Origin of the sequence: Pseudomonas syringae pv. cilantro, from assembly GCF_001293775.1 — a bacterium.
Lineage (GTDB): Bacteria > Pseudomonadota > Gammaproteobacteria > Pseudomonadales > Pseudomonadaceae > Aquipseudomonas > Aquipseudomonas syringae_P.
This window is the reverse complement of sequence record NZ_LGLN01000065.1, coordinates 57,893-114,986: the sequence shown is the minus strand read 5'-3', so window position 1 is coordinate 114,986 and position 57,094 is coordinate 57,893. Positions and strand designations below refer to the sequence as shown.

The window sequence follows — 57,094 nt, the reverse complement described above, 5'->3', positions numbered from 1 at the left end:
TCGCAGAACCGCCGTGTGACGCAGAGCGTCACAAAAGGCATACCGACGCGGAGCATCGGCACGATAGTCACTTCTTGAGATCATTTCAGAGCGCCAGCACGATAGTCACTTCTTCGGATCACTTCAGAGCCTTGGCACGACAGCCATAACTCGCGCCACAGAGTTCACTCTCCCGCCTCACCCAGCAACCGCTCGATCTGCGCATGCTCCCAGGCACTCAGCAAACTGACCGGATCAGTACGCAACCAGCTTTCGAACGAACCCTCCCGACCTTCCGGGCAACGACAATAGCGACAGCGGCTCGGGCTACTATGGGTCACCTCCAGCGTCAGCAGCCAACCATCGATATCCACCTTCAGCAACCCATCCTCCGAAGAAAGGCCGACAAGCCGCAACGACCGCGTACCCATCGCGGCATCTCGCAGTTGCTGGTACACCTCACGCGTGGTCAACGCTCTCATCGGCTTCACCCAATCTCATGAGCCCAGAGTAAAGCACGGTTTCGGAACTTGCCGAGTAAAGCAGATGAGACAGTCAACCGGAGCAGACATCTTTCAACGCATCGGCGACCTTGCACCAAACAGGCTGACGATCTCGGGCCGGGTCTGATTGATGGCGCCTAACTGACGAATCAGCTCGGCCTGCCGACTGCCACGCACCCCGGCGGTGGTCATGACCGCGTCGCGGACATACGTGTAAACACCGCTGACACCGAACGGCGTCACATGGCGCACATGCTCACTGAGGCCCTTGGTGATCGTCTTGAAATGCTCGCTGGCGTAAAAGGTTCTGCGTGTCCAGGCCGATTCAAAGACCAGCTCCATCATCACAATGTGCAGACGGGACGCTTCGGTTTGGTGGTTCACATCCGGCGCAGGCGGTGCTGGCTGGGCGTTGTCGTAGGGCTGCGCAAGGTGCAGACGCAGCTTGAGAACGGCATCGGACGCGGCCATGTCGCGAGCGAGCTTTGCCACGGCTTCGCGTGCGGCCGGCAGGTTATCGCTGGCGAGGTGGAAGTGCAGGTGCATCTTGTCCTGCACGGCCGCTTCATTGGGAATCGGATCGGGCAGGCGATCTACCAGCGTATTCGAACCATCGAGTACGTCGTAGGCGATGGTTTCTTCGAACATGTTCTGCTCGTCTGAAAACAGCAGCGAGCTGGCTTCCTTGAACTGCCTCTGGTCTGCGGCAGATAGAAAGCCGATTTCCACGCCGCCGTCCAGCACGTAACCCGGCAGCGGCTCGACGCCCTCGATGACCGGCCACTGATGAGCGTCCTTCTCACGCGTCAGGTGATGCTGGACATACCAGCCCAGGCCCGGAAGCCGCGCGCAAAGCGGGCCGTGGACATCGCGCCAGTACGTGGCGAACAACTCGTGCGGCACGCCATTTCTGCGCAGTACAGTGGTGTAGGAGTTGATGACGATGTTCTGGTCACGGGCGCCGTGATTGTCTGCAAGTGCTGAGGTATGCATGAATACTCTCTGTCCGGAAGGTGTCTATCTCAGGCGCCCTGGCCTTGAAGTTAGTTCAAGGAGATTGACCCACCGGCACAGGCGCCTGCTGCAATGCAAGGCGAGACGAACAAATTGCCCCGCCAGGCGCCTGCCACGGTATGCACCGATACGATCGACCACATCACCGCCAGCAGCGCGACCAGCCCCATGCCGAAGAGGTCGAAAAAGCCCAGTTGCAAGGTCGCGCCAAGCTTGAGGGTTGCCAGCACATACACGCCCAGCGGAAAGGTGAACGCCCACCAGCCCAGATTGAATTTCAGACCCTGCCTGAAATAACGCGCCGTGATCAGCACCGCCAGCGCCATCCACCACAGACCCAGGCCCCAGAACAGCGTGCCGACTATCACGCCGATGCCTGCGGCCACGGTGCCGACCGACGCCAGCCCATGCGCGGCAAAGATCGCCGGGGCGTCGCTGCCCATGACCAGCATGCCCAGCGCGCCGGTGCCGATTGGCCCGAGTGCCAGCCAGCTCGACGCCGCCATGCTCTCGTGGGGCAGTTTGTGCAGCGCCAGACGCAACAGCAGGATGACCAGAATGCTCAACGCGACGGGCACCGAATAGGCCCACAGCACATAACTGGTGATCAGTACGGTGAACTGCGAATTCGCGTCGGCCAGATGCGCTGTCAGCGATCCCCCGCAAGCGGCGGCGACTTCCGCTGCGACCACGGGCAACAGCCACACAGCGGTCATCTTCTCGATGCTGTGTTCCTGGCGGGTGAACATCATGAACGGGATCAGCACACCGCAGGCCATGGCCATCGCCACATCCAGCCACCACAAGGCCTCGGCAAGCGGCACGATTGCATTGCCCCAGCGCGCGGGTCCGTACACCAGCAGGCCGCTGATGAGGGTCGCCAGCCCCATGGGAATGGTGCCGAAGAACATCGAGACCGTGGAGTGGCCAAATACCTGCCGGGCTTCATTGAAGAACATCAGCCAGCGGCTGGCGTACATCACGCTGAACAGGACGAACAGGCCGATATTCAAGAACCACAACGCTTCACCTGCTGCACGCAACACGGCCAGATTCCCCGGCAGTTGCGCCAGAGCCAGCGACAGGATGCCGGTGCCCATGGTGACGGCAAACCAGTTGGGAGTGAATTGGCGGATGGCTTCGCGCGGGCTTGCCAGCGCGGCGAAGGGCGCATTGCGCGTGATGACAGTGGCAAAACTGCTCATGAAGTTCTCCTGCGGGCGGCGGTGGAAGCTGTGCGCAGTTTAAGGATCGACAATGAATTCTCTAAACGGGTAATCTGGGTCGCTGTTACCTGATTTTCAGGTTAATTGCTTTCAGCTAGATAAAGTGGAGTTCGGTCTTGAGGCTTAACCTGCGTCAGTTGCAGATTTTTTGCGCGATCACCCGCTTCGGCAGCACCACCCGCGCGGGCATTGAGCTGGCGCTATCCCAATCGGCAACCAGTGCGGCGCTGAACGAGCTGGAAAGCGCGTTGGGCATCCGCCTGTTCGACCGGGTGGGCAAGCGCCTGCTGCTCAATGACAGTGGCCAGATGTTATTGCCCCGCGCCATGCAGATGCTGGAAAACGCCCAACAGATCGAAGACAGCTTTTTGTTGCCCGACGCCGCCTTGAATGCGCGCCTGCGCATTGGCAGTAGCAGCACCATCGGCAATTACGAGTTGCCGGCGATTGTCGGCGCACTGCGTGCCTCGGCACCGTTGCTGCGGGTGGACGTGGACATCGGTAACAGCGCGCTGATCGCTCACAAGGTCGCCCGGTTCGAGATCGACATGGGGCTGATCGAAGCGCCATGCCATCTTCCGGAACTGATCGCCGAGCCGTGGCGGGTCGATGAGATGCTGATTGTGGCGGGCAGCAGCCATCCGCTGGCCCGTCAGAAACAAGTGTCGCTGGGCGACTTGCAGAGCGCCGAATGGCTACTGCGCGAGCCTGGGTCGGGCACTCGCGAGGAGGTCGAGCACCTGCTGCTCAGGCACTTGCATGACCTGAAAGATATGCGTCAGATCGGCAGTTCCGAAGCGATAAAACGCACCCTGGCGCAGGGCATCGGCATCAGTTGCCTGTCCCGTCGGGTGGTGGCTGACCTGCTGGAGAGCGGGCAGTTGCAGACGCTTGCCAGCCCGCTGCCACCGCTGAACCGGCGCTTTTTCATGATCCGGCATCGCGACAAGTTCATTTCCCCAAGCCTGGAGCGGTTCCAGGAAGCCTGTCGTCAGGCCGCCGATCAGACGACCACGTTGCGCCACGGTTTGAGCCACAGCGCCAGCCCGACCAGCAGCGCTGCGCCGTAAGCGCAGCTCAGCCCCAATTGCAGCCAGGTATTTTGCAGCGGATGCAGCAGCAGGGCGGCGATCACCATCAACAGGCTGGCCAGCAGCCAGTGACTGCGCCACGGCAAGGCGCGCAACAACGCCTGACGACGCATTAACAGCAGACCGGTCACCAGCGCGCCGCCCAGCGCTGCAATGGCAATACCGGTCAGACCGAACACAAAAGGCAAGGTGCCGAGCAATACCGCGTTGCATAGGCTGCCTATCAGCTCGCAATTGAGTGGTAGGCGCGTGTCACCGGCGGCATAGGCATAGCGCGCCAGCAACGCGTTCCACGCGCCGAACATCAGCGGCACGGCGAACCACGCCAGCAGTCCCGGCAACGGGCCACCGTGGGTCTGGCCGGGCAGCAGCAGAGTGACCAGTGCGCCCGCCGCGCCGATCAGACCGGCGACGGCCGGCAGGGTCAGCAAGGTGGCGCTGCCCAACCCGCGTCTCAACAGCGACAGACGCTGATCGCCTGCGCTGCCGCTCATCAGCCCGAGCAGCACTTGGTTCAGGCTCATCAGGGCGATCAGTGGCAGGTTGATCAGCTTGCGCGCCAGATTGACCCAGGTCACCGCGCCTTCACCGAGCAGCGAAGCGACCATTCGCTCCAGCAAGGCCAGGCCCTGACTGGCCAGGTTGCTGCTTAACAAAGGGCCGATACGTTGCAGCAGTTCGCGCACCGCACCGGCTTCCGACTGCCACTGCCACGGACGCCAGCCCGAGCGGTACACAGCGGGCAACAACACGCCCGGCATCAACGCGCTGCCCAGCACACAGGCGCTCGCCAGGCCGGTGGAGGTGGACGCGTGGCCGAAGACAGCGAGGTAGATCACCGGCGGCAGGTTGAACAGCAAAGAGCCAAGCCCGGCCAGCACAAACCGTGAACGGGCCTGAAGTGGTACACAGAACAGCGCATGCAGCAGGAACCCCGGCGCGCTCCAGGCCAGCCAGCGCAAACCGCTGGCGGACTGCACATAGCCATCGGCGTCGAGCCCCGGGCCGATCAGGCGCACCAGTCCGTCTGCGCCGATTGCCAGTAACAGACTTAACGCCACCCCGAGCAGCATCAGGCGCGGGGCCATGCCGCCCAGCCAGCGTTGTTGCCGATCCGCAGAGCGCTGCTGATAGAGTGGTAAGGCTGCAGCGCTAAGCAAGCCCGCCGCCAGCGACATGCGCAGCGCTTCAGGCAAAAACATCGAGACCAGAAACGCGTCGCTCTGGCTGCCCGCACCCCACGCCGCTACCAGCAGCCATTCACGGGCAAATCCGGCGGCCAGGCCGGTAAGGGTGGCCAGCGTCAGCCAAAGTGTCGAACCGAGCATCGCGCGCGCCGCTGATCAGTGAAACAAGGTGAACAGGCCTTTGCCGCCCACCTTGTAATTGAGGTTGCGTGCACGTTCGCCTTTGACCTCGGCGTTCGGGCCGCTGACGATGGCGTAAGGCGCGACGGGTTTGGACACCACGCTGTTGCCGCCGACCACGGCGCCTTCACCGATGTCGGCGCCGAACGAGAGCAGGGCGCGGCTGCAGATCCACGCGTAGTCGCCGATGAGCACCGGCCCGCCCACAGCCCAGAACTCGGGCTCGTTGAGGTCGTGGCCGCCAGCGATGATCAGCACGTGCGAGGCGATGGTGACGTGATCGCCGATCACCAGCCCGCCGCGGGCATCGAGCTGACAGTGCCAGCCCACGGTGGTGTCATTACCGATGCGCAGGCTGTCGACACCCAGCACTTCGGTGTTGCGCCAGACAGTCGAACCCTTGCCGATCTTCGCCCCGCCCATGCGCAGCCACAGCAGGCGCAGGGTGTGGCTCGGAATCTTGCAGATCAGGATGTTGTAGGCCTGTTCCCAGACGCGCAGCATGCGGTCGCGCAGGGTTGGCCAGTTGATCCCGTACAAGGGAATCAGCGCGCCAAGGGTTTCGCTGGCCAGCAGTTTGTAAAAACGCCGCGCCAGCGGGTGTTCGATTCGGGGCTCGATATTCAGGTAGCAGATGAACGACAGCGTGCGCTCTTTGATACGCGTCTCGAAGCACACTTCGTTGTCCAGCATCCATTGGTAAGCCGCTTCCAGCTCTTCGAGCGGCACGGCCATCTTGCGTGCGTAGTCAGGCAGCGCCTCTCTGAGGTTATGTGAGTGCAGCATGCGGTGTTTCATACGGAGGCTTCCAGCTTGGATGAGGCAACAGGGTGGCTTTCAGGTGCAACGGCAGCGTTTTTTGCATTCAGGGTGCGCAGGCGTCTGGTTTCGTGCAGGCTGATGCCGATGAACAGCCAGAACAGTGCGGCCAGCACGCTGGTAAAACTGAAATAGTGATCGAACAGGCCGCTGAACAGCGCGGCCAGCACCCCGATCATGCAGCCCAGGGTGATGGCGTTGTCGCGGGTCAGGACGATCCGTCCGCTGAACGGGCGTACCTCCTTCCACCAGCTGACCGTCACGGCGATGAACAGCAGCATGCCGGGCAGGCCGATCTTGTAGATGAAGTTCAACCACAAATTGGAAATACCGAATTGCGTGTAGCCGATAACCGGCGGATCGGTCTTGAAGCCGATGCCGAACGGGAAGGTGGCCATGGCGTCCGGGAAGTGGCTGTACTCCAGAAAGCGAATCGCGGTGCTGACGTCGTCATCGGTGAACAGCCCCATCAGTCGCTCTTGCAGCGGAGGGTAGAACATCAACAGCAACACCCCGGCGGCGATGCCGCCCGTCAGCAAACGTCCGAGGTGCGGAATGCGACGGTGCGCCATCCAAAGCATCACGGCCACCAGACTCACCAGCGCCCCGCGTGAACCGGTCAGCAACAGGCCGATGGCGCCCAGTATCGCCACCGCCAGGCCCAGCCTGCGCGCCGAACCGCTGCGGGTCATGCCGAAACAGAACGCCAGCGGCAGCAGCATCGCCAGCGCGCCGCCCGCCACGTTGGGGTGCATCCACGGCGAGCCCATGCGGCTGGAAAACGATTGCAGGCTTTGCGTAAGGGTGTCCGCGCCGCTGTAGCCCAGACTGCCGAGGATCGGGATGATGGCGGTCGCTGTGCCTTTGGTCACATAGAGCGAAATGGACAGCAGCAGCATCAGCAGGGTCCCGCCGAGCAGCGCCATGACCGCGTTTTCAAGGTTTTTGCTGTCGGTCAGCAAGCGCGGGACCAGAAACAGGATCGACAGGTTGAACAGCCAGCGCACCCAGTTGATCGGTCCGTTGCCCTCGGCAACCACCGTCAATTGGCCAACCAGAAACGGGAAGGCACTGAACAGCATCAGCGCCACCAGCAGCTTCTCGGTGCGCAGCATGCTCGGCACGCGGGCCTGTTCCTGAAACATGGTCTGCAACAGGTAGCTGCCCCAGGTCAGCATGATCAGCGCTTCGGACACCGTGGTGCGAATGCCGATCTGCACCGTGGAGTAGGGCAGAAACGTGCCGATCAGGCAAAACAGCAAAAGGCCCCACACCGGGCGACGAATCACTGTGGCGGCCGCCGCAAGGCCGATCGCGGCCAGCAGCACGAAAGGCGTCGGCAGCAGCCAGACCATCACGCCGAACATCAGACTGAACAGTAATCCCACAGGCAAGGCCAACGGCATCAGCGTAATTCCTCCAGCGCGGCGCGCACGCGTGTGCAGAAGGCATCCAGGTGATAACGCTCGGTCCAGTCGCGAGCCACGGCGGGGTCCTCTTCAGGTGCCTGCGCCAGGGTGCCCATCAGGCGAATCAGGTTGCCGCTGTCGGTTGGTGAAAAACGCGGACTGTTGGGTGGGGCGACCTCATCCAGCGACGAACCGCTGGCAACGGCGACCGGTGTACCCACATTGAGCGCCTCGATCACCGGCAAGCCGAAGCCTTCGCACCACGACGGCTGCCAGAGCCGCTCGGCATTGCGATAGACCGCATGCAGTTCAGCGTCGCTCAGGCCGGTCAGCACGTGCAGCCCCGGCAATTGACGCTGGGCTTCGGTCAGCGGTTCATCGCCACCGACCAGCACCAGCTCGGGCGTGTCGACGAACTGCATGCGCGCGGTCTGCCAGGCCTCGACGAACCATTTGATGTTCTTGCGCGGCTCGCGCGTGCCCACGCACAGCCAGTAGCGCACAGGCAGGCGTAGCTGACTGATGTCGGCCGGTTCACCTTTGAAGTTTTCCACCAGCAGCGGCACGACGCGCAGCTTGTCCTTGATCTGCGGGAACAGACGCGCGGCTTCGTCTGCGGTGAACTGCGACGGGGTCCAGATCTGATCAGCCACTTTCAGCGACCAGGTAATCGACAGGTAATCGGTCAGCCGATAGATGCGGGCTTTCAGGCGTGAGCCGTGATTGTTCTGCTGAGTGAGCTGAAACAGGTCGTGCAGTTGCAACACGTAGCGCATTCCCGCCGGTTTGCGGCCCAGCGGCAAACCCATATTGATGTTGGCAACGTAGATTTCGATCCCGGCGTCGCGCAGCGCCTCTGGCAGCCAGGCGCCTTCGAAGCGCAGCCGGTCCGGCAGGCGATGCACTGAATCCAGTGGCGCTGCCCAGCGCGGTACATGCATCAGGCGGCGTGCCGGATGGTCATATGGCGCCACGCCGAACAGTTGCAGCCGGACGTCCGGCTGCGCGCGAAACGCCTGTTCGAGGGCCAGATTCTGGCGGCCGATGCCGCTGATGGGATAACCGGCTGCCGCGCGGTAATCAAGTCCTATACGCATGAGCGCGATCCTTGCTTGGGGAGCGAAAAACGGTTGTAGATCACTTCCAGTTGAGCGGCCGACACAGACCAGTCGTGACGGGCGCGTACGTAAATACGGCCAGCTTCACCGATCTGCTCGAGCCGGGCAGGCTTGTCGACATATTCGACGATCAGCGTCGCCAGCCCGGAGGCTTCCTCGCTGCCCAGATAATGTTCGCCATTGGTGACCGACAGCCCGGAAACACCTTGTGCCGTAGTGACCACCGGCAGCCCGGCGGCCATGGCCTCGAGTGTCTTGAGCTTGGAGCCGCCGCCCTGACGCAATGGCGCGAAGAACATCGCCGCAGTGGCCTGCAACGCACGCAGATCCGGGACGAAGCCCAGCCACTCGATGCGCGGATCGGGCCAGCGCTCACGCCAGGTTTCAGGCATGCCGAAGCCGCCGATGGCAAAGCGCACCTCCGGTGCCTGGGCCCAGACGTGAGGCATGATTTCGTCCAGAGCCCACTCGATGGCGTCGATATTGGGGCCGTACTCGTAGTTGCCGATGAACAGCAGACGGTGGCTGGTGCGGTTGGCGTGAACGCTGGCGTAATGGCCGCAATCGACGCTGTTGACCACGTAGGACGTCGCCCTGCCGCTCAGGCGCGAAAGCGCCTTGGCGTCGTCTTCGGTCACGGCAATCAGCTCGCCGGTCTGCTTGAATACGCGTTTTTCCCAGCGCCGGTAACGCCAGCGGTCGTACACGGCGAACAGCCCGGCCCAGCGCGGCAAGCGGTCGTAACTGGCCGCGCCAAGGTCGGACTCGACGTTGTGCTCGGTGAGCACGAACGGTTTGCCCGAGCGCTTGAGGGCGCGTTCGAAGGGCTGGAAAAAATAGGTGTGCTGCAACTGGATGATGTCCCAGTCTTCCTTGAGCAGTTCTGCGAAAACCTGTTCCAGTTGCGGTGCATAACCATTGATGCTGGCCAGCATGGGAGGCGGCGCAAAGGCTATGGCTAGCAACGTGCGCAGGCTGAACAGCGGGCGGCGGTCGACCACGATCAGGCGTTCCAGCCAAGGCTCGACTGCGGCGCGGCAACTGTCATCCAGCGGGGTTTTGGACTGCACCAGCAAGGTGATGCGATGACCACGCGCTGCCAGGTTGCGCAGCAGATGGTATTCCCGAGTCTTGCCGCCACTGGTCGTCGGCCACGGCAGGTAGGGGAGTGTCCATAGAATTCGCATACGTCAGGGTTTCCATTCCAGAATCTGTAGCGTCGGCTTGAGCAACAACGTAATGCCCTCGCTGCCGGACAGCGGAGTACGTCCGCCGGTGAGCGGGTCGTGCACAACGGCGGCGGTAATGTCCGGAAAGGTCAGCGACGTGCCCGCAGCACTCCAGAACATCAGCAAGCGCGTGCCGTCGGCGCGAATCCAGGGCACAGCGTACAAATCATCGGGTACACGGCTGACGGCAGGCGCGTCTGCGGGTTGCAAACGTGGGCCGGTGATCGTCAGAAAGTTTTTCAAGGCGCCGTAGACAGCCTTGGGGTCGGCTTGCAGATCAAGCAGTCCATAGCCCTGATCGCGGGCCGAGGCGCGCTCATCGAGGTCGCTGAGGTTGAACAGAAAGATGCGCTGGAAATCCATGGCACTCATCAGTGCCAGACGTCGCAGGGTGAAATCTGCCTGACCGCTGGTGCCGATCAGGCGCTGCATTTCTACCGGCCCCGAGTAGCTCGACCAGCCCCATTCGGTGGCCCAGACCTGAGTGACGCCGTTGCCGTGCAGCAGGTTGTTCATGGCATTGGCGCGCACCAGAAAATCCCGGTCCGGCACCGAGTCGCCTTCCGGGTACTCGGAATACGGGTGGTAGGCGGCCACGATGTTCTGTTTGCCGAGGCCGTTTTCGAGCAAAGTCTGCAGCATATAGCCCGGGGTGCTGTGCATCTGGCTGTAATAGGCCATGCCAGCGGTGACGATGGTTTTGTCCGGCAGCACCGAACGAATTGCGTTGGCCGTGGTGGTCAGCAATCGGCCATAGGCGGCCGGGTCTTCCTTGGGCAGCCAGATGATGTTCGGTTCATTCCATACCTGCCAGTTGCCGACTTGCGGATAACGCTGGGCGAGGGCGGCCATACGTGCCGCGAAGAGGTTGAAATCCGTAGGTGGGTACTGATCGCGACTGGCCGCGTCGGCCGGGGCACTGCTGGCGAACGGCGCCGAGCCCACCAGATATGCCAGTGTGTTGTAGTTGCGGGCCTTGATCGCCGCCATGGCCGCGTCCAGTTCAGCCAGCGCGTACTGGTCCTTTTTGGGCTCGATGATCGGCCAGTGGATGGTCAGTCGCACCCAGTTCAGGCCCAGTTCGTCGAGACGGTTCATCTGTTGCTGATAAATGTCCGGGGCGAAGTACTGGAACTGTACGTTGACGCCCAGAAAATCCTTCCAGACCACCTCGCGAGGCGCTTTCAGGACGGTCGCTGCCTGAACCGCGCAGCTTAGTATGGCGGTCATCAGTGCAGCCGTGAGGGTCTGCCGGAATCTGGATGGACGTTGCATATCATTTCACCTCGCAGGCCTGCCTGAAAACATCCCGAAAACGTTCAGCGGTGAGGCTCCAGACCCGGGACCTGCCCATGTCCAGCGCCTTTTCCGCCCATTGCACAACCAGATCCGGTGTCGCGCAGACATGCGTCAAGGCGTTCGCCAGGCCCTCGACGTCGCCCTGCGGATAAATCATGCCGTTGCCATGCGAGACTTCTTCGGCAAACGAGCGGGCATCCGAGGTAATCACGCCGCGTCCGCAGGCCACAGCCCAGGACAGGGCGCCGCTGGTGCCACGCAGTTGGCCGAGAATCTTCAGTTTGCTCGATTCACGATAGGGCAGCACCATCACATGGTGGGCCTGAATCACCTGCGGGATCTGTTCGGCGGGCAAGTCCAGTTGCCAGTCGACGAGGTCGGTCAGGCCCAGCCGACGGATGTGCAACCGCAGCTGTTGCAGATAACTGCCGGATGGACCGAACGCCATTTCCGGTTCGCTACCACCGGCGAGCGTCAGGCGCACGTTCGAGCGCAGCGCTGGCTGGGCGGTGAATACGCTGGCCAGCGCGTCCAGCAGGTCTTCGATCCCCTTGCCGCGATAGATAAACCCGAAGTACAGCAGGCGCAGCGGTTTCAACGGTGGCAGGGGCAGCGGTTCAATGGCCACATTGCCGTGATTGATCACCACCATTTGCTCCGGTTTGAGGCCCATGCGTTGCCGGAGGCTGCGGCTGCCGGCCTGGGTGAGGGTGATCAGGCGCGTCATGTGCCTGGCCAGTTGCCGTTCTTCATGCAGGCACAGCGGATCGGCCAGCACCGTGGCGATCTCCGGCAAGGGCGAGCGCATGCCGCTGGCGACGGACAGCGGCCAGGGCAGTGTTTCCCGACGCCAGACCAGTCGTTCGGGGTCATGAACGGTGGCGGTCAGTGGCAGAGTTGGAAAGCGCCGACGCAGGCTGCGCAACGCCTGAAACTCCGCAAGCCGCCCGCCACCCAGCTCGCCATGCACCAGATCGATGCCGTTCCAGTCGGTGTTCGCCACTCGCTGCTCGGCCGCCCGAGGGTCGTTGCCGATCCCCTGCAATGGCGTGCTGATCTGCAGCCCGAGGCCTTCCAGCGCCTTGCGAAGGTGCCCGGCATAGTCGGCGATGCCGTTCTGCTCAGGAGGCAGCGGGGCGAGCAGGGCAATGCGCATCAGCCGCGGCTCCCGATCCGTTTGAGAAACTTCAGGACCCGCTCCGGCACTTCGAAACGGCGGCGGTTGATGATGATGCCGTCGACTTTCTTGAAAGCGGTGTTGAGGTTGTGCAAGGTGTCTTCCAGCATCGGCACCGTGGTTTCCTGCGCCCGCACCACCAGCACAATCAGATCGGCCTTGCGCAGCAACACGAAGGCATCCTGATTGGCGGCCAGAGCCGAGGCATTGATCAGCACGATCTCGCCAGGGCTCGCCGGGCCAGGGCCTTCGGCGCGCACCCGATGGCCCTGTTCGATCAACAGCTTGCTCAGTCGCTCGATCACGAACGATACGCCTGCGCCGGATTTGACCGACGTGAAGCCGATGGTCAGCCCGTGCCCGTCGACCTGATCCAGCGGCAGAATGCCGTAGATCCGGTGCAGGTTTGAGGTGAAGGCAGCGCTGCGTTCCTGAGCCCGCTCCAGGTCAGGCAGGCTGGTCCAGACCGGCACACCGAAGCTGCTTTCGATCTTGTCGCCATCATGAATGCGCTGGTCGAGCATGTAGAAGAAGTACAGCGCCAGAACACCGACCACAAGGCTCAACGGAATCGCCAGAAACAGCATCAGCAGACTCTTCGGGAAGACCCGGCTGGGGTTGAAGGTGGCTTCTTCGATGGTCGCGATGTTGCTGATCTGGCTGTTGTCCAGTTCGCGGTCGATGCGCGATTTTTCCAGGCTGTCTTTGTACAGGGCATAACTTTTCTGGGCTGCGTCCAGCTCGTTCTGCAGGCGCGAGAGTTCCGGTTCCAGGTTCAGCGCCTGCTGACGGTCGTTTTCCAGTTGGGCAATTTGCGCATTCTGCTGGGCCAACTGAGTCTGCAAGCGTGCGTAGCTGGTCTGCTGGTCGGCATACACGTTTTGCATGCGGTTGTAGATCGGGTTGGGCGTGATGCTTTCCGAGCGCTGGACCGTCGCGTCCTGTTCGTTGAGCAGCTTCTTCAGGTTGGCAATTTCTTCGTTGACCGCACGGATCGGCGGCGCCTGCTCCTTGAACGAGCGCAACATTTCCTGACGTTCCACTTCTTTGCCGTTGATACGATTCTGCAAGTCCTGTCGATTAGGGTTGAGCGCCAGCTCGCGTCCGGCCGAAACGGTCTTGGGCTGCTCGGCCAGCTGTTTTTTCAGCAGGTCCAGACCGGCCTTGGTCGAGGCGATAGAGCGAACGGTATTGTTGCGCTCGGTACGCAGGTCGTTGAGCCCCTGCGATGTATCAGCCAGGCGCTGGGAGATGCTCACCGCGCTCAGCTGATTAAGGTAGTTCTGGATCTGCTTTTTATACTCGATGATGTTCTCGGCAGTGGTTTTGACTTCCGACTCATAGAACGCATACAGGCTGACCCGGCCCAGCGTTTTGGTTCGCTGCAACTGGTACTCTTCGATCCAGGTCCTGAGCACGGTCTGTGCAGTAGCCGGGTCGTTCCAGGTGAAGGTCAGCTCCATCACCGACGAGCCTGGTTCGTGACTCACCTTGAAGTTTTTCTCCAGGCCTTCGGCCAGTCGCTCGGACTGCGAGCGTTTTTCCACCAGGCCGATGAATTGCAGCACGCTGCGAAATCCTTCGACGATACCGCCGACGACCGCCTTGATGCCGTTCTTTACCGAGGCCAGCACACCGGTTTGAGGTTGCGCCATGGACAGCTCGGCCAGGTATTTCTCAGATACGGCACGCATGATCGGGCGCCCGCTCAGCATGCGCTCCTCGTCCAGCAATGGATCGCGCAGGCCGCTGGGCAGTACGATGGACTGGCGGTCGGAAAGCTCGATAGGCACGGTGCTGCTTTCACGGCCGGGCTTGACCAGCAACAGCGCAGTCGATTCATAGCGGTTGGGGAGCAGAAACGCGCCGAGCAGAATGATGACGAACGTCGCCAGCACGGTAATCTGGACTTCGCGCTTGAAGATGAAAAACAGGCGCAGCAAGTCGCGGAATGAACGGATGTTGATCATGTCTGTTTCCCTGACAATTAATTGTTGTTGCGCAACTCGTAGTTCAAGCCCAGGCCGATCGACTTCGCGAAGGGAATCAGCTGGTTGAAATACAGGGAAACGCCGTCAACCTTGTTGCCGACCGATGATTTGGGAACGAACACAATGTCGCCGCGTTTCAACAGCACCGGCGCCGTGGGGCCTCCGGCACCTGCCCATAGGAACTTGCTGTAGTCGAAGAGGTAGGTCTTGTAGAGCCCGTTTTCTTCCTGACGCAACAGCGCCACCTGACCAGCATCCGCATCCAGTGCCACACCACCAGCGCCGATGATCGCTTGCTCCAGACTGGTGGCGATGCTGGTAGACAGGGTGACCGAGTTGCGCACCGCACCGCCCACGAACACGGTATTGCCCGGAGACTGGGAGATGTTGATGGTCAGCGCCGTTTCGCGGTAGACGTTCTGCAGTTTGCTTTCCAGCAGGTCATTGAGTTGTGGCAGCGTAAGGCCGGCCGCTTTGACTGTGCCGATGTACGGGTAGGAAAACGTGCCGTCGTTGAGCACCTGAAACAGCGTCAGTTCGTAAATGGAGTTGGCTGTGAACGCCGAGATGGAAGGCGCCTCGCCGCTGTTGCGCACAATCCGCAGCGTGTCGCCGGCCCTGATCCGCTCCGGTGGCAAAGGCTTGCCGGCCAGCGCCCGTCCCGCGGCCTGGCTGGCCTCGATCTGCGCGCGGTCATCGGGCAGGCCGATTCTCGAGGGGGTGTTGCACGCGCTCAACAGCAATAAGCTGGCGATCAGCATCATGCTCTTCATTGTTTCTGAACTCCTGTCATGCACAAATACGGCTCCCTTGCGGGTAATAAATTCATGGTGGCGGGATGTTGCTCAACTCTTTACAGCCTGCTCGGGTACACGTCCGTAAATGTCGGTGAAGCGCACGATGTCGTCCTCGCCCAGATACTCGCCGCTCTGGACTTCGATCATCACCAGATCGATTACGCCCGGATTGACCAGCCGATGGGTAAAGCCCGGTTTGATGAACGTCGATTCGTTGGTGTCGAGCATGAATTCGCGCTCGCCATTGGTTACCGTGGCCATGCCACTGACCACGATCCAGTGTTCGCTGCGGTGATGGTGCATCTGCAATGACAGAGAGGCCTGCGGGCGAACCACAATCCGTTTGATCTTGAAGCGCTTGCCTTCCTCGAGCACCGTGTAAGTGCCCCAGGGGCGGGTGACGGTGCGATGCAGACGATACGCATCGTGCCCCTGACGCTTGAGTTCCTGGGCGATAATTTTTACGTCCTGACTGCGTCGGCCGTCTGCGATCAGCAAGGCGTCGGGGGTGTCGATGATGATCAGGTTATCCAGACCGATGGCGCCGACCAGGCGTTTGGGCGAGTCGATGTAGCAGTTGCTGACGTCATGCAGCACCGTTTCGCCATTGCACTGGTTGCCTTGCGCGTCGGCGGCCGTCAGCTCGCGCACTGCCTGCCACGAGCCGATGTCACTCCAGCCGAGCTCGCACGGTACGACGGCAACTTTTTCGGAACGCTCCATCAGCGCGTAGTCGATGGAAATGTCGGGGACGAGACCAAATGCGTCGCTGTCCAGTTCGATTTGCAGTTCGCGGTTGCCTTCCTTGCGCTGGCTTGATGCCAGGCAGGCCCGCACGGCACTCAGCACCTCGGGGGCGTGGGTTTGAAATTCGCGTAACACGGCATCGGCGCGCATGCAGAACATCCCGGCGTTCCACAGGTGCAGGCCGCCATCCAGCCAGGCCTGAGCGGTGGCCGCATCAGGTTTTTCCACAAAACGGGCCACCTGGCAGCCCTCTGCGCTGAGCGCCTGACCTTTCTCAATGTAGCCAAAGCCGGTTTCCGGGGTGCTGGGCACGATGCCGAAAGTCACCAGCCAGCCCTGGGCAGCCAGTTGCTGCGCGGCGGTCACTGCCCGAAAAAACGCATCGACATCGGTGATCAGGTGGTCGGCAGGCAGCACCAGCAGCTGTGCATCATCCCCGTACTGCTGGCTGACGTGCAGCGCGGCGGCGGCAACAGCGGCGGCGGTGTTGCGCCCGAAGGGCTCAAGGATGAAGTCCAGACGTGCCTTGCCCTTGTTGAGCTGGCGATAGTCATCCACGGTGCGAAAGTACACTTCGCGGTTGGTGACGGTCAGCAGGTGATCGACGCCGGGCAGGCCGACCGCGCGCTTGAAGGTTTTCTGTAACAGGCTTTCGCCGTCAGGAAGGCGCATGAACGGCTTGGGCATGGCTTCGCGCGAGACTGGCCACAGACGGGTGCCGGAGCCACCGGCGATGATGCAGGGAATAAGGATGCTCATCAATAAGCCTCGCGAGTGAAGATCACTGCCGGGACAGTGCGCATAAGGATGTACAGGTCGAACCAGACGGACCAGTTTTCGATGTACTCGAGATCGAATTCGACGCGTTTTTCGATTTTTTCTACGGTGTCTGTTTCACCACGATAGCCGTTGATCTGCGCCAGCCCGGTAATACCGGGTTTGACGCGATGGCGCGACGTGTACTCCTTCACCGCCTGTTCGAACAGAATGCCTGCCGCCTTGGTCGCGGTCGCATGCGGGCGCGGCCCGACCATCGACATGCTGCCGGCGACCACATTGAACAGCTGGGGCAATTCATCCAGGCTGGTCTTGCGAATGAAGCGGCCAACCCGCGTGATCCTCGCGTCGCCCCGGGTGGTCTGTTGCTCGGCGGTCGCATCGGCCTGGTGCTGGTGCATGGAGCGGAACTTGAACACCTCGATCAGGCGGTTGTTGTAACCATAGCGTTTCTGCCGAAACAGCACCGGGCCAGGGGAATCGATTTTGATCGCCAGGGCCACCAGCACCATCACGGGCGACAAGGCCAGCAATGCCAGCGATGACAGGACGATGTCCTCGGCACGCTTGATGAACGGCGACCAGCCATTGAGCGGCACCTCGGACGCATTGAACATCGGCAGTCTGGCGACTTCGGTGATGCGGTTGTGGGTGTGCCGAAAGGCGATCATGTCCGGCACCAGCAGCACGTTCACCGGTAACCTGCGCAGTTCACGAATGATGTAGTCCATGCGGTTTTCCGCCGTCCAGGGCAGGGCGACCAGCACTTGAGTGACTTTCTCTTCGCGAATCAACCGCTCCAGATCGCTGGTATTGCCGAGCATTGGAAGGTTGGCCACGGTCTTGGGCATGCGTCCGATGCGGTCATCGATAAAGCCGGTCACGCCCGAACGAATGTCCTGATGCTCAAGCAGATACTCGGCCAGGCGCTGGCCGTTTTCTGTAGCGCCCAGGATCACCGCATGTTGCAGGAACACACCTTTGCGCATCTGGTGTTTGAACAGCATCAGCAGCAGCAGGCGGGTGATGCCGAACAGGGCGAGGCTGCCCAGATACCAGATGATCAGCTCCTCATGGGAGAGGTAGCCGAACATCCCCAACGCTTGTTGCATGAACAGCAACAGGCCGAATGCAGCCGACCAGGCCAGGGCAATCGTGCCCATGCGCAGGTCGTTGCTGAACAGCGCTTCGGAATAGATCCCCATGGCCTGAAACACCAGCACGCCGACAAAGCCGAAGAACAACATGATGGCCAGGTAGCTCTCTTGCGCTTCCAGTTCGCTTTCCTTGGTCAGCAGCATGATCAGCAGGCCGGGGAGCATGCAGGCGATGCCGTGGGTCAGGCGAATACCGAAGAGAAAGTATTCGACCAGACTGGTACGGGTGAGCGAAAGACTGTCAACCGGTTGTAACCTCATAAAACTCCTCTACGTCCTGTAATCGCCGGTTCCAGCTGATTCCCGAGTTCTCTGATCGCCTGCATGCAGCGTCGGAAAAGAATCTTTGTGCTGATTGCGTTGTAGCGTAGTCATTGCCATGTAAGCGTGATGGCTAATTGGGACTGTCTTTTGTGAATAACACTTTATATATGTCGTCCGCTTCCGAATTTTATTTAAGACTTTTCAATCGTTTGTGGATGAAAATCCCTCAAATGAATGGTTTCTGCTGTGAGTAAAGCTTAAGGATCCGAAAACAACAGGCCTAACGTGTTTCATTTCTGAAACAAACCCTGGTTCGGACGCCGCGCGTTGCAATCAGGCCCCGCGCTGACGGGCGCAAACGCACATTGGCCGGGCCGGAAAAATTTTCCGACGTCGATGGGCTTTTTTCAGTTGGCTGGGGTCACACTCATGCGCCGCGACAAAATGCAGCCGAGCGCTGACGCACAGAAAAGAGCATTGCTCACCGGGTTTCATCTGCACGGTTCATCAGAGGAGGTGTCATGACACAACGCAGGGCAATGCTCATTCTTCACGGCAAGCAGGCACTCAACGAAGACGTGCGTGACGCTGTCGCCGACAAACGCAACCAAGGCTGGGAGCTCGACGTCAGGGTCACCTGGGAAGGCGGCGATGCACAGCGTCTGGTCAGCGAGGCGCTGGCCGCCGGGCATCGGCATATCGTCGCAGGCGGCGGCGACGGCACCTTGCGCGATATTGCCGAAGCTTTGGCTCTGGCCAATGAACCGCAGGCCAGCCTGACCATTCTGCCACTGGGCACGGCCAACGATTTTGCCCGCGCTGCCGGGGTGCCGCTTGAGGTGTCACAAGCCCTGCGATTGATGGATGTAGAGCCAAGCGCGGTCGATCTGGGTGAAGTGGGCGGCAAGCTGTTCCTGAACATGGCGACTGGCGGCTTCGGCAGTCAGGTCACCGCCAACACGTCGGAAGACCTGAAAAAGGTCCTCGGTGGCGCCGCATATCTGTTTACCGGCCTGACGCGTTTCAGCGAGCTGCATGCTGCGCATGGCGAGCTCACCGGCCCTGATTTTCACTGGCGCGGCGACTTGCTGGCGCTGGGTATCGGCAACGGCCGGCAAGCGGGCGGCGGACACGAACTGTGTCCCACTGCTCTGGCCGATGACGGCCTGCTCGACATCAGCATCCTGCCCGCCCCGCAAGAGGTAGTCGGCACGTTCAGGCGGCTGCTGGAAGGCGGGCTGGGGATCGACAACATGTTCATCCGCGCCCGTCTGCCCTGGGTAGAACTCAAGTCGGCGCAGGGTCTGGACATCAACCTGGACGGCGAGCCGCTGTCCGGTGAGGATCTGCGTTTTGTCGCGCGTCCGGGCGCGCTGCAAGTCCATTTACCGCTGGACTCACCGCTATTGAGCCGCACGCCGCTACTCAATCATCCAGACTGATAATCCGCTCGCGGACGCAAAACAGCACCAGACCGGCGACATCGTAGATCTGCAAGCGCTTCATGATCTGCGAGCGATGAGTTTCAACGGTCTTGATGCTGAGCCCCAGACCAGCGGCGATTTCCCGAGTGGATTTGCCGCGCACGATCAGGCGCAGGATTTCAAGCTGGCGCGCCGTAAGGTTGTAGCGTTCCTTCGATGCCAGACGCCCATCGTGTGGTGTGGGGTCGTTGCTGCGCTGGATGATGACGTGGGCAATCGCCGGGCTCAGGTAACGCTCGTCGTTGCGCAGTGCATCCAGCGCCCGCTCCAGCTCGGTGGCTGTAGCATCCTTGAGCAAATAGCCATCAGCTCCTGCCTCCAGCGCACGCAGAATCATCTCCGGGTCGCTGAGCATCGAAAGAATCAGAACCTTGCAGTGCGGTTGCGTGCGTCTCAACTCCCGCAATACACCAAGGCCGTCGACGTTTTTCATGCTGATGTCGAGAAGAATGATGTGGGGCTGAAGTCTTTGCGCGAGACTCGCCAGCTGCGCGCCGTCGGCGGTTTCGCCAATAATTGCGTAGCCCGGAATATTCGCAACCAGCGCTCGCACACCGGCTCTGATCAGTGCATGGTCATCGATCAGCAACAGATTGCAGGTCATCGTGGCTCTTTGTGTAGATGGTCCAGCTCATGGAAGCGAGAAACCGTCCGCCATTGCCGAAGGCAGCATGGACGCTTCTGACGCAGGCAATACTACCTCAATGGCAAGGCAAGTCAGCGTTCACCTGTCGGACGCCGAATGCCGTGCCTGCGACAGTCGCTGAGTGGCATACAGCCTTAATGATCGATAGAGAACTGGAAGAGCGCCGGCGATTACTGACGTGCGGTATTCGTGGAGGAAACAGGTGATCTGGAAGTGCTGGCAAGTTTTTCCAGCAGTTCGAGCTGTTCCTCATTGTCCATTTTCAGCTCGCCCGTATTCGGGTCAAGCAATTCGACCTGCCACGATATGAGCGTCAGGCAATTTTTAACCGTCAGCAATGCCTCGTGAGACAGTGGATGGGGATGACTGCCCGTTTCCAGGCTCTGACACACCTGCCGCGAGAAGTCGGCAATGCAGGAAACCGAGGCGGCTTGTGCTTCCTGGGCGAGTTTGCGCAGGCTGGTCACGAGGCAGCCGATAGCATCCTCGTCGTCGGAGATCAGTTCCAGATGCGCCAGGCACTCTTCTGATTTGTACAGGAGTGCCTGAGTGGTACTCAGGAACTGATCGTGTTTCTGCTGCCAATCATTGCTGCTCAACATCCTTTGTCTCCACAGATCATGGATCGCAAACTTCCGCTCGAGGCGGATGGTTGACAGTAAATGTCGATTCCAAACAAAAGTCTGTAGGGCATTTCCGAATGTTGCAGATAACGGAGATGTAGGGGGTTCATACGGGCAGCCCTGGGTCACTCGATTGCTTCGCCGTGGTCGGCATATGGCATTCCAGAGGCTGCGTGACACTCGGCAGATCCGACGCACCAGACGACGATGCCGCTCGATTGCCGGATTTGAAAGCGGCTACGCACGCTCTCTCCATTCAGGCAATGGGAATGCATGCACGATAGTGGCAATTATATGTCGATCATATCAGGTGATCCCTGATTGACTTTTTGGGCTTCGCCATAAATGGCCGGCGGCAGGTCGGGCGGTACCGGCTGAAGCAGTGACGTGTGCCGCCTCGTCTGCACGCAGGCAGTGTCGTACCCGCAGAGGGTAGTGCTAAAGTGATATCAATGCCTGAGCCTGAACTTTATCGCTATTAAGGTCCGGCCCTTTTCAGCCGATACACCTTTTGCAGACTCATCATGACCATTGCTTCTGGAGCTAAAATGGCAGGCATTCTCGACACAGTAGATCAACGCACACAGCTGGTGGGCGAGAATCGCCTGGAAATTCTCATGTTTCGCCTTGCCGGTCGGCAGTTGTTCGCGATCAACGTGTTCAAGGTCCAGGAAGTCCTTCAGCTGCCCAAGCTGACCCTTATGCCGCAACGACACTCGTTCGTGTGCGGTGTGGTCAATCTGCGCGGTCAGACCCTTCCGGTGATCGACCTGTCCCAGGCCATCGGCATGCGTCCACTGGTGCCGGGGCCTGGCAGCACGATCATCGTCACCGAGTACAACCGCTCGGTTCAGGCCTTCCTGGTCGGCGGTGTCGATCGTATCGTCAATATGAACTGGGATGCGATCATGCCGCCACCGGCCAGTGCCGGTCGCCAGCATTACCTGACCGCGATCAGCAAGGTCGATGATCAACTGGTCGAGATCATCGACGTTGAAAAAGTCCTCGCCGAGATCGTGCCGTATAACGCCAAGGTGTCCCGCGAGAAGCTCGAAGATCCGGTGCTGGAAAATGCCCGCGGCCGCGAAGTGCTGCTGGTCGACGACTCCAAGGTGGCGCTGGCGCAGTTGCGCGATACCCTGTCTCAGCTGGGCTTGAAGCTGCACGTGGCCAGCGATGGTCTCAAGGCGCTGAACATGCTCAAGGCCTGGGCGGACGCTGGCGAGAACGTGCAGGAAAAACTGCTGATGGTGTTTACCGATGCCGAGATGCCGGAAATGGATGGCTATCGTCTGACCACCGAAATTCGCAGCGATCCGCGCCTGCGGGCGTTGTATATCGTGCTGCACACCTCGTTGTCCGGCAGCTTCAACGAATCGATGGTCAAGAAGGTCGGCTGCGACAATTTCCTTTCCAAATTCCAGCCTGACAAGCTGGTCGAAGTGGTGCGTGAACGTCTTCTGATGATCATCTGAAGCGACAGCGCTCCATGCGCGTGATGCCCGCCGGGTCTGCTTCGTATAAGCTTTGATGTCTGCATCAAAGCTTGTCGTGCCACTCAAGGAACCGGCCCCCATGTTACGTCTCAGCTCGCTCTATCGCTTCCCGCTCAAGTCCTGCAAGGCTGAGACGTTGCAATGCGCATCCTTCGATCAGATGGGTCTGGCAGGTGACCGCCGCTGGATGCTGGTCGATGAGAGTACGGGCCGTTTCTTCACCCAGCGCGCCATCGCGCACATGTCGCAATTGTCCGTGCTGTGGAATGCCAGTGGCGGCGTAACGCTTTCTGCGCCCGGTTTCGATGCGCTGGACGTAGCTGTGCCGCTGGATATCGAGTTCAATCTGCGAGGCGTGACCGTCTGGCGCGATTCCCTGCAAGTGCCTGATGCGGGTGATGTGGCCGCCGAGTGGGTCAGTCGCTTTATCGGCAAGCCTACGCGCATGGTGTACATGCCTGCCGAGCGGGCGCGCTGGATGCCCGGTGGCCATGGTCGCGACGAAGGTCGGGTAAATTTCGCCGATGGTTTTCCGCTGCTGCTGATCGGTCAAGGCTCGCTCGACGACTTGTCGGCGCGGATGGGCAGGCGCATGGAAATGCTGCGCTTCAGGCCCAATCTGGTGATCGAAGGGGCCGAAGCCTTCGCCGAAGATGGCTGGAAGCGCATCCGGATCGGCGACATCGAATTCCATCTGCTCAAGGCGTGTGCGCGCTGCATTCTGACCACCATCGACCCGGCTACCGGTGAGCGCAGTGCTGATCGCGAGCCTTTCGCTACGCTCAAAAGCTACCGGGAAGTGGAGGGTAACGTCATGTTTGGCCAGAACATGGTCAACGACGGGCCTGGGGAGCTGGAAGTGGGCATGTCGGTCGAGATACTGGAATAGCGTCGACCTCGGGGTAAAGCGCTCGGATGAGGCTTTACCCTGTAGCGCTGCCGAGCAGTCAGAGGTCGTCGAAGAAACGCTCGTGCCAGTCGACCAGCGGCTGAGGCGAGTTGAGCTTCTGGCCGTAGATCACCGAATAAGACAACACGTTCTGCACGTACTGCCGGGTTTCGTCGAACGGGATGCTTTCTACCCAGACATCGAAGGCCAGGTGGTTGGCGCCTTTGAGCCACTGCCGCACGCGGCCGGGGCCTGCGTTGTAGGCGGCCGAAGCGAGCACCCGGTTACCGTTGAACTGGGCATGCACCGAGCTCAGGTAGGCGGCGCCCAGCTGAATATTGGTGTCCGGGTCCAGCACCTGCTGCGGCGAGGCGAGCGGGATGCTGTACTTGCGCGCGGTCTCTTTGGCGGTCGCCGGCATCAGTTGCATCAGGCCGGCAGCGCCAACGCCCGAGCGGGCATCGTCCATGAACGCGCTTTCCTGACGAGTAATCGCAAACACCCAGCTCGAGTGCAGGCCTCGTACCCTCGCTTCGCGTACCAGCGTGTCGCGATGCGCCATCGGGAAGCGGATGTCCAAATCGTCCCAGTACTGCGCCTGACTGATAGTGCGGATTGCCGGGAAATACCATTGCATGTCGTAGGCCAGTTTGGCCTGGGCAACCATTTCGTCGCGATTGAACAGGCGGCTGACGTGATACCACTCGCGTCGGCCGTTGACGATCTCGCCGCGATCATGAAACTCCAGTGCGCGGCGCACGCCCGGCGTGTTGCGGACCTTGTTGATCAGCGCCTGGCTAAGCACCAGCGGCTTGTTATTAAGCTGGTAAGGGCTCTGGGTGCGGTCGGCAGCGAGAAAACCGTAGAAGTCGCGTTCCTTGGCAACGTCCTTGTACAACGCAGCAATCAGCGGGCTGTTGGGTTGTGCCAGTTCCAGCGAACGGGCTTCCCAGTAACGCCAGCGATTGGTTGCCGCCAGATCCTTGGGTAGCCGACGCGCCAGTTCGTAAGCATCTTCCCAGCGACCCAGACGCAGCAGCAGGCGCAGACGCCATTCGGTGACTGTGTCGTCGCGCAGCTCAGGGTCGTACCGGGTCATGACTTCAAGCGCGCGGTCGTCGTAACGACGGGCCAGGGTCAGGCCGATCTCCTTGGCGATCTCGACTTGCTCTTCGCGAGAGAAATGCATGGTCGCGGCGTAGCTGTCGAGCATCGACAGGGTTTTCTGCGGGTCCTGCTTGGCCAGACGGCGCAAGCCCAGGCCGACCACGTCGGACATGGCTTCGTCTACCGGCACGAATTGCCCGGGGTTGTTGACCATTTCCGGCTTCTGGGCGACCGCCAGCAGCAGGCGTCCTTGCGGGGCCAGTGAATTGAGGCTGTTGACCAGGGTGGTGGCCAGACTGTAATTGCGGGCCTGTGCCGCCAGCTTGGCGCGCTGCCAGCGCTTCTGTTCCGTCAACTGGCCTGCCGCGGCCCACTGGGCGAAGAATCCGTCACAGGCAGCCGGCAAGGTCTTGCCGGTCATCCAGAGCTTTTCGGCACTGGCGTAACCTTCGGCACGTTTATTGTTGTTCAACTGATACTGCCCGTACAGGCAGTCCAGTTCGACGAACTTCATCTTCGGGTCGTAATACTTGACGAAGGGTTGCCAGTCACCGCGCTCTGCCAGCCAGCGTAACCAGCGCAGCTTCATCCAGTTGGCCTGGGGGAGGTCGCCATGTTCGGCCAGAAACTTCTCGATCTCGGCGTTGCTCGCCGTTTTCAGGCGCGCGGTCAGCTTGTCGTATTCGAGATACGGCTCCAGCGGATAGTCAGCCAATGCCGTGGCGTACATCTGATAGGGCCCTGAATCGCCCTTGGCCAGTGCGCGCTTGGCTTCGTCGTAATACTTGCGTTGTTGGTTGAGGTCGGCCGCATGAGCAGTCTGAACGGCAGTGGCGGAGAGGAGCAGGCACGATAAAAGGCTGAACAAACGACTGCGCATGAGACTTCCGAGCAGATGAGTCGGTGAAAAGTATGACTAGCTTAGCCTTTTGCCAGCTCTTGGTGAAAGCATTGCCGACACACTTGACTCATGTAGAAATAATTAGCGGTTATAAAGGTGTTTTGATGTCGACACGGGTGCCACGAAACCCGACATCCGCAGGCTATCTCAGGTAGAATGCGCGCCCGGTTTTTGGAGAAGCTCATGACCCTGCTCAAATTCAGCGATGTGTCCCTTGCTTTCGGCGCCATGCCGTTATTGGACAAGGTGTCCTGGCAGATCGCCCGTGGTGAGCGGGTGTGCATCATCGGCCGTAACGGCACAGGCAAATCCAGCATGTTGAAGCTGGTAAAAGGCGTTCAGAAGCCCGACGAGGGCGCCGTCTGGCGCGCGCCGGGCCTCAAGATCGGCGAATTGCCCCAGGAATTGCCGGTAGCCGACGAACGGACAGTGTTCGACGTCGTCGCCGAAGGCCTGGATGGCGTCGGCGCCTTGCTCGCTGAATATCATCATCTGGCCCAGAACTGCGTGACCGAGGAAGACCTGAACAAGCTGATGCATGTTCAGCAGGACCTCGAAGCCCGCGATGGCTGGCGCTTGCAACAACTGGTCGACAGCACCCTGAGCCGCTTGCAGTTGCCTGCCGACAAGACGCTGGCCGAGTTGTCCGGCGGCTGGCGTCGTCGCGTCCTGCTGGCCCAGGCGCTGGTTTCCGAACCGGACCTGTTGCTGCTCGACGAGCCGACCAACCACCTGGACATCGGCGCCATCGCCTGGCTTGAAGAAGCCCTCAAGGATTTCCAGGGTGCGGTGCTGTTCATCACCCACGACCGGGCATTCCTGCAAAACCTTGCCACGCGCATTCTGGAGCTGGACCGTGGTGGCCTGATCGACTGGAATGGCGACTACGCCAGCTTCCTGGTTCACAAGGAAGCCGCGCTGGCCGCTGAAGAGACGGCCAACGCACTCTTCGACAAGCGTCTGGCGCAGGAAGAAGTGTGGATTCGTCAGGGCATCAAAGCGCGTCGTACCCGTAACGAAGGCCGCGTGCGCGCACTGAAAGAATTGCGCGTAGAACGCAGCGAGCGCCGTGAGCGTACCGGCAAGGCCAACATCCAGCTGGACACTGCCGAGAAATCCGGTAAACAGGTCATGATCCTCGAGAACGTCAGCTTCGCTCACCCGGGCGGGCCGATGCTGATCAAGGACTTCTCCATGGTTCTGCAGCGCGAGGACCGCATCGGTCTGCTTGGCGCTAACGGTACCGGCAAGACCACGCTGCTCAAGCTGATGCTCGACAACCTGCAACCGACCGCCGGCAAGGTTGAAGTGGGCACGCGTCTGGACGTTGCCTACTTCGACCAACTGCGTCACCAGCTTGATCTGGAAAAAACCGTGATCGACAACGTTGCAGAAGGTCGTGACTTCATCGACATCGACGGTCAGAGCCGTCATGTCCTGAGTTACCTCGGCGACTTCCTGTTCAGCCCGCAGCGTGCCCGCACGCCGGTCAAGGCGCTGTCCGGTGGCGAGCGTGCGCGTTTGCTGCTGGCCAAGCTGTTCAGCAAACCGGCCAACCTGCTGGTGCTCGACGAACCGACCAACGACCTGGACGTGGAAACCCTCGAACTGCTCGAAGAAGTGCTGCTGACCTTCAAGGGCACTGTATTGATGGTCAGTCACGACCGGGCATTCCTCGACAACGTCGTCACCAGCACTCTGGTGTTCGAGGGCGAAGGCAAGGTTCGTGAGTACGTCGGTGGTTACCAGGACTGGTTGCGTCAGGGCGGCTCGCCACGTCTGCTGGGCGTTGCCGACACCAAGTCAGGCAAGGCCGAGCTGGCCAGCGCGGTGGTGCAGGCTGCACCGGTGGCGGCGCAGGACCTGCCGGTGGCAAAAAAGAAACTCAGCTACAAGCATCAGCGCGAGCTGGAAGCCCTGCCGGCCCAGATCGACGAAGTGGAAGGGAAGATGGCTGCCCTGAACGCGGAAATGGCCGAGCCTGGCTTCTATCAGCGTTCGGCAGAGCAGACTGCAGCAGTACTGGCGCAGCTGGAAAACCTCCAGGCTGAACTGGATGCACTGCTGGAGCGTTGGGCCGAGCTGGACGAGTAATCGTCCGGGGCGTCATCACGATGCAAAAAAGCCCGGGTGACCGGGCTTTTTGCTAGTGCGACCTCAGGTCAGTCAGGTTTCTTGTCTTCCTGCTTCTTGAGGCGCACGGCCAGCACATCACAGGGTGCGCCATGCACAACGTCGTTGGTGGTTGAACCGAGCAGCAAAGCCAGACCGTGGCGACCATGACTGCCGACAACGATCACGTCGCATCCCTTGTTCTTGGCCAACTGGTGGATTTCCTGACGTGGCTGACCGTAAACCAGATGGCTTTCGCCCTGGGCGACATCCAGGTTCCTGTACTTGGCTTCTACTTGCCTTAGTTTTTCCTTGGCTTGATCGAACTGTTGCTGTTGCAGTTGTGAAAGGTCCATGGGGACGTCGCCGCCAAAAGCCATGGCCATGGGTTCGACGATGTGCACGATCGACAATTTCGCGCCGTTGGTTTTTGCCAGCATGCTGGCGCGACGGATGACCGGGTCACACTCATCGGTGAGGTCAATGGCAACCAGAACGTGTGTATACGGCATGAAGGTGTCCTCCGGGAGAATTGCGATGCAGGGAGTATGGCGCTTTCGTTGGCATCTGGGCAGACCCTAGAGCGGTTTCCGCTCAAACACTGTGTGTCGAAGCAGAAGCGACTGATTGTGCAAGTCACTGTTTTCAGAAATGTTGTGAAAGGCCTGATGACGGGCCGGGGGCAAGAAATATGACGGTCTGGATAATCCTGTCAATAATTTGTGTCATGTTGAGTCCGCTGGTCTGGCTGCGTCCGTCGCGCCATCAGAACGGCAGGATGGCGCTGCGCATGGAGGCGAGGCGCATCGGGCTGGGCATGCAACTGGCGCCACAGGAGTGGCCACACTGGCTTGCCCGGCAGCCGCCCAGTCCCTGCGCGCAGTACCACCGGCCGCGTCTGGGTTCGCATGCCGATGCCTGGGCATATTGGCAGAGCGAGCCTGGCGTGTGGCTCAATCGCTGGCGGGAAGCCTGCGAAGACGAGAGGCTGCTTAGCCATTTCGGCACGTTGCCAGCCGACGTCTTCAAGGTCGAAGCCGACCCGCAGATGGTCGCGGTATTCTGGGCGGAGAGGGGAGAAGCGGAAGTCTTGCAGCGCATCAACGCCGTGCTCAAGGCCCTGGCCTGACCCTGAATCGCAAGCAATAAAAAGCCCGATAACAACATCGGGCCAGGGTTGGCCAGGCAGGCCGATAATTCGTCGCGTGCCGACAGGTATGACTACCATGTCGGCCATCGCTGTTGCGCACCCGCAAATCAGCTGCATTGCGAGCCTCTTGTGGCGCAGTGTTCCGACTCTAGACCTTTTGCTTCTTTTTGTCGCGGTTCCTGAAAATATATTTTCCCTGCGCGCTGTTATGGTGCATTTCAGCGGGGTTTCTTAACGCGCAATGTACTCATGGCCTGTGTTCGTAAGCTCCGCAACAATAGCAGCCGCAGCAAACGTAATGCCTTGCCTGCAACCGTTGCCACAGCATGCTTTTCATACGCGATGGTACTGACGACGCAGATTGCGACGTAAGTGACGGCTGAGTCCTGGCGCTGATCCNCTGTAAACAGACATCACTGAAATCGCAGAGCCGCCGTATGACGCAGAGCGTCACGAACTGCATGTCCACGCGGAGCGCTTGGCGTTATACATTGGTCTCGTGGTAGCGACCGGGGCAGCGATCCGCTTTGCTTTCGAGGAGGCCGGTACAGACTCCATAAACAGAGCGTATGGGCCAACGTCTTCGTGAGCGAGCCCATCCCCGCATGGATCTATCCGCCTGATGCTGCGGTTCAGCCAGATCACACCCCCAGGCGCTATTATCATTCCGGCGAATGATGGCGGATCGGAAGCGCTCGTGGGCATTATGGAGCGCCAGCATCTGCCAACAGATCTGCAATTTTCTGAGTGTTTTGTCGAATTGACAATCAACCTGTTTTGCCCGATGGTGTGCGTACCCAAATCAAACGGGCGTATGAAATGAGCGTTTGGTCGCCAGACGGCTCTTACAGAATCCTGGCTACCACGTCGCAGCGGGTGTACGTGTGATTTGGCGTGTTCATCGACGGCGACGTCGTAGCTTCGCCGGACGTTAACGTCCGGCGAGTATTGTTCAGCTTCCATATCGTGGAGATCAGTTGATGATTTACGAAGGTAAAGCCATCACGGTTAAGGCTCTTGAAAGTGGCATCGTCGAATTGAATTTCGACCTCAAGGGTGAGTCCGTCAACAAGTTCAACCGCCTCACCCTCAATGAACTGCGCCAGGCGGTGGATGCCATCAAGGCAGACGCATCGGTCAAGGGCGTTATTGTCAGCAGTGGCAAGGATTCGTTCATTGTCGGCGCCGACATCACCGAGTTCGTCGACAACTTCAAGTTGCCGGAAGCCGAACTGGTGGCGGGCAACCTTGAAGCCAACAAAATCTTCAGCGATTTCGAAGATCTGGGCGTGCCTACCGTCGTCGCCATCAACGGCATCGCGCTGGGTGGCGGCCTGGAAATGTGCCTGGCCGCAGATTACCGCGTCATCTCCAGCAGCGCCCGTATCGGCCTGCCCGAAGTCAAACTGGGTCTGTACCCGGGCTTCGGCGGCACCGTGCGTCTGCCGCGTATCATCGGCGCTGACAATGCGATCGAGTGGATTGCATCAGGCAAGGAAAACGCCGCAGAAGACGCGCTCAAAGTCGGTGCTGTCGATGCCGTAGTCGCCCCTGAAAAACTCCAGGCCGCCGCACTTGACCTGATCCAGCGCGCGATTTCCGGCGAGTTCGATTACAAGGCCAAGCGCCAGCCAAAACTGGACAAGCTCAAACTGAACGCCATCGAGCAGATGATGGCCTTCGAAACCGCCAAGGGTTTTGTCGCAGGTCAGGCCGGGCCGAATTATCCGGCGCCGGTCGAAGCCATCAAGACCATCCAGAAAGCCGCTAACTTCGGTCGTGACAAGGCGCTGGAAATCGAAGCCGCCGGCTTCGTGAAAATGGCCAAGACCTCCGCAGCCCATAGCTTGATCGGCCTGTTTCTGAACGATCAGGAGCTGAAAAAGAAAGCCAAGGGCTATGACGAAGTCGCCCGTGACGTGAAACAGGCTGCCGTGCTGGGCGCCGGGATCATGGGCGGCGGCATTGCCTATCAGTCGGCGGTCAAAGGCACGCCGATCCTGATGAAGGACATTCGTGAAGAAGCCATCCAGTTGGGCCTGAACGAAGCCTCCAAGCTGTTGGGTGGCCGACTGGAAAAAGGTCGTCTCACGGCTGCGAAAATGGCTGAAGCGCTGAATGCGATTCGTCCTACGCTGTCCTACGGCGATTTCGGCACGGTCGATCTGGTGGTCGAAGCCGTGGTCGAGAACCCGAAGGTCAAGCAGGCTGTGCTGGCGGAAGTCGAAGCCAACGTGGGTGAAAACACCATCCTCGCGTCCAACACCTCGACCATCTCGATCAGCTTGCTGGCGCAGGCGCTCAAGCGTCCGGAAAACTTCGTCGGCATGCACTTTTTCAACCCGGTGCACATGATGCCGCTGGTTGAGGTCATCCGTGGCGAAAAATCCAGCGAAGAAGCGGTCGCGACGACCGTTGCCTACGCGAAGAAGATGGGCAAGAACCCGATCGTAGTCAACGACTGCCCGGGCTTTCTGGTCAACCGCGTGCTGTTCCCGTACTTTGGCGGTTTCGCCAGACTGGTCAGCGCAGGCGTGGATTTCGTGCGCATCGACAAGGTCATGGAAAAATTCGGCTGGCCGATGGGGCCTGCTTATTTGATGGACGTGGTCGGTATCGACACCGGCCACCACGGTCGTGACGTAATGGCCGAAGGCTTCCCGGACCGCATGAAGGACGACCGCCGCTCGGCCGTCGATGCGCTCTACGAAGCCAATCGTCTGGGTCAGAAAAACGGCAAGGGTTTTTACGCCTACGAGACCGACAAGAAGGGCAAGCCGAAGAAGGTCAACGACCCGGCTGTGCTGGAAGTGCTCAAGCCGATTGTCTACGAACAGCGTGAGGTGTCTGACGAAGACATCATCAACTGGATGATGATCCCGCTCTGCCTGGAAACGGTCCGCTGCCTGGAAGACGGCATCGTCGACACGGCGGCCGAGGCCGACATGGGCCTGATCTACGGTATTGGTTTTCCTCCATTCCGTGGCGGTGCGCTGCGCTACATCGACTCCATCGGTGTGGCCGAATTCGTTGCCCTGGCTGACCAATACGCCGAGCTGGGTGCCCTGTATCAACCGACCGCGAAGCTGCGTGAAATGGCCCGCAACGGCCAGAGCTTCTTCGGTCAAGCGTCTTCCGAGGTATGAACGTATGAGCCTTAATCCAAGAGACGTCGTGATTGTCGACTTCGGTCGTACACCGATGGGCCGCTCCAAGGGCGGCATGCACCGCAACACCCGCGCCGAAGACATGTCCGCGCACCTGATCAGCAAGCTGCTGGAGCGCAACAGCAAGGTTGACCCGGCCGAGGTCGAAGACGTTATCTGGGGCTGCGTCAACCAGACCCTGGAGCAGGGCTGGAACATCGCGCGCATGGCGTCGCTGCTGACCCAGATCCCGCACACCTCGGCTGCCCAGACCGTCAGCCGCCTGTGCGGGTCGTCGATGAGCGCGCTGCACACGGCTGCGCAAGCCATCATGACCAACAACGGCGACGTGTTCGTTATTGGCGGCGTGGAGCACATGGGCCACGTCAGCATGATGCATGGCGTAGACCCCAACCCGCACATGTCCCTGTACGCCGCCAAGGCTTCCGGGATGATGGGCCTGACTGCCGAAATGCTGGGCAAGATGCACGGCATCACCCGCGAGCAGCAGGACGCTTTCGGCCTGCGCTCCCACCAGCTTGCCCACAAGGCCACGCTGGAAGGCAAGTTCAAGGACGAGATCATCCCGATGCAGGGTTACGACGAGCACGGCTTCCTCAAGGTCTTCGACTACGATGAAACCATCCGTCCGGATACCACGCTGGAAAGTCTTGCGGCGCTCAAACCGGCGTTCAACCCTAAAGGCGGGACTGTGACTGCAGGCACTTCCTCGCAGATTACCGACGGTGCCTCGTGCATGATTGTCATGTCTGCGCAGCGTGCCCAGGACCTCGGTATCCAGCCGATGGCGGTGATCCGTTCGATGGCAGTGGCGGGCGTCGACCCGGCTATTATGGGCTATGGCCCGGTTCCGGCAACGCAGAAAGCGCTCAAGCGTGCCGGTCTGAGCATTGCCGATATCGACTTCTTCGAGCTCAACGAAGCCTTCGCTGCACAGGCCTTGCCGGTGCTCAAAGATCTGAAAGTACTCGACAAGATGAATGAGAAGGTTAACCTGCACGGCGGCGCCATCGCGCTGGGCCATCCATTTGGATGTTCCGGTGCACGCATCTCCGGCACCTTGCTCAATGTCATGAAGCAAAATGGCGGCACGTTTGGCGTATCGACCATGTGTATTGGTCTGGGTCAGGGCATCGCGACCGTTTTCGAACGCGTCTGATTTCCCGAGTGTGATGCAAGCCGGGGCTTCGTGCTCCGGCTTTTGTTTTTTGAAAAAACAGTTTTTTAACCAAATGTTTTGCACGTGTTACAAGAGGACGCAGCATGCGATTGCAACCAGGGCTTTATCGCCACTATAAAGGCCCGCAGTACCGGGTTTTCAGTGTTGCCAGGCATTCCGAGACCGAAGAAGAAGTCGTGTTCTATCAGGCTTTGTACGGCGATTTCGGTATGTGGGTGCGCCCCTTGAACATGTTTATCGAGTCGGTCGAGGTTGACGGGGAGCACGTCCCGCGCTTTGCTTTGATTGAGGCTGAACCGAGCCTGTTTTCCCGAACATGAGACGGAACGGCACAACAGGCTGTGCTTGACCTCACCTTGTAGCCACTATATATAGCGTGGCCTTTACAAGCTCCTCATTGTCTTTCATCTAGTATTCAGGAATTTTCTGATCCATGGGCAAATCGCTGGTCATCGTGGAATCCCCGGCTAAGGCCAAGACCATCAACAAGTATTTGGGCAACCAGTACGTGGTGAAGTCGAGTATCGGCCATATCCGAGACCTGCCCACCAGCGGTTCGGCGAGTGCTGCCAAAGATCCTGCCGCCAAGCGTGGCAAGGCCGCTGCGGGTGAAGGCCCGGTATTGACGCCAAAAGAAAAGGCGCAGCGCCAGTTGGTCTCGCGCATGGGCGTCGATCCGGACCACGGCTGGAAAGCCAAATACGAGATCCTTCCCGGCAAGGAAAAGGTCATCGAAGAGCTGCGCAAGCTCGCCAAAGATGCCGACATCATCTATCTCGCGACGGACTTGGACCGCGAAGGGGAAGCCATTGCCTGGCACCTGCGCGAAGCCATTGGCGGCGATGACAGCCGCTACAAGCGCGTGGTGTTCAACGAAATCACCAAGAAAGCCATCCAGGAAGCGTTTTCCAGGCCGGGCGAGCTGGACATAGCGCGGGTGAATGCTCAGCAGGCGCGTCGCTTCCTCGATCGCGTCGTCGGCTACATGGTGTCGCCGCTGCTCTGGCAGAAAGTCGCTCGTGGTCTGTCCGCCGGACGTGTGCAATCGGTCGCGGTGAAGCTGGTGGTCGAGCGCGAACGCGAAATTCGTGCTTTCAACCCCGAAGAATACTGGGAAATTCATGCTGACCTGGGCACTGCCAAAGGTGCCAACGTGCGCTTTGAAGTGGCCCGCGAGAAAGGCGAAGCGTTCAAGCCGTTGAACGAAGCCCAGGCCATGGCGGCCCTGGAAAAGCTCAAGGCATCCAGCTACAGCATCGTCAAGCGTGAAGACAAGCCGACCAGCAGCAAACCGTCGGCACCGTTCATCACCTCGACCCTGCAACAGGCTGCCAGCAATCGTCTGGGCTTCGGCGTGAAAAAAACCATGATGATGGCTCAGCGCTTGTACGAGGCGGGCTACATCACTTACATGCGTACCGACTCCACCAACCTGTCGGCCGATGCCGTCAGCATGGCGCGCGACTATATCGAAACCGAGTTCGGCAAGAAGTACCTGCCGGAAGCTGCGAATGTCTACAGCAGCAAGGAAGGTGCGCAGGAGGCGCACGAAGCGATTCGTCCGTCCGACGTCAATACTCACCCGTCCAGTCTGACCGGGATGGAGCGTGACGCCGAGCGTCTTTACGAACTCATCTGGCGTCAGTTCGTGGCCTGCCAGATGTTGCCGGCGCAATACCTGTCGACCACCGTCACGGTTGCCGCCAGCGATTTCGAACTGCGTGCCAAGGGCCGTATTCTGAAGTTCGACGGTTACACCCGCGCGCTGCCGCAAATGGCCAAGCCCGGTGATGACGATGTGTTGCCGGACATGGCGCAGGGCGAAGTCCTGAAGCTGAACAAGCTCGACCCTAGTCAGCACTTCACCAAGCCGCCTGCGCGTTACTCGGAAGCGAGCCTGGTCAAGGAAATGGAAAAGCGCGGTATCGGTCGCCCGTCGACCTACGCAGCGATCATTTCGACCATTCAGGATCGCGGCTACGTAACGCTACACAACCGGCGCTTCTACTCGGAAAAGATGGGTGACATCGTTACCGGGCGCCTGTCTGAAAGTTTTTCCAACCTGATGGACTACGGTTTTACCGCCGGGATGGAAGAAAATCTCGACGACGTGGCCAAGGGGCAGCGCGACTGGAAAAACGTGCTGGACGAGTTCTACGGTGATTTCCGCAAGAAGCTGGAAGTCGCCGAAGCACCGGACAGCGGCATGCGTGCCAACCAGCCGGTGATGACCGACATCCCGTGCAAGGTCTGCGGCCGCCCGATGCAGATCCGCACGGCCTCGACTGGCGTGTTCCTCGGCTGTTCCGGTTACAGCCTGCCACCCAAGGAGCGCTGCAAGGCGACCGTCAACCTCACGCCTGGCGATGAGATTGCCGACGACGATGAGGGTGAGTCCGAGTCGCGTGTACTGCGCGGCAAGCATCGCTGCCCGATCTGCAGCACGGCGATGGACGCTTACCTGCTCGACGAGAAGCACAAGCTGCATATCTGCGGTAACAACCCGGATTGCACCGGCTACGAGATTGAAGAAGGGACTTATCGCATCAAGGGCTATGAAGGCCCGAGCCTCGAGTGTGACAAGTGCGGCAGCGAAATGCAGCTCAAGACCGGTCGTTTCGGCAAGTTCTTTGGCTGCACCAACGCCGAGTGCAAGAACACCCGCAAACTGCTGAAAAGCGGTGATGCGGCGCCACCGAAGATGGACCCGGTGAAGATGCCGGAGCTCAAGTGCGACAAGGTCGACGACACTTACATCCTGCGTGATGGCGCTTCGGGGCTGTTCCTGGCTGCCAGCCAGTTCCCGAAAAACCGTGAAACCCGTGCACCGCTGGTCATGGAGATCGCGCCGCACAAGGATGAAATCGATCCGAAGTATCACTTCCTCTGCGAAGCGCCGAAGAAAGACCCGGACGGTCGCCCGACCGTCATCCGCTACAGTCGCAAGACCAAAGAGCAGTACGTCCAGACTGAAGTGGAAGGCAAACCTACCGGCTGGCGTGCGTTCTACGACGGCGGCGCCTGGAAGGTCGAAGACAAGCGTTGATCACCAGCGTCCGGTGCTTGTGCGACGGACGCGGTTTTCAACGGGGCTGGCTGGTGTCATGAGGAGAACCTGATGGCGCCGGCTATGCTGGTCTTATCCCATCGTTATGGAGCGTATCGCCATGGCTCGTGAACTCTATACCCGCACCAACCAGAAGATTTATTTTGCCGGGCTCGCTCTTGAATCGTTGGGCAGAGCAGAGCAGGGGCAGGCGGTCAACTCGCCGGCGCTGTTGCAGGCCGAGCGTGAGTCGGCGTTGTACCATCTGTACGGAGCGTTGCTGGGCCTGTGCCACGAAATTGCCGGGTTCTACCGTCTGCCTCAAGCGAACGCACGTCGTGCCGAAGACGTGCTGACGCAGGAAGTGCTGAGCACTCTCGCGATTCCCGAACTGGCAGAACTCGTCGAGCTGGCCCAGCATCGTCATACCTGGCTGGCGCAGTTGATCGCAGCTTACAACGCCCTGTTCGAGCCACCGCGAGCACCGAGAAAGCCCAAAGGTGATGTCACGCAGCCGATGATTGTGGCGGTGAACCTGGACGCCGAGCCGGAGTCTGAACTTGATCGTGAAGAGCTGGAAAGCTGGCGCCAACAGTTGAAAGGGTTGGCGATTCGTTTTCGCGAGGGCCTGAGCGAGTGCTGAAAACCAATGAAGTACAGGCTGGCAGGCTGTTACAATGCCCGCCTACTGCGGAGTAACTGTAACAATGCCTACCTCTTTTCTTGAAATTGTCGAATTACCGGACGGCCGTATCGAACTGCGTCGTGCTGACGACGAAGGTTCGCTGGTCACACTGGATTTCTCGGCTGATGCGAAAGCGTTCATGCAAGGACAGCATGTTGAAGTTGCCAAGGCCATGTTGAGCGTGGGCGTGCAGATGGCTGGACGCCTGGCCGAAGGTGAAGTCGAGAAGGATGATGTGCCACACGTTCTGCACTGACCGTGACCGGGTTTTCAGCCCAGTCGGATGTTCAGGCTTTGCGCTTCACCGATTTTTGCTGCATTGATCAACAACTGACGTGCTGCTGCGCCAAGCGGGTTGATCCAGCTCACCACCGTATGACTCCTTCCAAGCCTGAGCGCTTCGCGAGTTAGCTCCAGCACACTCTGTGTGCCGCGCGGCTGAAGAAGCAGGATGCGTTCGCGGTTCAGTCCCGCATCGCGAAGCCAGGTCTGGGTCAGGCTTGAGGGCGGGGCGATCAGCGTCAGCCAGCGTGCGTTTGTCTCTTCACTCAGGTCTCTGAGGATCGGTGCCAGAAGGTTGAGGCAGTTCCCGGCTGCACCACGCAAAGACAGCTCACTAAAGACTTCTGGCTCGCTGCTCCAGGGTGTTTCGACTGCGTCTGTCAGCATCGGGGCGATGGGCTGAGCCAGAAACGCCTCGAACAATGGCAATTGCGAATGCGGTGCTTGATGGAACTGCATAACGTCTCCTTAGCGGCGAATGACGCCGACGCTCAAACCTTCTATCACCAGTTCCTGATCCTTGAGGTCGACCTCGATAGGGGCGAAATCAGGGTTTTCAGCCAGCAGCCAGACCTTGCTGCCTTCACGTTTGAAGCGCTTGACGGTGACCTCGTCACCGATTCGGGCGACCACGATCTGACCGTTGCGGGCTTCGCGAGTGGTGTGCACGGCGAGCAGGTCGCCATCGAGGATGCCGACGTCCTTCATGCTCATGCCATGAACGCGCAACAGGTAATTGGCGCTCGGGTGGAAAAAGGCAGGATTGATGTTGCAGGACTCTTCTATGTGTTGCTGAGCCAGAATCGGCGCACCGGCTGCGACCCGACCGATGACCGGCAGGCTGCTTTCATCCGGACGCGCTTCGAAGCCGGGGATGCGGATGCCGCGTGACGCACCGGGCGTCATTTCGATGGCGCCTTTGCGAGCCAGTGCCTTGAGGTGTTCTTCCGCTGCGTTGGGCGATTTGAACCCCAGCTCCTGAGCGATTTCCGCACGTGTTGGCGGGAAGCCATTGTCTTCGAGGCAACGTTTGATGAAACCCAGGATTTCAGCCTGGCGTGGCGTCAGTTTGATCATGAGGGGCGCTCTGGCTTTTTATACAGTGACTGGGATTATATACAGTGAAGGCGCGTTGGCAATCACCCATTTCAGTTTCGCCGCCGAGTGGTTACAGGCAAGCCATCCAAAGCGTGTGTAAAAGAAGCTGATCGTGCCGTCTTCCATCATTGAATGGCCGTTTTCGTGACTGTTCGGCCACAAAATGAACGGGCCTGCTTGACAAGCGGACTGCCTGATACGTATGTTTCAAACGTTCGTTTGTTAGGCAGAGAGCCATGGCCCAGTCGGAAACCGTTGAACGCATTCTTGATGCAGCGGAGCAGTTGTTCGCAGAGAAAGGTTTCGCTGAAACTTCCTTGCGTCTCATCACCAGCAAGGCCTCGGTCAATCTGGCTGCGGTGAACTATCACTTCGGCTCGAAAAAGGCGCTCATTCAGGCGGTTTTTTCGCGCTTTCTCGGTCCGTTCTGCATCAGCCTCGATCGCGAGCTGGAGCGTCGTCAGGCTCAACCCGAGCGCAAGCCGAGTCTGGAAGAACTGCTGGAAATCCTCGTCGAGCAGGCCTTGGTCGTGCAGCCGCGCAGTGGCAACGACCTGTCGATCTTCATGCGTCTGCTGGGGCTGGCCTTCAGCCAGAGCCAGGGTCACCTGCGCCGCTATCTGGAAGACATGTACGGCAAGGTGTTCCGTCGCTACATGACGCTGGTCAACGAGGCTGCCCCGCGCATCCCGCCCATCGAGCTGTTCTGGCGCGTGCATTTCATGCTTGGCGCTGCCGCGTTCAGCATGTCGGGTATCAAGGCCCTGCGCGCGATTGCCGAGACCGATTTTGGCGTCAACACCTCCATCGAGCAGGTCATGCGCCTCATGGTGCCGTTTCTGGCTGCCGGCATGCGCGCCGACACCGGTGTTACCGACCCTGCCATGATCGCTGCGCAGCTCAAGCCGCGCACCAAGAGCAGTTCCGGCACGCCTGCGGTCGCCAAGGCCTGAGGACTGCGCGCCCGGTCGCATTGCGTCGCGCTTCAGGATCAAGCACCATGCCCGGATTGGACATTGGCACTGGTGTGTAAGGGTTTTTCTATGAGTTCTGGCCTGCAAGGCTCCCTGATGGTCGACGTCGCCGGTACCTGGCTGACCAGCGAAGACCGTCAGTTTCTGCGTCAGCCCGAAGTGGGCGGCTTGATTATCTTTGCCCGTAATATCGAGCATCCGCGCCAGGTTCGTGAGCTGAGCGCGTCGATTCGTGCCATTCGCCCCGACCTGCTGCTGGCTGTGGACCAGGAGGGCGGGCGAGTGCAACGGCTGCGTCAGGGCTTCGTGCGTCTGCCGCCGATGCGCGCAATTGCCGACAAGCCCGATGCAGAGTCGTTGGCCGAGCAGTGCGGCTGGGTGATGGCAACCGAAGTACTGGCGGTCGGGCTGGACCTGAGTTTTGCTCCGGTGCTGGACCTGGACTACCAGCGCAGTGCGGTTGTCGGGACGCGCTCCTTCGAGGGTGATCCCGAACGTGCGGCCTTGCTGGCCGGTGCGTTCATCCGTGGCATGAATGCGGCTGGCATGGCTGCCACCGGCAAGCATTTCCCCGGCCATGGCTGGGCTGAAGCCGATTCTCATGTGGCCATCCCGAATGACGAGCGCAGCCTGGAGCAGATTCGCGCCAATGACCTGGTGCCGTTCGCGCGCCTGAGTCAGCAATTGGCGGCGGTGATGCCGGCCCATGTCATTTACCCGAAAGTCGATTCGCAGCCCGCCGGTTTTTCGAGGCGCTGGTTGCAGGACATCCTGCGTGACGAACTGAAATTCGACGGTGTTATCTTCAGTGATGATTTGTCGATGGCTGGTGCTCATGTAGTGGGTGATGCTGCCAGCCGGATCGAAGCGGCGCTGACGGCGGGCTGCGACATGGGCCTGGTCTGCAACGATCGTGCGGCTGCAGAGCTGGCGCTCAGCGCAGCGCAGCGTATGCAGGTCAAACCTTCGCCGCGCATCGCGCGCATGCGCGGGCAGGCATCTGCCGGGACTGAATATCGGCAACATCCACGCTGGCTGGCCGCGCTACAGGCGCTGCGCGGTGCTCAACTGATCGATTAAGGATTTGCGATGACTGTTTACGCGATTATTGGCGGTACCGGCCTGACCCAGCTGGAAGGTCTGAACATTCGGCAGTCGTTGCCGATGAACACGCCTTATGGCGCGCCGTCCGGTGAAATCCAGATCGGCGATTATGCCGGTCGCGAGGTGATGTTTCTGGCACGCCACGGCCATCCGCACCGCCTGCCGCCGCATCAGGTCAACTACCGGGCCAATATCTGGGCCCTGAAGCAGGCCGGTGCCGAAGCCATCCTGGCGGTGAACGCCGTGGGCGGCATTCATCCTGAAATGGGCACCGGGCATTTTTGTGTGCCGCACGATCTGGTCGACTACACCAGTGGCCGTCAGCACACCTTTTTTGCCGATGATCTGGAGCAGGTCACGCACATCGACTTCAGCTACCCATACAGCGAAGCGCTGCGGTCGCGGCTGATCGCGGCACTGGCTGCCGAAGGGTGCGCGTTCTCTGACCGGGGCATTTACGCCTGCACCCAGGGGCCGCGTCTGGAAACGGTTGCGGAAATCATCCGCCTTGAGCGCGATGGCTGCGACATCGTCGGCATGACCGGTATGCCCGAGGCGGCGCTGGCCCGTGAACTGGAGCTGGATTACGCCTGCCTGGCACTTGTGGTCAATCCTGCGGCGGGCAAATCGACGGCGGTCATCACCATGGCTGAAATCGAGCAGGCGCTGCGCGACGGTATGGGCAAGGTCAAGGCCACGCTTGCCCGGGTGCTCTCCGCCTCCTGATTTACAGCATGCGCTTGAGGGTATTGTCTTTGCGTACGAGGTGATGCCAGATCGCGGCCACCACGTGCAGGCCGATCACGTAGTAGAAGATCGAGCCCAGCAGCTTGTGCAGGTCTTCAAAGTACTCGGCCGTGCGGTCCGAGGTGGGCAGCGGCCAGGGTATTTGCAGACTGGTGAGCGGGATGGGCAGCGCGCCTTTTTCCACCATCACCGTCAGCATGCCAAGCACCGGTTGTGCGAACAGAAACGCATACAGCGCGTAATGCGACAGGGTGGCTGCCACGCGCAGTACGCCTTCCAGCGGCGGCGTGATACCGGGCGGACGTTGACGTCGACGCTCGGCCACGCGAAAAAACGCCATGACCAGAACCACAATCCCTACCCAGAAATGGCTCTGCACGACCAGCGTGCGGTACTCGGAGCCCTTGCTGAACTGAGTGCGGCTCAGAATGAGCGTGTACGCCAGCACAATCAGAATGGCCATGGTCCAGTGCAGCCACCGCGCGCGTGTGCTGTAGCGTTGAGAAGTCAGTGTATCCACGGTTGGATTCCTTGTGGCTTTTTACAGGCTCGGTTTGCAGCTTAGGCCGCCGACTGGAGGCATGCGTTTCATTTCGGGCAGATTTATTTCACGGTCTAGGCCGCCAGCGCTGAATATGGCTAATTAGCAGCATGGCCGGCACAAAAGGGAACCTGTGTGCATGGGTGGCTTCATATGACGTGAATATCCACCCAGGAGCGAGTCTTGACCAGTGCCAACCCGCCTGTCGGCCCGGTAACGCCGGTATCGGCCAGTGTTTCATTGAATGTACTGACCATGAACATGCACATGGGCTTCGGCATTTTCAATCGCCGCTTCATTCTTCCAGAATTACGTGAAGCCGTGCGCAGCGTATCGGCCGATATCGTATTTCTTCAGGAAGTACACGGCGAACAACAGAGCCACGCACGCAGCGTCAAGGGCTGGCCGACGATTTCGCAGTACGAGTTCCTTGCCGACACCATGTGGAGCGACTTCGCTTACGGGCGCAATGCCGTCTATCCTGACGGCGATCACGGTAATGCACTGCTGTCCAAGTACCCGATCATTCAACACGAGAACCTCGATATATCCATCGACGGCACCGAGCAGCGCGGTTTGCTGCACTGCATTCTGGACGTGCCGAACGCCGGGCGAGTGCACGCGGTCTGTGTGCATCTGGGGCTGTTTGAAAGTCATCGGCGGCAACAATTGAAACTGCTCGCCGAACTGATGACACGGCTGCCCGAGGGCGAGCCGGTGATCGTGGCCGGTGATTTCAACGACTGGCGTCAGCGCGCCGATGCCTTGTTACAGGGCTCCGGTTTGTACGAGGTGTTCGTGGAGCACTTCGGAGCGCCGGCAAAAAGCTTTCCGGCCCGTTTGCCGTTACTGCGGCTGGATCGGATCTACGTCCGCAATGCCACTTCCCACCGACCCAAAGTGTTGTCCAGTCGACCGTGGTCTCATCTTTCCGATCATGCACCCCTGGCGGTGGAGTTAACGTTATGAAAAACCCGACAGGGCAGTGGCGCGATGGCAACTCGGTAGAGCTGCTGATCAACGGCGAAGACTTCTACAGTCGGGTTTTCGAGTGCATCCGTGCCGCGCGCAAGGAAGTGTTGATCGAAACCTTCATCATTTTCGAAGACCGGATCGGCGAAGGCCTGCAGCAGGCATTGCTCGAGGCGGCCGGCAATGGCGCCAGGGTCGTGGTCACCGTGGATGATTACGGCACCTCGGACCTGAGCTCGACGTTTGTCAGAACCATGATCGATGCCGGTATCCAGATTCAGCTTTTCGACCCGCGTCCCCGGTTCATGGGGATGCGCACCAATCTGTTCCGCCGCCTGCACCGCAAGGTCGTGGTGATCGATGGCGAACTGGGCTTTATCGGTGGCATCAATTACAGCGTCGATCACATGACCGACACCGGCCTGACGGCCAAGCAGGATTACGCCGTGCTGGTGCGCGGCCCTATTGTCGGTGACACCCACAAGAGCGCGATGAGCATGCTCAGCGAGACGGTGCGCTCGAAACTGACGCCGATCCCGCTCAAGCTCGAGCGTGCTGGCAATGCCAGCATGTTGCTCGCCGAGCGTGACAACAGCGAGCACACTAACGACATCGAAGAACAATACCTTGAGGCGATTCGCGGCGCGACCGAGCGGATTACCCTGGCCAACGCCTACTTCTTCCCCAGCTACCGCTTCTTGCGTGAATTGCGTAACGCCTCGCGACGCGGCGTGAACGTCACGCTGATCCTGCAAGGCCAGCCGGACATGCCGTTCGTGCGGGTCTGCTCGCGTCTGACCTACACCTACCTGTTACGCGACGGCGTGGCTATTCATGAATACAAACAGCGCGCACTGCACGGCAAGGTCGCGCTGATTGATCGGGAGTGGTCCACCGTGGGCTCCAGCAACCTTGACCCGTTGAGCCTGGCGTTGAATCTGGAAGCCAACGTGTTCATTCGTGATCCGCAACTCAATCAGCATCTGCAGGACCATTTGATGGATCTTGCCGCTGCGCACAGCACCCAGATGAGTTTGAAAGGCGCGGCACGTGGTCAATGGTGGCGTGCACCGATGATCGTGCTGAGTTTCTTTTTCCTGCGCCGCTTTCCGGCGATTGCCGGGCTGTTTCCGGTGCATGGTATGCGTCTCAAACCACTGCGTGCCGGCGATGTAGTGCCGGAGGCCAAAGTGATCGAGCAACGGCAAAAAAACGACCAGATGGACCAGGAGAAAACGTCATGACCCAGGCCACAAGCGCTGCGCCGCAAAGCGCCCATGGAGCCAGGTGGAAATGGGCGAAACGGATCTTCAATGTGTTTTTCTTCATTGCCGTACCGGTGTTGCTGTTTCTGCTGGTCAAGAACCTGGACTGGCAAGAGGTCAAGAAGGCGCTTGCCTCCTATAAGGCTAGTACGCTGGCTATCGCCGCTGTTGTTGCGTTCGCCAGCTACGCGACCTATTGCGGGTTCGACATCCTGGCGCGCTATTACACCCGTCATAAGCTGGCGATCAAGCAGATCGTGCCGGTGACCTTCGTCTGTTATGCGTTCAACCTCAATCTCAGCTCCTGGGTCGGCGGGATCGCGCTGCGCTATCGGCTGTATTCACGCCTTGGGCTCGACGTTTCGACCATCACCCGGATTTTGAGCCTGAGCCTGATCACCAACTGGCTGGGTTACATGCTGTTGGCCGGTTTCGTGTTTTCGATGCGCTTTCTGGAATTGCCCGAGGAATGGTCGATCGGCACCACGACCCTGCAACTGATCGGCTTCGGGCTGTTGGCTGTGTGCTTTGCCTACCTGCTGGCGTGCCGGTTTTCCAAACGACGTTCATGGACGATTCGTGATCAGGAATTCAATCTGCCGTCGATGAAGAAAGCATTGATGCAGGCCAGCCTGGGCGCTTTGAACTGGTCGCTGATGGCGGCGGTGATTTACACCCTTTTGCCGGACAGCGCTTTCTATCCTGCGATTCTCGGTGTGCTGCTGATCAGCAGCATCGCCGGCGTCATTACCCACATCCCGGCCGGGCTCGGCGTGCTGGAAACGGTGTTCATCACCTTGCTCTCGCATCAGTTTTCAAAAGGCAGTCTGCTGGCCGCCCTGATTGGCTACCGGGCTATCTACTTCCTGCTGCCGCTGATGATTGCCTTGGTGGTGTATCTGGTGCTGGAAAAACGCGCGAAGAAAATGGGTGAAAAAAACCAGCAGCGGATGGGCGAAGAGGCGAAGTCCTGAGTGATCAGTTCCACAAAGTATGGCTATCTATGGGAGCGACCGGGGCGGCGATCCGCATTGCTCGCGAAGGCCATGTCTCAAGCGCACCATCTCGATTGGATGTACTGGCGCCTTCGTGAGCAGGCTCACTCCCACATGGATTTTGGTGTGCTGCGAGACTGGCCCTGTGGCCCTTGTGGGAGCGACGGGGGCGACGCCTTCAATCATCAAACCCGACTTGCTCATGGATCTCGTCAACCTTCAGTTCCAGCCGATACGCCACGGCGATGAACAGCGCCTGGCACAGGCACAGGGTCGCGCTCAGGGAGCGGAAGGCGAATGAGCTGCCTTCGTTGACCAGTAGCACCGAGTTGGCGCGCTTGGCCAGTGGCGAAAGGTTGCTGTCGGTGATGATCAGGGTCTTGGCCTGATGGTGCTGGGCAATGCGCAGGCAGTGCTGGGTTTCCTTGCCGTAAGGCGTGAAGCTGATCGCGATTACCAGATCATTGGCGCGCACGCTGCGCATCTGCTCACGATAACTGCCGCCCAGACCTGAAATCAGGTGAATGCGTTTGTTGGTGTGTTGCAGGTTGTAAACCAGATAATCCGCCACTGCGAAAGAACGTCGTACACCCACCACGTAGATGTTGTCGGCATTGACCACCAGATCCACGGCCTTTTCGAACTCGCCGTCATCAAGCTCGGCACTCAGGCGTTCCAGCCCGGACAAGGTCGCGTCCACGCATTCACGGGCCAGATCGCCAGCGCTGGCCTTTTGCGACTTGTTGGCGATCATGCTGCGGATGCGCTGCTGGTAATTCTGTACCGGCGTGGTCTTGTGGGTGTAAGCCTCACGAAACAGCGCCTGCATTTCGCTGAAGCCGCTGAACCCGAAGCGTTGTGAAAAGCGCACGATGGCGGACGGATGAACCTCGCATTCACGGGCGATATCGCTGATCCGGTCGACCATGATCCGGTCGCTCTGCTGGCTCATGTAGCTGGCGATGCGCTTGAGCTGGCGGGGCAGGCTGTCGTACTCGTCGGTGATCAAGCGCAGCAAACCTTCGGCACTGCTGGGCGGCATGTCGACACTCGCCTCGGTGCTGGTCATATTCAAATCCTTCCTGCTTGTTCTTTTCGGGGGCACGCAGAGGTGTGTCCCTGATGATAGAGGCTGTGTTCAGCAGCGCGGGCGACTATATAGCACCTGCCTGCACATTGTGACAGTTCATGAATAGCCATGTAGAAAAAATATTCCACTAAAAATAATTATAGAATAAATATTGATTGATGCCGCGTGACGTTTTAGGCTGCATTCACAAAAGGTAGCGCGTGCATCCAGATGTGCGTGCTCCAGGCTGATAAAAATAACAGGAGCCACCATGGGCCAGACTCGCTTTGCCACCGGGCGTCAGTTGGATCTGATCTGCCTCGGACGCCTGGGCGTCGATCTTTACGCGCAGCAAGTCGGCGCACGACTTGAAGACGTTTCCAGTTTCGCCAAATACCTTGGCGGTTCATCGGCCAATATCGCCTTCGGCACGGCCAGGCTTGGGTTGAAAACTGCCATGCTCAGCCGGGTGGGCGATGACCACATGGGGCGCTTTCTGATCGAGTCACTGGCGCGGGAAGGCTGCGACGTCAGCGCCATCAAGCGCGATCCTGAACGCCTGACCGCCATGGTGCTGCTGGGACTGAAAGATCGCGAAACATTCCCGCTGGTGTTCTACCGCGAAAACTGCGCCGACATGGCCGTGCGCGCCGAAGACATTGACGAGCAACAGATCGCGTCCAGCAAGGCGTTGCTGATAACCGGCACGCATTTTTCGACCGATCAGGTCTTCAAGGCCAGCAGCCAGGCACTGGAGTATGCCGAGAAGCACAACGTCAAACGGGTCCTGGATATCGACTATCGCCCGGTGCTCTGGGGCCTGGCGGGCAAGGCCGATGGTGAGACGCGCTTCGTTGCTGATCAACAGGTCAGCCAGCACGTGCAACGTATCCTGCCGCGCTTCGATCTGATCGTCGGCACCGAAGAAGAATTTCAGATCGCCGGTGGCGCCACTGATCTGCTGACCGCGCTGCGCACCGTGCGTGAATTGACCGCCGCGACGCTGGTGGTCAAGCTCGGCCCGCAAGGTTGTACGGTGATTCACGGCGCCATCCCGGCGCGACTTGAAGACGGGGCGATCTACCCAGGCGTACGGGTCGAAGTGCTCAATGTGCTGGGTGCGGGCGATGCGTTCATGTCCGGCTTCCTCAGCGGCTGGCTCAACGATGCCAGTGATGAGCGTTGCTGCCAACTGGCCAATGCCTGCGGCGGTCTGGTGGTCTCGCGCCATGCGTGCGCCCCGGCGATGCCGACGCCTGCCGAACTCGATTACCTGTTCAATAGCCCTGAGCCGATCACCCGTCCTGATCAGGATGTCGCCTTGCAGCGCCTGCATCAGGTCAGCGTGGCGCGCAAACAATGGAAACAACTGTTCATCTTTGCGTTCGATCACCGCGGCCAACTGGTCGAACTGGCGCAGCAGGCCGGGCGTGATCTGAGCAGCATCAGCCAGCTCAAGCAACTGTTCGTGCAAGCGGTCGAGCGGGTGGAAGCCGATTTGCGCAAACGGGGCATTGAAGCCGACGTGGGCCTGCTCGCCGATCAGCGCTTCGGCCAGGATTCGTTGAATGCGGCCACCGGACGAGGCTGGTGGATCGCGCGCCCGGTGGAGGTGCAGGGTTCAAGGCCGCTGGCATTCGAGCACGGCCGCTCCATCGGCAGCAATCTGATCAACTGGCCGCAGGAGCAGATCATCAAGTGTCTGGTGCAATATCACCCTGACGACGAACCGATGCTGCGTCTGGAACAGGAAGCACAGATCAAGGCGCTGTACGACGCGTCGAAAGTCAGCGGCCACGAACTGCTGCTGGAAATCATCCCGCCCAAGGATCACCCGTCGCCTCATCCGGATGTGATGGTCCGTGCAGTCAAGCGCCTGTACAACCTCGGTATCTACCCGGCGTGGTGGAAGATCGAGGCGCAGACGGCTGACGTCTGGCAGCAACTGGACGAGCTGATTCAACAGCGCGACCCTTACTGCCGTGGCGTGGTGCTGCTGGGTCTCAATGCGCCAGTCGAAGAGTTGGCTGAAGGGTTCGCACAGGCTCGTCACAGCCATACCTGCAAAGGTTTTGCCGTGGGCCGGACGATCTTTCGCGAGCCAAGCCGGGCCTGGATGGCCGGTGAAATCGACGACGCGGCGTTGGTCAGCCGGGTGCAAGGGACGTTCAACTGGCTGATCGAGTCGTGGCGCGAAAGCCGCGCCTGAAGCGTTTTTGATTGGTTCAGCGAAAACTACAGAACGCGATAACTACAAAACGCAGTAATAATAAAAAGGTGCAGCCATGCCTGTTTCAGCTTCCATGCCCAAGATCCGCATCGGTATCAATCCGATCTCCTGGAGCAACGACGACTTGCCGGCTCTCGGCGGAGAAACGCCTTTGAGCACCGCGCTGAGCGAAGGCAAAGCCATCGGCTACGAAGGTTTCGAGCTCAACGGCAAATTCCCCAAGGACGCCAAAGGCGTTGGTGATGTGCTGCGGCCCTATGACCTGGCGCTGGTTTCCGGCTGGTATTCGAGCCGTCTGGCGCAGCGATCCGTGGCCGAAGAGATCGAGGCCATTACCCCACATGTGCAGTTGCTCGCCGAAAACGGCGCGTCGGTGCTGGTGTATGGCGAAGTGGCCGATTCCATTCAGGGTCAGCGTATCCCGCTGGTCGAACGGCCGCGTTTTCACACCGATCAGGCCTGGCGCGAGTACGCAGACAAACTGACTGAACTGGCGCGTTTCACGCTGTCACGCGGGGTGCGTCTGGCCTATCACCACCACATGGGCGCCTATGTCGAGTCACCGCAGGACATCGACAGGCTGATGGCGCTGACCGGTGATGAAGTCGGGCTGCTGTTCGATTCCGGGCATTGCTACATGGGCGGTGGCGAGCCCTTGCAGGTACTCAGCAGACACATCACACGCGTCTGTCACGTGCATTTCAAAGACGTGCGCAAACCGGTGGTGCAGCTTGCGCGCAACAACCTCTGGAGCTTTCCGGACTGCATCATCAACGGCACTTTCACAGTGCCTGGCGATGGTGACATCGATTTTTCGGCGCTGCTCAAGGTGTTGTTGCAGGCCCGTTACAGCGGCTGGCTGGTGGTCGAGGCCGAACAGGACCCGGCGGTAGCGCCCAGTTACGTGTACGCCAAAAAAGGCTATGACACCTTGCGCCAACTGATGGCCGATGCGCGATAAGGAGGATTGAACCATGAGTCTGTTGACCAAAAGCAAACCCCAGGGCCGCGACATCGTGGCGCTCGCACCAGGCACGCTTGAATACGTTGGCTTCGCGGCCTATCGGCTGGAGGGGGGCGAGCGCTTGTCTCTGAGCGCCGAAGAAGACGAGCTGTGTGTGGTGCTGCTCGGCGGGCACGTCAGTGTCACTGGCGAGGCGCCGGGGCAGGGCGCGTTCAGTTGGGAGAACATCGGTGACCGGCAGTCGGTATTCGAAGAAAAGTCGCCGTTCGCGGTTTACCTGCCACCGCACAGTCAGGTCGGGCTGGTCGCTCGCGGGCCCGCGCATCTGGGTGTCTGCCGTGCCCCCGGCGATGCTGGCAAACAGCTTGCGGCGCGGTTGATCATGCCCGGCAGCATGAAGCGCAGCGTACGTGGCAAAGGCGCCAACACCCGTTACGTGTGCGACATCCTGCCAGACAGCGAACCGGCGCATTCGCTGCTGGTGGTCGAGGTGCGCACGCCTTCCGGGCATTCCTCCAGCTACCCGCCGCACAAACACGACAAAGACAACCTGCCGCACGAGAGCTTTCTCGAGGAAACCTATTACCACATGGTCAACCCGCCGCAGGGCTTCGTGTTTCAGCGTGTGTACACCGACGACCGCAGCATCGATCAGGCCATGGCCGTGGAAAACAACGACCTGGTCACCGTGCCCAAGGGCTACCACCCGGTTTCGGTGCCCTACGGTTACGAATCGTATTACCTGAACGTCATGGCCGGCCCGACCCGTGCGTGGCAGTTCCACAACGATCCGCAGCACAGCTGGCTGCTGGATCTTTAATCCCCTTTTTGCTTTGGAGTCATGCCAATGAGCGAGTCACCGGTGATCGGCCATTACATCAACGGCCAGGTAAACGACGGCGATGGTCAGCGCTACAGCGACGTTTTCAACCCGGCCATCGGCACGGTTCAGGCGCGTGTAGCACTGGCCAGCGTCAAGACGGTGGATGAAGCGGTTGCAGCGGCCAGAGCAGCGTTTCCTGGCTGGGCCGATCAGTCTTCGCTGCGCCGCGCGCGGGTGATGTTCAAGTTCAAAGAGCTACTGGACCGGCACCACGATGAGCTGGCGCAGATCATCTGCCGCGAGCACGGCAAAGTGCTGTCCGATGCGCGCGGCGAAGTGGTACGCGGTATCGAAATCGTCGAATTTGCCTGCGGTGCGCCAAGCCTGTTGAAAAGTGATTTCAGCGACAACATTGGTGGCGGTATCGATAACTGGAACCTGCGTCAACCATTGGGCGTTTGCGCCGGGGTTACACCGTTTAACTTTCCTGTCATGGTGCCGCTGTGGATGATCCCCATGGCGCTGGTGACCGGCAACTGCTTCATTCTCAAGCCCTCCGAACGCGATCCTTCTGCCAGCCTTCTGATGGCACGGCTGTTGAAAGAGGCCGGGCTGCCCGATGGCGTGTTCAACGTGGTGCAGGGCGACAAGGTGGCGGTCGATGCCTTGCTGCAACATCCGGACATAGAAGCCATCTCGTTTGTCGGTTCGACGCCGATTGCCGAGTACATCTATCAGCAGGGGACGGCCCGCGGCAAGCGCGTGCAGGCGCTGGGCGGGGCCAAGAATCACATGATCGTGATGCCCGATGCGGACCTGGATCAGGCCGCCGATGCGTTGATCGGCGCAGCCTATGGTTCGGCTGGCGAGCGTTGCATGGCCATCTCCATTGCCGTAGTGGTGGGCGACGTGGGCCAGAAACTGATCAACAAACTGTTGCCACGCATCGATCAGCTCAAGGTCGGCAATGGCATGCAGGCCGATTCGGACATGGGTCCGCTGGTCACTGCCGTGCACAAGGCCAAGGTCGAAGGGTTCATCGATCAGGGCGTAAAAGAAGGTGCGAAGCTGATTGTCGATGGGCGCAATTTCAGCGTGCCGGGTGCTGAACAGGGCTTTTTTGTCGGGGCGACGCTGTTCGACAACGTCACGCCGCAGATGCAGATCTACAAGGAAGAAATCTTCGGCCCGGTGCTGGGCATCGTGCATGTGGCGGACTTCGCCAGCGCGGTCGAACTGATCAACGCCCACGAATTCGGCAACGGCGTGTCGTGCTTCACCAGCGATGGCGGCGTGGCGCGTGCGTTCGCGCGGACCATCAAGGTGGGCATGGTCGGTATCAATGTGCCGATTCCGGTGCCGATGGCCTGGCATTCGTTTGGTGGCTGGAAGCGCTCGTTGTTCGGCGATCATCACGCCTACGGCGAAGAGGGGCTGCGCTTCTACAGCCGCTACAAAAGCGTCATGCAGCGCTGGCCGGACAGTATCGCCAAAGGGCCGGAATTCAGCATGCCGACCGCTAAATAGTCTTCATCAATGGAATGTGCGGAGAACAATAACAATGAGTCATCCCCTGCGTTTCGCCCTTAACCGAATGGTCGCGCCGCGCCTGTCGCTTGAGGAGTTTGTCGATCTGGCTGTGAAGCTGGGTGCCGATGCCATCGAGATCCGCAACGACCTCAAGGGCATCGAGATCGAAGACGGCACCGTGCCTGAGGCCGTCGCTGATCTGTGTGCTGCCAAAGGCGTACAGGTGCTTTCGATCAACGCGCTGTACCCGTTCGATGTCTGGAATGACGAGCGCAGTGCCCAAGCCACGAAGCTGGCGCAATACGCACGTGCCTGCTGTGCCAAAGGGCTGGTGCTGTGCCCGCTCAATGACCGTGCCGACCCACGCAACAGCGCGCAGCGTGCCGCCGGGTTGCGCACGGCGTTGACTGCACTGGCACCGATCCTTCGTGAACACGGCATCCTGGGGTTCGTCGAGCCGCTGGGCTTTGAAGAATGCTCGTTGCGCCTCAAGCGCCAGGCCGTTGATGCAATCAAGGCCGTCGGCGGGCTGGATGTCTACCGGCTGGTTCATGACACCTTTCATCACCACCTGGCCGGTGAGGTCGAGCTGTTTCCGGAACTGACCGGGCTGGTGCATATCTCCGGCGTCGAGGATGCGCAGGCGCCGCTCAACAGCATTCGCGACGGCCACCGCGTGCTGGTCGGGGAGGCTGACATTCTGGGCAATGCCGCACAGATCGAACGGTTGCTGGACAGCGGCTATACGGGGCATCTGTCGTTCGAGCCGTTCGCCGAAAGTGTTCATGCGCTGCAAGACATCCCACAGGCGATCTCGGCAAGCATGGCGCATTTGTCACGGGCCGTTTCGCAGCGTCACTGATTTGATTTCAGTCGTCAGGTCACCTCAAACCCTGGCCACCTCAAACAAGAACAAGGTGCGAACATGAGTACAACCCGACTGACCATGGCTCAGGCCCTGGTGAAGTTTCTCGATAATCAGTATGTCGAAGTCGACGGCGTGCAGAGCAAGTTCGTCGCGGGCATTTTCACCATCTTTGGCCATGGCAATGTGCTCGCCCTGGGGCAGGCACTGGAGCAGGACAGCGGCGATCTGGTGGTTCATCAAGGCCGTAACGAGCAGGGCATGTGCCACGCCGCCATCGGTTTTGCCAAGCAGCACCTGCGCCGCAAGATCTACGCGTGCAGCTCCTCGGTGGGGCCGGGCGCGGCGAACATGATCACTGCTGCGGCAACGGCGTCCGCCAACCGTATTCCGCTGCTATTGTTGCCGGGCGATGTCTACGCCAGCCGCCAGCCTGACCCGGTGCTGCAACAGATCGAGCAGTTTCATGACCTGAGTATCAGCACCAACGATGCGTTCAAGGCCGTGAGCAAATACTGGGACCGCATCAACCGCCCTGAGCAACTGATGAGTGCGGCGCTCAATGCCATGCGCGTGCTGACTGATCCGGCCGAGACGGGCGCGGTAACACTGGCGCTGCCTCAGGACGTGCAGGCCGAGGCTTACGACTACCCGGACAGCTTTCTGCAAAAACGCGTGCACCGTATAGATCGTCGCCCGCCGAGCAAGGCGATGCTCGACGATGCCTTGAAACTGATGGCGGGCAAGCGCAAACCCTTGCTGATCTGTGGCGGCGGGGTGCGTTATTCGGGCGCGGCCGATGCGCTGCAAGCCTTCGCCGAGCGCTTTGACATCCCTTTTGCAGAAACCCAGGCGGGCAAGAGTGCCATCGTTTCGGCGCACCCGCTGAACATGGGAGGGATCGGCGAAACCGGCACGGTGGCCGCTAATCGGCTGGCTAAGGAAGCTGACCTGATCATCGGCGTCGGCACGCGTTACAGCGATTTCACCACGGCGTCGAAATGGCTGTTCCAGAACCCGGATGTGCAGTTTCTCAACATCAACATCGGTGCTTTCGATGCGCAGAAACTCGACGGTGTGCAGGTGCTGGCCGATGCACAGTTCGCCTTGCATGCATTGGGCGAAGTGTTGCAGACCAGCGACTACCGCGCTGCCTGGGGCGACGCCCCGCGAAAGGCGCGTGCCGAGCTGGACGCCGAGGTCGACCGCCTTTACGCGGTCGAGTACCAAAGCGAAGGTTTCGTCCCGGAAATCAACGACCACATGGACCCGGCCGTACTGCGTGACTTCATCGAGCTGACCGGTTCGTGCCTGACCCAGAGCGGCGTGCTGGGCATTCTCAACCAGAGCCTGCCTACCGACGCGGTCATCGTTGCCGCCGCAGGCAGCCTGCCGGGCGATTTGCAGCGGGCCTGGCGCAGCACCGGCGTTGATACCTACCACGTTGAGTATGGCTACTCGTGCATGGGTTATGAGGTCAATGCCGCATTGGGCGTCAAGCTCGCGGCGCCGCACCGGGAAGTTTTCGCGCTGGTCGGCGATGGCTCCTACATGATGCTTCATTCGGAGCTGACGACCTCGATTCAGGAGCGGCGCAAGATCAACGTGGTGTTGCTCGACAACATGACCTTCGGCTGCATCAACAACCTGCAGATGGAGCACGGCATGAACAGCTTCGGCACCGAGTTCCGTTTCCGCAATCCGGAAACCGGCAAGCTCGACGGTGACTTCGTGCCGGTGGATTTCGCCATGAGCGCGGCAGCCTATGGCTGCAAGACCTACAAGGTCAGCACCGCCGAGCAACTGCACCAGGCGCTTGCCGATGCCCGGCTTCAGACCGTCTCGACGCTGATCGACATCAAAGTGTTGCCCAAGACCATGATTCATAAATACCTGTCGTGGTGGCGGGTCGGTGTCGCCGAAGTCTCGACCACCGGCACCACCGCTCAGGTGTACGACAAACTCAACCGCGAGCTGGCCAAGGCGCGTCAGTACTGATCATTTTTATCGTTCAGCGCCCGTGACCCGTTCACGGCAACATCCAATAAAGGCCACATCCAATAAAAAAAGGAACTTGAACATGGCATTGAAACTCGGCGTGATCGGCACAGGCGCAATCGGTCAGGATCATATCCGCCGTTGCAGCAAGACACTGGTCGGAAGTCAGGTGGTGGCCGTCACCGACATCAATCTCGAACAGGCCGCCAACGTGGTGCGTGATCTGGACATCAGCGCCGAAGTGTATGCCGATGGGCACGCATTGATTGCCGCGCCGGATGTCGAGGCGGTGCTGGTCTGCTCTTGGGGTCCCAGCCATGAAGAGTACGTGCTGGCGGCGATTGCTGCCGGCAAGCCGGTGTTTTGCGAGAAGCCGCTGGCCGTCACTGCCGAAGGCTGCCGGCACATTGTCGAAGCCGAAATTGCCAGTGGCAGGCGCTTGGTGCAGGTGGGTTTCATGCGCCCTTATGACCAGGGCTATCGCGCGCTCAAGTCGGTGATCGACAGCGGCCAGATCGGCGAGCCGCTGATGCTCCATTGCGCCCACCGCAACCCGCGGGTGGGCGAGAACTACAAGACCGACATGGCGATCACTGACACCTTGATTCATGAGCTCAATGTGCTGCGCTGGCTGCTCAACGATGACTATGTGTCGGTACAGGTCGTGTTCCCGCGCAAGACCGGCAAAGCCCTCGCGCACATGAAAGACCCGCAGATCGTGATGCTGGAAACCGCCCGAGGCACGCGCATTGACGTCGAAGTGTTTGTCAATTGCCAGTATGGCTACGACATCCAGTGTGAGGTGGTCGGCGAGAGCGGTATTGCCAGATTGCCCGAGCCTTCTCAGGTGCAGTTGCGCAGCGAAGCCAAATTGTCCAACGCGATTCTGATGGACTGGAAAGACCGTTTCATTGCCGCCTACGACGTCGAGTTGCAGGACTTCATCGACGGCGTCAAAGCCGGGACGATCAACGGCCCCTCAGCCTGGGACGGTTATGCCGCCGCTGTGGCCGCCGATGCCTGCGTGCTGGCGCAGAACAATGGTGCCGTGGTGCCGATCAGCCTCGCTACGCGTCCGGCGTTCTATGCCTGACATTTTTACGGCAACCGAGACATCTCTCGACAAGCATAAAAGGGAGGCATCATGCGCATTGCACTGGACCCCTACATGTACCGCCATCTGTCCCTCGGGGCGATGGTCGATAAAACCGCAGAGCTGGGTTACGACTACATCGAACTTTCACCGCGCGAAGACTTCATGCCGTTTTACAAATACCCACGCGTGGACCGGGCGAGGATCCGGGAGTTTCGCAAGGCCCTGAGCGATGCGGGTGTGAAACTCTCCTCGTTGCTGCCGCTGTACCACTGGGCTGCGCCCGATGAAGACCTGCGCATTGCCGCCGTGCGCAACTGGAAGCGTGCCATCCAGGTGGCGGTGGAAATGGACTGCGACCTGATGAACACCGAGTTCAGCGGGCAATCCGATCATGCGCTGGTCTGCGAGAACCAGTTCATGAAATCGATGGACGAACTGATGCCGCATTTCGAGCGCGAAGGTATAAAGCTCGATATTCAGGCACATCCCTATGACTTCTGTGAGCGCAATAACGAGTCGGTAGACATCATTCGCGGGCTTGATCGCGACTGGATCAACTACCTGTACGCCGCACCCCACACTTTTTTCTACGATGATGGCGTGGGGGATATCGCCTCCATGCTGCGCTACGCAGGCGACAGACTCACGCACCTGATCATTGCCGACACCTATAATCACCGGGCCTCTTCCAACCTGCGCTACATCGTCAACCCGCCCGGCGTTACGGCTACGGTGCATCAGCATCTGGACATCGGGCAGGGCGAAGTGAACTGGGAGGCATTTTTCTCGACGCTCCGGGACATCAAGTTTGACGGTATCGCCACGGTGGCCGTATTTGCCTGGGAAGAGCGTGCCGATGAGTCAAGCCGATTCATGCTCGAACGGGTCAAAAGCGAGTTGCTGCGCTGATACAGTGGCAGTGAATACACAACCGATGGCTACGGCCTGAGGTTCATGGACCACAGGAGATATCCATGCGAGCAGGGCTGGTGGGCTACGGCAAAGGGGGGCGTTACTTTCACGCGACGCTGATTTCAAGTGTGCCCGGTGCCACGTTTGCAGGCGTGGTGACCCGTTCACCTGAACGAAAGCAGGATGTCGCCAATGATCATCCCGGCGTTGCGACCTTCGACACGCTGGCCGAACTGGTGGCTGCCGGGGTCGATGTGGTGGTGATTTCCACACCACTGGCATCACGGCGAGCGTTGATTCTGGAGGCTATCGAACTGGGCGTGGCGGTGGTCAGCGATAAACCCTTTGCCCATGACGCCGCGCAGGCGCGTGAACTGGTGGAGGCTGCCGAAAAGCGTGGCGTGTTGCTCAGCGTTTATCAGAACCGGCGTTGGGATTCCGATTTCCTCACCGTGCGTAAACTGATCGACAACCAGGCGCTGGGCGAGATCAGTCGGTTCGAATCAAGTATCGAGCGCTACTCGCCGCGCTCCGTGGGCAAGGCGAGCGGTGGTGGCATGCTGCGCGACCTGGGCAGTCACCTCGTGGATCAGGCGCTGGTGCTGTTCGGACCGGTCGAGCGGGTGTACGGCGAATTGCGCTTCGCCGCCGCCGAGGAAGAGCTGGATCACACGTTTTTCGTCGCGCTGACCCATGCCAATGGAGTGGTCTCGCATTTGTCCGGCAGTTGCCTGCAAAGCAGCCCGAAACCACGGTTTCGGGTCAGCGGATCAAAAGGCTGTTACAGCGTCGACGGGCTGGACGGCCAGGAAGACGCGGCATTTGCCGGGCTGACGCCACGGTCCGAGGGCGAGCGCTGGGGCGTCGAAGAGCATCGGCGCTGGGGCTGGTTCGAACAGGGTGATCATCGCGAGCGAGTGCCCTCGGAGCGTGGCTGCTGGCTGGAGTTCTACCAGCAACTGCAACGCGCAGTGGACGAGCAGGGCAGCAACCCGGTCAACCCTCACGATGCAATCGCGTCAGCGCAGATCATGGACGCCGCGTGCCTGAGCGCCCGCGAAGGACGGGTTGTAGTGCTGTAGACACACATATTCATGACTCACTGTGCCCTGAGCCTTAAACAAACATCACTGACATCCCAGAACCGCCGTGTGACGCAGAGAAGAGTTCGGTACAGCC

Annotated in this window: 50 protein-coding genes; 28 read left to right on the top strand and 22 right to left on the bottom strand. The window is 60.0% G+C overall.

The genetic code is table 11. The features are described from left to right. Positions 1-164 precede the first annotated feature (164 nt). From ABJ99_RS16045 to ABJ99_RS16035, 3 genes are all read right to left on the bottom strand, one after another. The gene (locus ABJ99_RS16045) at positions 165-461 is read right to left on the bottom strand and encodes a DUF7693 family protein (RefSeq protein ID WP_054079398.1); all 297 of its coding nucleotides are present in this window, start codon (positions 459-461) and stop codon (positions 165-167) included. A 93-nt stretch (positions 462-554) separates the two neighbouring features. Next, positions 555-1,475: an EthD domain-containing protein gene (locus tag ABJ99_RS16040; protein ID WP_054086641.1), complete on the bottom strand. Its 921-nt coding sequence runs from the start codon at positions 1,473-1,475 to the stop codon at positions 555-557. A 50-nt stretch (positions 1,476-1,525) separates the two neighbouring features. Then, complete coding sequence (locus ABJ99_RS16035) at positions 1,526-2,701, bottom strand: TDT family transporter (RefSeq protein ID WP_054086640.1); 1,176 nt, start codon at positions 2,699-2,701, stop codon at positions 1,526-1,528. A 137-nt stretch (positions 2,702-2,838) separates the two neighbouring features. On the opposite strand from ABJ99_RS16035, the gene ABJ99_RS16030 reads away from it, so the two are divergent. Further along, on the top strand, positions 2,839-3,792 hold the full coding sequence (locus tag ABJ99_RS16030) for a LysR family transcriptional regulator (protein ID WP_054086639.1): 954 nt from the start codon (positions 2,839-2,841) through the stop codon (positions 3,790-3,792). On the opposite strand, the gene ABJ99_RS16025 is transcribed toward ABJ99_RS16030, so the two are convergent. The 11 genes from ABJ99_RS16025 to ABJ99_RS15975 all read right to left on the bottom strand — a co-directional run bounded on the left by ABJ99_RS16025 (position 3,726) and on the right by ABJ99_RS15975 (position 17,961). Next, positions 3,726-5,141 carry a lipid II flippase MurJ gene (locus tag ABJ99_RS16025; RefSeq protein ID WP_054086638.1) on the bottom strand — a complete coding sequence of 472 codons (1,416 nt, stop codon included), beginning with the start codon at positions 5,139-5,141 and terminating at the stop codon, positions 3,726-3,728. The two genes, ABJ99_RS16030 and ABJ99_RS16025, sit on opposite strands and share 67 nt — an antisense overlap. 15 nt (positions 5,142-5,156) lie before the next feature. Beyond that, positions 5,157-5,978: an acyltransferase gene (locus ABJ99_RS16020; protein ID WP_054086637.1), complete on the bottom strand. Its 822-nt coding sequence runs from the start codon at positions 5,976-5,978 to the stop codon at positions 5,157-5,159. Next, positions 5,975-7,405, bottom strand: a complete 1,431-nt coding sequence (locus ABJ99_RS16015; protein ID WP_054086636.1) for an O-antigen ligase family protein — start codon at positions 7,403-7,405, stop codon at positions 5,975-5,977. The genes ABJ99_RS16020 and ABJ99_RS16015 overlap by 4 nt, the downstream gene beginning before the upstream one ends. After that, a complete protein-coding gene (locus ABJ99_RS16010) occupies positions 7,405-8,505 on the bottom strand; it encodes a glycosyltransferase family 4 protein (protein WP_054086635.1) in 1,101 nt (366 codons plus the stop codon). The genes ABJ99_RS16015 and ABJ99_RS16010 overlap by 1 nt, the downstream gene beginning before the upstream one ends. Continuing rightward, entirely contained in the window at positions 8,496-9,713 is a 1,218-nt protein-coding gene (locus ABJ99_RS16005) for a glycosyltransferase family 4 protein (protein ID WP_054086634.1), read from the bottom strand. The genes ABJ99_RS16010 and ABJ99_RS16005 overlap by 10 nt, the downstream gene beginning before the upstream one ends. 3 nt (positions 9,714-9,716) lie before the next feature. Next, complete coding sequence (locus ABJ99_RS16000; RefSeq protein WP_054086633.1) at positions 9,717-11,030, bottom strand: cellulase family glycosylhydrolase; 1,314 nt, start codon at positions 11,028-11,030, stop codon at positions 9,717-9,719. A 1-nt stretch (position 11,031) separates the two neighbouring features. Continuing rightward, complete coding sequence (locus tag ABJ99_RS15995) at positions 11,032-12,210, bottom strand: glycosyltransferase (protein WP_054086632.1); 1,179 nt, start codon at positions 12,208-12,210, stop codon at positions 11,032-11,034. Beyond that, entirely contained in the window at positions 12,210-14,201 is a 1,992-nt protein-coding gene (locus ABJ99_RS15990) for a GumC family protein (protein ID WP_054086631.1), read from the bottom strand. Before ABJ99_RS15990 ends, ABJ99_RS15995 begins: the two co-directional genes overlap by 1 nt. 17 nt (positions 14,202-14,218) lie before the next feature. Further along, positions 14,219-14,995 (bottom strand): polysaccharide biosynthesis/export family protein, encoded by a 777-nt coding sequence (locus tag ABJ99_RS15985; RefSeq protein ID WP_054086630.1) that lies wholly within the window; start codon positions 14,993-14,995, stop codon positions 14,219-14,221. A 72-nt stretch (positions 14,996-15,067) separates the two neighbouring features. Further along, positions 15,068-16,525 carry a mannose-1-phosphate guanylyltransferase/mannose-6-phosphate isomerase gene (locus ABJ99_RS15980; RefSeq protein WP_054086629.1) on the bottom strand — a complete coding sequence of 486 codons (1,458 nt, stop codon included), beginning with the start codon at positions 16,523-16,525 and terminating at the stop codon, positions 15,068-15,070. Next, positions 16,525-17,961 carry an undecaprenyl-phosphate glucose phosphotransferase gene (locus ABJ99_RS15975; protein ID WP_054086628.1) on the bottom strand — a complete coding sequence of 479 codons (1,437 nt, stop codon included), beginning with the start codon at positions 17,959-17,961 and terminating at the stop codon, positions 16,525-16,527. Before ABJ99_RS15975 ends, ABJ99_RS15980 begins: the two co-directional genes overlap by 1 nt. 524 nt (positions 17,962-18,485) lie before the next feature. Between ABJ99_RS15975 and yegS the strand changes: the two genes are divergently transcribed. Beyond that, on the top strand, positions 18,486-19,406 hold the full coding sequence (gene yegS / locus ABJ99_RS15970) for a lipid kinase YegS (protein WP_054086627.1): 921 nt from the start codon (positions 18,486-18,488) through the stop codon (positions 19,404-19,406). Here the strand turns inward: yegS and ABJ99_RS15965 are convergent. Further along, entirely contained in the window at positions 19,390-20,052 is a 663-nt protein-coding gene (locus ABJ99_RS15965) for a response regulator (protein ID WP_054086626.1), read from the bottom strand. The genes yegS and ABJ99_RS15965 overlap by 17 nt on opposite strands. A 212-nt stretch (positions 20,053-20,264) precedes the next feature. Next, positions 20,265-20,696: a hypothetical protein gene (locus tag ABJ99_RS15960; protein ID WP_054086625.1), complete on the bottom strand. Its 432-nt coding sequence runs from the start codon at positions 20,694-20,696 to the stop codon at positions 20,265-20,267. A 569-nt stretch (positions 20,697-21,265) separates the two neighbouring features. Between ABJ99_RS15960 and ABJ99_RS15955 the strand changes: the two genes are divergently transcribed. Both ABJ99_RS15955 and ABJ99_RS15950 read left to right on the top strand, forming a co-directional pair. Next, positions 21,266-22,192, top strand: a complete 927-nt coding sequence (locus ABJ99_RS15955) for a chemotaxis protein CheV (RefSeq protein ID WP_007251267.1) — start codon at positions 21,266-21,268, stop codon at positions 22,190-22,192. A gap of 100 nt (positions 22,193-22,292) precedes the next feature. Further along, positions 22,293-23,102, top strand: coding sequence for an MOSC domain-containing protein (locus tag ABJ99_RS15950; protein ID WP_054086624.1), 810 nt, complete (start codon positions 22,293-22,295; stop codon positions 23,100-23,102). A gap of 58 nt (positions 23,103-23,160) precedes the next feature. Here ABJ99_RS15950 and ABJ99_RS15945 read toward each other — a convergent pair whose 3' ends face one another. Further along, positions 23,161-25,089, bottom strand: a complete 1,929-nt coding sequence (locus ABJ99_RS15945; protein ID WP_054086623.1) for a transglycosylase SLT domain-containing protein — start codon at positions 25,087-25,089, stop codon at positions 23,161-23,163. Between the two features lie 204 nt (positions 25,090-25,293). On the opposite strand from ABJ99_RS15945, the gene ABJ99_RS15940 reads away from it, so the two are divergent. Further along, entirely contained in the window at positions 25,294-27,204 is a 1,911-nt protein-coding gene (locus ABJ99_RS15940; RefSeq protein ID WP_054086622.1) for an ATP-binding cassette domain-containing protein, read from the top strand. Between the two features lie 68 nt (positions 27,205-27,272). Here the strand turns inward: ABJ99_RS15940 and ABJ99_RS15935 are convergent, their stop codons facing one another. Next, positions 27,273-27,734, bottom strand: a complete 462-nt coding sequence (locus ABJ99_RS15935) for a universal stress protein (protein WP_054086621.1) — start codon at positions 27,732-27,734, stop codon at positions 27,273-27,275. A 179-nt stretch (positions 27,735-27,913) separates the two neighbouring features. Here ABJ99_RS15935 and ABJ99_RS15930 point away from each other — a divergent pair, with 179 nt between their 5' ends. From ABJ99_RS15930 to ABJ99_RS15895, 8 genes are all read left to right on the top strand, one after another. After that, positions 27,914-28,351, top strand: a complete 438-nt coding sequence (locus ABJ99_RS15930) for a hypothetical protein (RefSeq protein WP_054086620.1) — start codon at positions 27,914-27,916, stop codon at positions 28,349-28,351. Positions 28,352-28,994: 643 nt separating this feature from the next. After that, the gene (locus ABJ99_RS28320) at positions 28,995-29,195 is read left to right on the top strand and encodes a hypothetical protein (RefSeq protein ID WP_054086619.1); all 201 of its coding nucleotides are present in this window, start codon (positions 28,995-28,997) and stop codon (positions 29,193-29,195) included. A gap of 157 nt (positions 29,196-29,352) precedes the next feature. Next, positions 29,353-31,518, top strand: coding sequence for a fatty acid oxidation complex subunit alpha FadB (gene fadB / locus ABJ99_RS15920; RefSeq protein WP_054086618.1), 2,166 nt, complete (start codon positions 29,353-29,355; stop codon positions 31,516-31,518). A gap of 4 nt (positions 31,519-31,522) precedes the next feature. Next, positions 31,523-32,698 (top strand): acetyl-CoA C-acyltransferase FadA, encoded by a 1,176-nt coding sequence (gene fadA / locus ABJ99_RS15915; RefSeq protein WP_054086617.1) that lies wholly within the window; start codon positions 31,523-31,525, stop codon positions 32,696-32,698. Between the two features lie 104 nt (positions 32,699-32,802). Continuing rightward, on the top strand, positions 32,803-33,039 hold the full coding sequence (locus ABJ99_RS15910; RefSeq protein ID WP_054086616.1) for a DUF1653 domain-containing protein: 237 nt from the start codon (positions 32,803-32,805) through the stop codon (positions 33,037-33,039). Positions 33,040-33,152: 113 nt separating this feature from the next. Then, positions 33,153-35,765 carry a type I DNA topoisomerase gene (topA, locus tag ABJ99_RS15905; RefSeq protein ID WP_054086615.1) on the top strand — a complete coding sequence of 871 codons (2,613 nt, stop codon included), beginning with the start codon at positions 33,153-33,155 and terminating at the stop codon, positions 35,763-35,765. A gap of 121 nt (positions 35,766-35,886) precedes the next feature. Continuing rightward, positions 35,887-36,408, top strand: a complete 522-nt coding sequence (locus tag ABJ99_RS15900; protein WP_054086614.1) for a DUF6586 family protein — start codon at positions 35,887-35,889, stop codon at positions 36,406-36,408. A gap of 64 nt (positions 36,409-36,472) precedes the next feature. Further along, entirely contained in the window at positions 36,473-36,706 is a 234-nt protein-coding gene (locus ABJ99_RS15895) for a hypothetical protein (protein WP_002554102.1), read from the top strand. Between the two features lie 14 nt (positions 36,707-36,720). On the opposite strand, the gene sulA is transcribed toward ABJ99_RS15895, so the two are convergent. Further along, the gene (gene sulA / locus ABJ99_RS15890; protein ID WP_007251281.1) at positions 36,721-37,191 is read right to left on the bottom strand and encodes an SOS-induced cell division inhibitor SulA; all 471 of its coding nucleotides are present in this window, start codon (positions 37,189-37,191) and stop codon (positions 36,721-36,723) included. Between the two features lie 9 nt (positions 37,192-37,200). Beyond that, entirely contained in the window at positions 37,201-37,809 is a 609-nt protein-coding gene (lexA, locus tag ABJ99_RS15885; RefSeq protein ID WP_007251282.1) for a transcriptional repressor LexA, read from the bottom strand. 257 nt (positions 37,810-38,066) lie between these two features. Here lexA and psrA point away from each other — a divergent pair, with 257 nt between their 5' ends. The 3 genes from psrA (at position 38,067) to ABJ99_RS15870 (ending at position 40,634) form a co-directional block, all read left to right on the top strand. Then, the gene (gene psrA, locus ABJ99_RS15880) at positions 38,067-38,783 is read left to right on the top strand and encodes a transcriptional regulator PsrA (protein ID WP_007251283.1); all 717 of its coding nucleotides are present in this window, start codon (positions 38,067-38,069) and stop codon (positions 38,781-38,783) included. A 90-nt stretch (positions 38,784-38,873) separates the two neighbouring features. Further along, positions 38,874-39,884 carry a beta-N-acetylhexosaminidase gene (gene nagZ / locus ABJ99_RS15875; RefSeq protein WP_054086613.1) on the top strand — a complete coding sequence of 337 codons (1,011 nt, stop codon included), beginning with the start codon at positions 38,874-38,876 and terminating at the stop codon, positions 39,882-39,884. A gap of 9 nt (positions 39,885-39,893) precedes the next feature. Then, a complete protein-coding gene (locus ABJ99_RS15870) occupies positions 39,894-40,634 on the top strand; it encodes an S-methyl-5'-thioinosine phosphorylase (protein WP_054086612.1) in 741 nt (246 codons plus the stop codon). 1 nt (position 40,635) lies between these two features. Here ABJ99_RS15870 and ABJ99_RS15865 read toward each other — a convergent pair whose 3' ends face one another. After that, a complete protein-coding gene (locus ABJ99_RS15865; RefSeq protein WP_054086611.1) occupies positions 40,636-41,175 on the bottom strand; it encodes a cytochrome b in 540 nt (179 codons plus the stop codon). Positions 41,176-41,379: 204 nt separating this feature from the next. Between ABJ99_RS15865 and ABJ99_RS15860 the strand changes: the two genes are divergently transcribed. The 3 genes from ABJ99_RS15860 to ABJ99_RS15850 are packed head-to-tail and all read left to right on the top strand — an operon-like array spanning position 41,380 to position 44,407. Next, positions 41,380-42,165 (top strand): endonuclease/exonuclease/phosphatase family protein, encoded by a 786-nt coding sequence (locus ABJ99_RS15860; protein ID WP_054086610.1) that lies wholly within the window; start codon positions 41,380-41,382, stop codon positions 42,163-42,165. After that, positions 42,162-43,412, top strand: coding sequence for a cardiolipin synthase ClsB (gene clsB, locus ABJ99_RS15855; protein ID WP_054086609.1), 1,251 nt, complete (start codon positions 42,162-42,164; stop codon positions 43,410-43,412). The genes ABJ99_RS15860 and clsB overlap by 4 nt, the downstream gene beginning before the upstream one ends. Continuing rightward, positions 43,409-44,407, top strand: a complete 999-nt coding sequence (locus ABJ99_RS15850) for a lysylphosphatidylglycerol synthase domain-containing protein (protein ID WP_054086608.1) — start codon at positions 43,409-43,411, stop codon at positions 44,405-44,407. Before clsB ends, ABJ99_RS15850 begins: the two co-directional genes overlap by 4 nt. Positions 44,408-44,606: 199 nt before the next feature. On the opposite strand, the gene ABJ99_RS15845 is transcribed toward ABJ99_RS15850, so the two are convergent. After that, positions 44,607-45,497: a MurR/RpiR family transcriptional regulator gene (locus tag ABJ99_RS15845; RefSeq protein WP_054086607.1), complete on the bottom strand. Its 891-nt coding sequence runs from the start codon at positions 45,495-45,497 to the stop codon at positions 44,607-44,609. Between the two features lie 271 nt (positions 45,498-45,768). Between ABJ99_RS15845 and ABJ99_RS15840 the strand changes: the two genes are divergently transcribed. The 9 genes from ABJ99_RS15840 (at position 45,769) to ABJ99_RS15800 (ending at position 56,997) form a co-directional block, all read left to right on the top strand. Further along, positions 45,769-47,706, top strand: coding sequence for a bifunctional 5-dehydro-2-deoxygluconokinase/5-dehydro-2-deoxyphosphogluconate aldolase (locus ABJ99_RS15840; protein ID WP_054086606.1), 1,938 nt, complete (start codon positions 45,769-45,771; stop codon positions 47,704-47,706). Between the two features lie 76 nt (positions 47,707-47,782). Further along, complete coding sequence (gene iolE / locus ABJ99_RS15835) at positions 47,783-48,688, top strand: myo-inosose-2 dehydratase (protein WP_054086605.1); 906 nt, start codon at positions 47,783-47,785, stop codon at positions 48,686-48,688. A 13-nt stretch (positions 48,689-48,701) separates the two neighbouring features. Then, positions 48,702-49,511, top strand: coding sequence for a 5-deoxy-glucuronate isomerase (gene iolB, locus ABJ99_RS15830; protein ID WP_054086604.1), 810 nt, complete (start codon positions 48,702-48,704; stop codon positions 49,509-49,511). Positions 49,512-49,538: 27 nt separating this feature from the next. Then, a complete protein-coding gene (locus ABJ99_RS15825) occupies positions 49,539-51,041 on the top strand; it encodes a CoA-acylating methylmalonate-semialdehyde dehydrogenase (RefSeq protein ID WP_054086603.1) in 1,503 nt (500 codons plus the stop codon). Positions 51,042-51,075: 34 nt separating this feature from the next. Then, positions 51,076-51,906, top strand: a complete 831-nt coding sequence (locus ABJ99_RS15820; protein WP_054086602.1) for a TIM barrel protein — start codon at positions 51,076-51,078, stop codon at positions 51,904-51,906. A 63-nt stretch (positions 51,907-51,969) separates the two neighbouring features. Beyond that, positions 51,970-53,907: a 3D-(3,5/4)-trihydroxycyclohexane-1,2-dione acylhydrolase (decyclizing) gene (iolD, locus tag ABJ99_RS15815; RefSeq protein WP_054086601.1), complete on the top strand. Its 1,938-nt coding sequence runs from the start codon at positions 51,970-51,972 to the stop codon at positions 53,905-53,907. A gap of 82 nt (positions 53,908-53,989) precedes the next feature. Continuing rightward, positions 53,990-55,000, top strand: a complete 1,011-nt coding sequence (locus tag ABJ99_RS15810; RefSeq protein WP_054086600.1) for a Gfo/Idh/MocA family protein — start codon at positions 53,990-53,992, stop codon at positions 54,998-55,000. A gap of 51 nt (positions 55,001-55,051) precedes the next feature. Continuing rightward, positions 55,052-55,912 (top strand): sugar phosphate isomerase/epimerase family protein, encoded by an 861-nt coding sequence (locus ABJ99_RS15805; protein ID WP_054086599.1) that lies wholly within the window; start codon positions 55,052-55,054, stop codon positions 55,910-55,912. Positions 55,913-55,977: 65 nt separating this feature from the next. After that, on the top strand, positions 55,978-56,997 hold the full coding sequence (locus ABJ99_RS15800; protein ID WP_054086598.1) for a Gfo/Idh/MocA family protein: 1,020 nt from the start codon (positions 55,978-55,980) through the stop codon (positions 56,995-56,997). Positions 56,998-57,094: the final 97 nt, after the last annotated feature.

What these genes read in the sequence shown, in the direction of transcription:
- ABJ99_RS16045 (WP_054079398.1), bottom strand. Translation starts at nt 461, where the DNA reads ATGAGAGCGTTGACCACGCGTGAGGTGTACCAGCAACTGCGAGATGCC.
- ABJ99_RS16040 (WP_054086641.1), bottom strand. Translation starts at nt 1,475, where the DNA reads ATGCATACCTCAGCACTTGCAGACAATCACGGCGCCCGTGACCAGAAC.
- ABJ99_RS16035 (WP_054086640.1), bottom strand. Translation starts at nt 2,701, where the DNA reads ATGAGCAGTTTTGCCACTGTCATCACGCGCAATGCGCCCTTCGCCGCG.
- ABJ99_RS16025 (WP_054086638.1), bottom strand. Translation starts at nt 5,141, where the DNA reads ATGCTCGGTTCGACACTTTGGCTGACGCTGGCCACCCTTACCGGCCTG.
- ABJ99_RS16020 (WP_054086637.1), bottom strand. Translation starts at nt 5,978, where the DNA reads ATGAAACACCGCATGCTGCACTCACATAACCTCAGAGAGGCGCTGCCT.
- ABJ99_RS16015 (WP_054086636.1), bottom strand. Translation starts at nt 7,405, where the DNA reads ATGCCGTTGGCCTTGCCTGTGGGATTACTGTTCAGTCTGATGTTCGGC.
- ABJ99_RS16010 (WP_054086635.1), bottom strand. Translation starts at nt 8,505, where the DNA reads ATGCGTATAGGACTTGATTACCGCGCGGCAGCCGGTTATCCCATCAGC.
- ABJ99_RS16005 (WP_054086634.1), bottom strand. Translation starts at nt 9,713, where the DNA reads ATGCGAATTCTATGGACACTCCCCTACCTGCCGTGGCCGACGACCAGT.
- ABJ99_RS16000 (WP_054086633.1), bottom strand. Translation starts at nt 11,030, where the DNA reads ATGCAACGTCCATCCAGATTCCGGCAGACCCTCACGGCTGCACTGATG.
- ABJ99_RS15995 (WP_054086632.1), bottom strand. Translation starts at nt 12,210, where the DNA reads ATGCGCATTGCCCTGCTCGCCCCGCTGCCTCCTGAGCAGAACGGCATC.
- ABJ99_RS15990 (WP_054086631.1), bottom strand. Translation starts at nt 14,201, where the DNA reads ATGATCAACATCCGTTCATTCCGCGACTTGCTGCGCCTGTTTTTCATC.
- ABJ99_RS15985 (WP_054086630.1), bottom strand. Translation starts at nt 14,995, where the DNA reads ATGAAGAGCATGATGCTGATCGCCAGCTTATTGCTGTTGAGCGCGTGC.
- ABJ99_RS15980 (WP_054086629.1), bottom strand. Translation starts at nt 16,525, where the DNA reads ATGAGCATCCTTATTCCCTGCATCATCGCCGGTGGCTCCGGCACCCGT.
- ABJ99_RS15975 (WP_054086628.1), bottom strand. Translation starts at nt 17,961, where the DNA reads ATGAGGTTACAACCGGTTGACAGTCTTTCGCTCACCCGTACCAGTCTG.
- yegS (WP_054086627.1), top strand. Translation starts at nt 18,486, where the DNA reads ATGACACAACGCAGGGCAATGCTCATTCTTCACGGCAAGCAGGCACTC.
- ABJ99_RS15965 (WP_054086626.1), bottom strand. Translation starts at nt 20,052, where the DNA reads ATGACCTGCAATCTGTTGCTGATCGATGACCATGCACTGATCAGAGCC.
- ABJ99_RS15960 (WP_054086625.1), bottom strand. Translation starts at nt 20,696, where the DNA reads ATGTTGAGCAGCAATGATTGGCAGCAGAAACACGATCAGTTCCTGAGT.
- ABJ99_RS15955 (WP_007251267.1), top strand. Translation starts at nt 21,266, where the DNA reads ATGGCAGGCATTCTCGACACAGTAGATCAACGCACACAGCTGGTGGGC.
- ABJ99_RS15950 (WP_054086624.1), top strand. Translation starts at nt 22,293, where the DNA reads ATGTTACGTCTCAGCTCGCTCTATCGCTTCCCGCTCAAGTCCTGCAAG.
- ABJ99_RS15945 (WP_054086623.1), bottom strand. Translation starts at nt 25,089, where the DNA reads ATGCGCAGTCGTTTGTTCAGCCTTTTATCGTGCCTGCTCCTCTCCGCC.
- ABJ99_RS15940 (WP_054086622.1), top strand. Translation starts at nt 25,294, where the DNA reads ATGACCCTGCTCAAATTCAGCGATGTGTCCCTTGCTTTCGGCGCCATG.
- ABJ99_RS15935 (WP_054086621.1), bottom strand. Translation starts at nt 27,734, where the DNA reads ATGCCGTATACACACGTTCTGGTTGCCATTGACCTCACCGATGAGTGT.
- ABJ99_RS15930 (WP_054086620.1), top strand. Translation starts at nt 27,914, where the DNA reads ATGACGGTCTGGATAATCCTGTCAATAATTTGTGTCATGTTGAGTCCG.
- ABJ99_RS28320 (WP_054086619.1), top strand. Translation starts at nt 28,995, where the DNA reads ATGCTGCGGTTCAGCCAGATCACACCCCCAGGCGCTATTATCATTCCG.
- fadB (WP_054086618.1), top strand. Translation starts at nt 29,353, where the DNA reads ATGATTTACGAAGGTAAAGCCATCACGGTTAAGGCTCTTGAAAGTGGC.
- fadA (WP_054086617.1), top strand. Translation starts at nt 31,523, where the DNA reads ATGAGCCTTAATCCAAGAGACGTCGTGATTGTCGACTTCGGTCGTACA.
- ABJ99_RS15910 (WP_054086616.1), top strand. Translation starts at nt 32,803, where the DNA reads ATGCGATTGCAACCAGGGCTTTATCGCCACTATAAAGGCCCGCAGTAC.
- topA (WP_054086615.1), top strand. Translation starts at nt 33,153, where the DNA reads ATGGGCAAATCGCTGGTCATCGTGGAATCCCCGGCTAAGGCCAAGACC.
- ABJ99_RS15900 (WP_054086614.1), top strand. Translation starts at nt 35,887, where the DNA reads ATGGCTCGTGAACTCTATACCCGCACCAACCAGAAGATTTATTTTGCC.
- ABJ99_RS15895 (WP_002554102.1), top strand. Translation starts at nt 36,473, where the DNA reads ATGCCTACCTCTTTTCTTGAAATTGTCGAATTACCGGACGGCCGTATC.
- sulA (WP_007251281.1), bottom strand. Translation starts at nt 37,191, where the DNA reads ATGCAGTTCCATCAAGCACCGCATTCGCAATTGCCATTGTTCGAGGCG.
- lexA (WP_007251282.1), bottom strand. Translation starts at nt 37,809, where the DNA reads ATGATCAAACTGACGCCACGCCAGGCTGAAATCCTGGGTTTCATCAAA.
- psrA (WP_007251283.1), top strand. Translation starts at nt 38,067, where the DNA reads ATGGCCCAGTCGGAAACCGTTGAACGCATTCTTGATGCAGCGGAGCAG.
- nagZ (WP_054086613.1), top strand. Translation starts at nt 38,874, where the DNA reads ATGAGTTCTGGCCTGCAAGGCTCCCTGATGGTCGACGTCGCCGGTACC.
- ABJ99_RS15870 (WP_054086612.1), top strand. Translation starts at nt 39,894, where the DNA reads ATGACTGTTTACGCGATTATTGGCGGTACCGGCCTGACCCAGCTGGAA.
- clsB (WP_054086609.1), top strand. Translation starts at nt 42,162, where the DNA reads ATGAAAAACCCGACAGGGCAGTGGCGCGATGGCAACTCGGTAGAGCTG.
- ABJ99_RS15850 (WP_054086608.1), top strand. Translation starts at nt 43,409, where the DNA reads ATGACCCAGGCCACAAGCGCTGCGCCGCAAAGCGCCCATGGAGCCAGG.
- ABJ99_RS15845 (WP_054086607.1), bottom strand. Translation starts at nt 45,497, where the DNA reads ATGACCAGCACCGAGGCGAGTGTCGACATGCCGCCCAGCAGTGCCGAA.
- ABJ99_RS15840 (WP_054086606.1), top strand. Translation starts at nt 45,769, where the DNA reads ATGGGCCAGACTCGCTTTGCCACCGGGCGTCAGTTGGATCTGATCTGC.
- iolE (WP_054086605.1), top strand. Translation starts at nt 47,783, where the DNA reads ATGCCTGTTTCAGCTTCCATGCCCAAGATCCGCATCGGTATCAATCCG.
- iolB (WP_054086604.1), top strand. Translation starts at nt 48,702, where the DNA reads ATGAGTCTGTTGACCAAAAGCAAACCCCAGGGCCGCGACATCGTGGCG.
- ABJ99_RS15825 (WP_054086603.1), top strand. Translation starts at nt 49,539, where the DNA reads ATGAGCGAGTCACCGGTGATCGGCCATTACATCAACGGCCAGGTAAAC.
- ABJ99_RS15820 (WP_054086602.1), top strand. Translation starts at nt 51,076, where the DNA reads ATGAGTCATCCCCTGCGTTTCGCCCTTAACCGAATGGTCGCGCCGCGC.
- iolD (WP_054086601.1), top strand. Translation starts at nt 51,970, where the DNA reads ATGAGTACAACCCGACTGACCATGGCTCAGGCCCTGGTGAAGTTTCTC.
- ABJ99_RS15810 (WP_054086600.1), top strand. Translation starts at nt 53,990, where the DNA reads ATGGCATTGAAACTCGGCGTGATCGGCACAGGCGCAATCGGTCAGGAT.
- ABJ99_RS15805 (WP_054086599.1), top strand. Translation starts at nt 55,052, where the DNA reads ATGCGCATTGCACTGGACCCCTACATGTACCGCCATCTGTCCCTCGGG.
- ABJ99_RS15800 (WP_054086598.1), top strand. Translation starts at nt 55,978, where the DNA reads ATGCGAGCAGGGCTGGTGGGCTACGGCAAAGGGGGGCGTTACTTTCAC.